Below are 57,671 nucleotides of genomic sequence, written 5' to 3'. Positions count from 1 at the left end.
GCGCGGCTTCGGACGTGGTGACGGGGGCTGCATCCACGTTACACATAACTGGCACAGAAGGCGCATTGAAGGTGAGCGCCTTGAGATCGCCGGCGAGGCGGTCCTGCGCAGGTTGCATGAGCGCGCAATGGAAGGGTGCGCTGACGGGGAGCATGACGGCGCGCTTCGCGCCCATCTCTTTGCAAGCGTCGGCGGCGCGTTCGACTTCGGCCTTGCTGCCGGAAATCACAACCTGGTCGGGCGAGTTGATGTTGGCGGCCTCGCACACTCCGCCGTTTTTCGTAGCCGCGCGGCAGCAGACTTCGATATCCGCCAGCGGCAGCGCAAGAATCGCGGCCATGGCGCCCACGCCGACCGGCACGGCTTCTTGCATGTACTTTCCGCGATTGCGCACCGTGCGGACTGCATCGGCAAAGGAGAGCGTTCCGGCGGCGACATGCGCGGAGTATTCGCCGAGGCTGTGTCCGGCGACGTAGCTGGGAATGAGTCCAATGGATTCGAGCACGCGCCAAGCAGCAACGCTGACGGTAAGGATGGCGGGCTGCGTGATTTCGGTCAGGCGCAGCTTGTCTTCCGGACCTTCCAGGATAACCTGCGATAGCTTGTATCCGAGCGCCTCGTCGGCTTCGTCAAACGTTTGCTGCGCCACGGGATACATGGCAGCAAGTTCCTTGCCCATACCGATGGCCTGAGAGCCTTGCCCGGGGAAGAGGAATGCGACAGAGGGAAGACGATGAGTCATAAGTGTCCTTTGAGTGCGAGGTAAATAGGAATTGTAATTGCGAATTTGTAATTGCGAATTTGTAATCTCGAACCCACTGGGCCGAGCGGCAGAAAGCTGCTTAGCTGCTGAGCTGAGCTACGAGAAAAGCTTAGTCTTCCTGAGCGAGGGCGTAAGCCCGAGTCGAAGGATCCTTTTGCCGGCTCACTGCCGATGAAAGCGGGCCTTCGACTCGGCGGCTTCGTCGCTCCGCGCAGGAAGACAACGAAACTCGATAGCTCAGAAAATTCCAGACTGGCTCAGCGACTCAGTAACTAAGCGACTCAGCCGCTCAGTAGCTTGACGAGGGCGGGCGGGGCATAAAACTTGGTTAGCGGGGTTCGGCGACCGGGGTCGTTGCGTTGCTGTGGTTCGCGAGGGAGGCTTCTGCGGCCTGGATCTGCTGCTCGATTTTGCGATTGAGGCGCGTATTGGCAAATTCGGCGGCGACGCGGATGGCGTTCTTCATGGCGTTCGCGTTAGATGAGCCGTGGCTGACGATTGCAACGCCTTTGAGCCCTAACAGGGGTGCTCCGCCGTATTCGGAGTAGTCGAGGCGCTTCTTGAAATCCTCAAATGCTTTGCGTGCGAGCAGGTATCCGACCTGGCGGGTGATGGTGGCCTGGAGGGATTCCTTGATGATGGCGCGAACGGTTTCCACAAGGCCCTCTGAGATCTTCAGGGCGACGTTGCCGACGAAGCCATCGCAGACGATGACGTCTACGTTGCCGTTATAGAGGTCGCGGCCTTCAACGTTTCCGATGAAATTGAGTGGCAGATCTTTCAGCAGCTTGAAAGCCTCGCGAGTGAGATCGTTTCCCTTGCTCTCTTCTTCGCCGATTGAGAGCAGGCCGACGCGCGGCTGCGCTGAGTGGGCAAAGCGTCCGGCAAAGATGCTGCGGAAGTAAATCTCGCCCATGATGGCAAACTGCTGGAGGTTGGAAGGCTTGCAGTCCACGTTTGCGCCGACATCGAGAAGGATGGCGGCGGTTCCGGCTGCGGTGGGAAACACGGCGGCGAGCGCAGGACGGTCAACGCCCGGCAGCGCGCCCAATACCATTTTGGCCGTCGCCATGGCCGCGCCGGTATTCCCGGCACTGACAAATCCGTCGGCCTTGCCTTCGCGGACCAGTCGCAGGCCAACGCGCATGGAGGAGTCACGCTTGGAGCGTACTGCCTGCGCAGCTTTTTCGTGCATGCCGATTACTTCGCTCGAATGAACGATGTCGATGGGTAAGTGGCGGCCAGAGGGGTGATGCGCCATTTCGGCACGAATCACATCCTCGCGGCCAACCAGCAGAACCCGGACATCGCAATGACGAGCGGCGAGGATCGCACCTTCAATTTCAGGTTTGGGCGCGCGATCCGAGCCCATTGCGTCAACCGCTATGGTAGTCGGCATCGATTCGGAGGCTGGCGGTTACTTCGCCGGCTCGAGTTCCACGATTTCGCGGCCCTTGTAATGACCGCACTTGGGGCAGGCGCGATGGGGCATCTTCTTCTCGTGGCAGTTGGGGCACTCAGAGAGTGAGTGGGCCGTGAGGTGGTCGTGCGAGCGCCGAATTGCGGTGCGCCGCGTGGAGTGTCTCCGTTTAGGATTCGCCATGGCTAAAACCTTTCCGTAATGCGGCGCCCGTGGGCTCCGCGAACTGCTGAACTGTCGGGCGTCGCGACGCCCGTTCTACTTCAATCTGTTCTTCAAATCGTTCAGCGCATCCCAACGCGGGTCCGGTATGTGCTGTTCGCAATTGCAAGCGCCAAGATTCAGGTTGCGTCCGCATTGCGGGCAGATGCCCTTGCAATCGTCGCTGCAAACCATCCTCAGTGGCAAGGCGAGCAGAAGCTGTTCACGCAAAACGTCTTCGAGTAGCAGCCCTTCGCCTTCGTAGTAACCGATCTCAGTCTCAGCCTCAGTGATCGAGACCTCGTCCCCGCGGCGGTCCGAGCCGAGTGGACGATTCAGCAAATCGAACTCGCGCGTGATTTCCAGTGGCACGGGCTCGAGGCAGCGAGCACAATCACACTCGACTTTTGTCGAAAGCTTGCCGACCAGGCGGATGTCGGAAATAACAACTTTTCCGCCGTGGTGCTCATGGAGAACCTCTGCCCGGCCAGATGTTTTCAATGGCGCAATCTGCCGCACGCCGGTGCCTAGGTCGACAACGCCTGGCTGTAACTCCTCGCGGAATTGCAGCTTCCTGATTTCAAGATCTTGAGCTCGGATGAACATTTCACAAACCACACACCTACCCCAACATACACAAAGGGCTTGGTGGTTGACCATCCGCGGGAGTCGGGTCACCCAGAAGGCAGACGGCAACGCGCTGAATCGGGCTTCCCTCAGGACCTATAACGTTCGAACGGCTGGTCTTATGGGGAATTTCTCCTCGGGACAAGACATAAGAATAGCGGCCATGGTGCAGGGGTGTCAAGGAATGAACCCCTGCATAAGACGAAAGGTCGCGTTACTGCAATCCTATTGTGCAGTTGGTCCCGCCCGCCGGATCGAAGTAAACAGGGTTCATCTTGTCTGAGCAGAAGCCGCGTTGGCCTGTGTGGCCGATGCTGCTCGGGACACCTGTGACCGCATAGCTGCTAACGACGGGACTCCCTGTGACGTTGATGATGGAAAATTTGTATCCACTCTTGGGGCAGGGTTGCGATGCGCAGCCCAGGACCCAATCAAGCAAGCCGGCATTGTCCGATGTGACAGGGCCGGACGCGGGAGCTCCAAGCTTGGCAAGGTTATCGGCATAACCAAGGGTTGAATACGTTATGGAGTAGGTTGTCTGCGCGGTGTTGATGGCGCGTATGGACGAGGTGGCAGAGGCCTCATTGGCGGCCATCCTGGCGCGCATGAGGCTCGGGATAGCGATCGCTGAGATGACGAGAATGATCGCAACGACGATCAGCAATTCGATTAGCGAAAAGCCGCGTTCGCGCATTAACGGTGTCCTGACGAAGCGAAATTCGGCTTCACATCGAGGGAGTGCGAGATGCGGCCGCAAACTGTTCAGAAATCGCGGTTCTGCCCGGTCTATGAGTGCGCTGCCGGACTTGGCGTTTATGAGGAAGTCACTATAGCAACTCCACTGAGGAAATCCAATCGGTTCCTAATAAATATTTAACAATCGAGGTAACGAAGGGACACGCACGAAGGGCAACCGAATCCACGGCTGCCCTTATTGAGAGAGACTTGGTTACATCCCCGGCAAGTTAGAGATTCGTACCGCCGGGCCCGGTTGTGCTAGTCGTTCCGGTGCTGCCCATCCCGCTTCCGCTTTCGGTTCCGGTGCTGCGCATCTGGCCGACGGCGCGCTCTGCGGTTCCTCGGATCGCTTCCACGCCGCGCTGCATCCGCTCACGGTTCTGTTCGAAACTATCGCGGGCGGAGCTGGCTAAGTCATTAGCGCGGTCGCTCAGGTTGCTGCGGGTTTCCTCGCCGCTCATTGGTGCGAACAGGACTCCAAGGCCGATACCCAAACCCAATCCAAACAAGAAGCTCTTCATTGCAGGTGCCTCCTCAACAGCTGGTGAAATGCCGGATGTGCGACGATGACCGAATCGCCGCTGAAAATATCAACGACGGCACGTCACAAACGTAGCGCCGTCTGACACTTAAAGATGCGCTTCGCGTCGAGACGTTGCCTGTGTTGCACGAGAGTCACAAGTCGTGAGCTGTCGCGAAGGAGAGTGCTTAATGGCCTTGTCGCGACCCGCCAGAAAGGCCTACCAAAAAAACAGGGCGCTCGTGGGCGCCCTCGTAATCCTCAAGTTTAGAACTCGACCTGCACGAGACTCGCGACTCTCGACCGCGATTCGCGACCCTACTGCTTCAGGGCAGCTTGACGCTGTGCGGCGATCTCCGCTCCGGGGCCCTTGGGATCTTCTTTGGCGATCTGCTCATATATCTTTCGAGCCTCCGCCGGCTGCGTTGCGGCGTAAACATCGGCCAGCTCGAGCTGCGCAGTTACCTTGGGCACGGTGCGCGCGGGATGATCGATGATGTCCTTGTAGGTACGCACGGCGTCGGCTTCGCGATTTGTGTTGCGGTAAACGGAAGCGAGTGCAAACTTTGCCAGGGCTGCGACATCGGCATCGCCCGTCGTTGATATTTCCTTCAGTTGCTTCTCCGTGTCACTGGTGTTGCCGAGGTCCTGCTCGGTAAGCGCTACGAAATACTTCGCGAGCTGGCCGGAGTGCGTGGACCCGTACTTGTCTACGATGCGGGCAAACTCATGCCGTGCAGCTTTCGAGCGTTCCTCAACGGATGTGAAGCTAACCACGTTGGGATCTGCCGGAATGCTTGAGGGCCGCAGCTGCGCGTTGTAGATTGTCATTGCCTTGCCAAGTTCCACGCCAGCCTGATTGTTGCGGTGATTGACATACCAATAACCGCCGATTGCGAGCACGACAATGAGGGCGACAGCTATGCCGCCGGTCAGTAGCTTTGAACGGTGGGCAGCAGTCCAGTGAACGGCTTCGGCAGCCGTTTCCGCGAATCTGTCAGATTTTAGTTCATGACGGGTATAACGCACGATAGGTCCTTACCTAGAGCAGCTTAACGGTCGGAAACAACTGAGTTTACCAGAAACGAGTTGTCGGGTCATTGTGAAGGATGAATGGGCTGGCGATCCATCGTTCGCAACGCTCGAATGCTACTCTCCTAGTGCAACCGGCCCCCGGTCCCCAGCTTCTTACAGAGCACGCACTCTTCGTCATTGGGTTGGTAGTACAACGTGAGTCCCGGGCTGGTGCCCGGAACAGGGGGTTCTATGCGCAAATTGGGAATCGCAATCCTCGTTCTGCTGGTGCTTGTGGTACTCGCGGCAGCCATCCTGCCGCGCTTTGTAGACGTGAACCGTTATCGCGGGCGCATACAGGCGGAACTGGAGCAGCGGCTGAACCGCCCGGTGCAACTGGGCGCAATGAACTTGAGCCTGTTCCCGCCGGCCTTCCGCGTACAGAACGCCGTCATCGGCGAGGACAAGAGCTTCAATACCGGGCGTCCGTTCGCACAGGCGCAGGAACTATTTGTGACGGCGAAGCTGGGCCCGCTCCTCAAAAAGGAGCTGGAGATCAGCAGACTGGAGCTGCGCAAGCCGCAAGTGGAGATGGTGCGCAATCAGCAGGGCATTTGGAACTTCGCGTCGTTGGGAAACCGTACGGTAAACGGAGCCACGACGCCTCCGCCGCAGGCTCCACAAAACCAACCGGTCAACCAGCAGAAGAAATTCGAATTGGCGGTGCTGAAGATAATTGACGGCAGCGTTGCGGTTACGGATCTGCAAAAGCATCAGTCCCGCGCGGTGTACGACCACATTGATCTGACTCTCCGAGACTACGCACAAGGCAAGCCCTTCTCTGTGGTCATGGAGGCGCACCTGCCCGGACAGGGTAAGCAGGTTGCTCGATTGGATGGCAAAGGCGGACCGATCGACGACGCGAGCATGCTGAACACGTCGTTCAATGGCACGCTGAAACTGGAGCAGGTTTCGCTTTCGGCGGCGCAGAAGTTTCTGAACTCGGAGGCACTTGAAAAAACGGACGCGATCGTCAGCGGCACGGCGCAGCTTAAGAACGAAGGTGGCAAGCTTGCGTCGAGCGGTTCGCTGAAACTGGAGAATCCGCGCATTCGCGGCGTGGACGTCGGATACCCGATCACTGCTGACTACGACGTGAGCGACGATCTGACCAACGACGTAATACAGATTACAAGAGCCACGCTCAGGTTGGGCAATACGCCGCTTTCCATCGCTGGCAGCGTGAACACTCGCAACACGCCCGCACTGATGGACATGCGAGTGCAAGCCAGTGACGTCTCGATTGCGGAGGCGGCGCGGCTGGCGGGAGCGTTTGGAGTGGGGTTCAGCCCGGCGATGCAGGTGGCTGGACGCATGAATGCGAACCTGCACGCCCAGGGCTCCACATCGAGTCCATCGATGAATGGAACACTCGCCTGGCGCGAACTGGTGGTGACCGGAAAAGATCTTCCGCAACCCGTTAAAGTCAACGCAATCGAGCTGGCGCTGGCTCCGGATGCGATCCGGTCCAATGACTTCACGGCTTCAACGGGCGGAACTAGCGTCAACGGGCGCTTCACCCTGGGACAGTACACGACGAAGGCTCCCACCATCGATGCAGTCTTGCGCACGGCGAATGCCAACATCGCGGAACTCATTAACATGGCGCGAGCCTATGGAGTGCCGGCCGTAGATGGAATGAACGGCAGCGGTTCGCTCACGCTGGATGTGCATGCGACCGGGCCGGTGAAGAATTCAGCGGCCATGAACTTCAGTGGTACCGGGCAGATTGCGAACGCTTCGCTGAAAACGGCAACGCTGGCCCGTCCGGTGAATGTAAGGAACGCAAACCTGCGCTTTACCAAAAATTCCATGGTGATGGAGAATGTGGCAGCGTCGGTGGGCAGCACGAACGCCAGCGGCACGATGACGATGCGTAATTTCGAGGCGCCGAATGTGCAGTTCGCGCTCTCGGCAGACAAGCTAGATGTGATCGAAATGCAGCAGATCATGGGAGCGGGCGCGCCGCAGCCAGCCCCGCATAGGACTGCCTCGCTCGGATTGATTCCCGAAGCTCACGCGCAGGCAGCGGCAACGCAGCAGCCAAGCATCATCACGAAGATGACGGGTGGCGGCACCGTACAGATCGGTACGGTACTGTACGACCAGTTGGCGCTGAACAACGTTCGTTCAAATGTCACCCTGAACAACGGCATGATTCGGTTGGCGCCCGTGACGGCGGTGGTTTACGGCGGCAACGAGACCGGCACGATCGAGCTCGACATGCGCCAGCCGCAGACGTTGTACAACGTGAACCTGCGTCTGCAAAACGTGGACGCGAACAAGCTGCTTGCTTCAGTGAGTTCGGTGAAGGAAGCGTTGTATGGTTTGCTGGCGGCGAATACGCAGGCGACATTCACGTCCGTGCCGAAGGGGCAGGACATTGCGCGAACGCTGAACGGGCGAATGTCATTGAACCTGCACGATGGCAAGCTCGCAAACGTCGACATGCTGCAACAGCTCTCGGCGATAGGCAAGTTCCAGTCCTTGGGACGTACGGCGCAGAACTTCACAAACCTGTCGCAACTCACGGGTGACTTCGATGTGCGCAATGGTGTTGCCTCCACCAATAACCTGAAGGCGCTGATCGATGGAGGAACATTGGCGGCCACCGGCGCAGTAAGCCTGGTAGACCAATCGGTAAACATGCGCGTTACGGCCGTACTCTCAAAGTCGTATAGCGAGCAGGTTGGCGGTACCGGAGTTGGCGGCTTCATGCAGACTGCTCTGGCGAACAACAAAGGCGAACTCGTGCTGCCGGTGATGGTGACCGGCACCTTCCAGAAGCTACAGTTTCAGCCGGATATGGCGAAGGTGGCGGAAATGAAGATGCAGAACCTGCTGCCAAGCTTCTCGAATCCAGGACAGTTGAGCAGCGGGATACTGGGAGCGGTGATGGGAAACAAAGGCGGCGGGCAAGTTAATGGACAAGGAGGAGTTGCCGGGATTGTTGATGCGTTGACCGGCAAGCCGAAGCCGAACCAGCAGTATCCGGCGGGACAGGCACAGCCGCAAACCCAAACACAACAGCAGGCAAAGCCGCAAACGCAGCAGAACTCCACGTCGGAAGCTGTGGGCAATCTGTTGAACCAGGTACTGGGTGGCGCAAAGAAGAAGCAGCAGCAACAGCAACAAGAGCCGCAACCGAGGTAACCCCGGCGCTGGCCCCAAAGAAGCGTTTACCCCACAAAAAGAGGCCGCCCGCGGGCGGCCTCTTCGACTATTTGAGACAAGGGTGGAGTTACGTGCCCGTTTCCTGCTCCAGTTGACCTTGTTCAAGCTTCTCCTGGCATGCGATACAGAAACGCGTCCAGGGCACGGCTTCAAGGCGCTTGGGATTGATCTCGCTGCCGCACGAGACACACTCGCCGAAACTGCCTTCGCGTATGCGGCTCAGCGCGCCTTCCACCATTTGCAGCGTCTGTCGCTCGGTATTGCTCTGATGGAAAAGGAACTCCTTTTGATAGGAACTGGACGCACGGTCGGCAATGTCCTGCGCCATATCGCCGACATCGGCGTTGCGGCCGTCCTGTTCCGTGCGCGTGACGTTGTGCCGCAGTTCGCGCTGTCTTTCCTCGAGTCGTTTTTTGAACGTTTCCAGCTTCTTTTTTTCCATGAACTCTTTCCCGGCGCCCCGGCGACTCAAACCAGAACGGGAATCATATGTGCGACCGCGGAGTGCGTCAACTGCAGAAGCGCCACTTTTGAAAATGTTTTGATGCAGGTATCAGCACGAAAGAATCACAAATAACTTGGTGTGTATCGTGCTCGCGGCAGTGATAAGCGCCTACTTGCGTTCCGAAGGAGTTGTGCTTGTGGCTCCCGCACTCGCAACGTTTGCCGGTGCAGGAGTGCGGTCAAGGTTCTGGTCGAGATAGACGATGTAACCGGCCAGAAGCATGTAGGACTGGTAGTAGTCGTCGGGCCGGATAGCGTTGAGACGGTCGCGATCGCTATGCAGGATTGGCAGCGTCGATTCGGTGACCGAGTGGATCGTAATCGCAGGAATCTTCTTTTCCCGGAAGGCTTCGGAGTCGGCGCTTCCAACGTTTTCTACATTCACGATGGCGACCGGCAGATGCATCATGCTGGCGATGTGAGCGAGCGCTTTAACAAGTGCCGGATCGGCGTGCGAGCCCCACACCTTCGTCGGCGAAAGGCCCAGAGTGTCGATGTTGACCATGGCGAGGATGTTCGACCGCTGCTCGCGCGTCAGCGATTTCACGTAACTTTTCGAGCCGATCAGTCCCTTTTCTTCGGCAGTGAATCCGATGAACACGAGCGTGTGCTCCCGTTCGTCAACGCGCACGGATTCGAAGAGGCTTGGCAAGAGTGCAGCTCCGCTCCAGTTGTCAACGACACCATCGCCTGAAACGACGTGATCGAAGTGAGCGCCGATAATGATGACGCCGTCGGATTTGCCTGGCAGGGTACAGATGACGTTGGGAAGCTTTTCGCCTTTCACAACGGCTTCCGATGTTTGCGAGCAGCCCGCCGCCGAGAACGACTCGCGCAACAGGTTTCCGCGGACGGCGTTGTTGCGCGGAGCGGCAGCGAGGCGCTCCTGGATCGTCTCCGGCAGGAGGCGTCGGTACCGTATCCCTCGACTGGCCGCTTTGCCTGCGGATCCTTCCTGCGCTGCCAGCGGCACTGTCAGCGCCCCAAGCACAAGCAGACTCAGTAGAACAGGGACAAGAGAGCACGCGAGAGCGATGCGGCGCAACATCTGCCAATTATCGTCGGCGGAGATCAGAGGCGCAATCGAATCGCAAATGCGGGTATTGAAAATCTTGTCGAGTTTGCGGGGTATTAGTTTTGCCGCCAATCTTCGAAACAAGTGGAACCAAGAAAAAAGCGACCCATAACTCAAGGTCGCTTTAAAAGAGGCGAAGGGCGGGAGGGAGTTCAGGGAAGGCGATGCAAGGTGTTCCGACGAGCGGAACGTCGAGAGAGAAGTCGAGAAACTGGGAAGAGGGTTAAAGTCACTTGTACGGCCTCTTTTGTTGGGAACCTAAGTTGCACTTAGGAATCCAAAACTTGCTGCAAAGGTAAGTAGCCGCAGGGAAATCCGAAACAATTGTTGTCTGGACGTTTAGAGAGTGTCCCGCAGGAGTTTTGCACAGGCCGGTGTGGTAAATCCGCAACTATCACAAAATGTCAATATGAACTGACGTGCCACTATTAAGCAGGATGTTGCTTAGCCTGATTCGCCTGATTCTGTTCTTCCATCGCCTTGAGTTTGTTGAGTAGGGCCTTGTAACTGATCTTGAGGATCTTGGCGGCTTGCCTGCGATTCCAACGCGTTTGGGCAAGTACGCGTTCAATCGCTTCGCGCTCGGCGAGCATGGCGGCGCGTTTTCCAATCTCCAGCAGAGAAGGCATTTCGATTTCGCCCATGGCATTGGAGACGGGTGCGGGAACAGCCGGTTGCGAGTTATGCGGCGGCGCAGCAATCGCCGGTTCCTTAATGCCCCAGATGGGACTATTCCCCGACAGGGACGAGACGATGGGTTTGTGGGTAGAGAGTTCGCGGATAATTTGCGCCTCATTGCCCACGATGGTGTAACGCTTTACGAGATTCTCCAATTCTCGTATGTTCCCCGGCCAGGTATATTCCATCATTCGCCCGACGGCGTAGTCGCTGAACTGAGCCGGTGTTTTGCCATAGAACTCGCTGTATTTGCGCAGGAAGAAATCGAGGAAGATGGGTATCTCCTCACGGCGCTCGCGAAGCGGCGGTATGTGTATGGTAACGACGTTCAGGCGGTAGAAAAGATCTTCGCGGAAAAGGCCTTCTTCCACGGCCCGTTCGAGCGGTTTGTTGGTGGCGGCGAGGACGCGAACGTCGACCGCAATATCGCGCTTACCTCCCAGGCGGGCGAATTCGCCGTCCTGCAAAACGTGCAGGAGCTTCGCCTGGAGCGACGGGTGCATCTCGCTGATCTCGTCGAGGAAGATGGTTCCGTTGTTTGCCAGATCGAACTTGCCGAGCTTCTGGCGATTGGCGCCCGTGAAAGCTCCGGGTTCGTACCCGAAGAGTTCGCTTTCCAGCAACTCATGTGGAATAGCGGCGCAATTTACCTTCACAAACGGCTTCTCGTGGCGCAATGACTGTGCGTAAACCATGCGCGCCACGACCTCTTTGCCGGTGCCGCTTTCGCCGCGTACGAGGACCGTCGCGGTGGTGTCTGCCACCTGCTCGATGGTGTTCTTGACTTCTTCCATCTTGGGGCTCGTGCCGAAGAGCATGGTGAAGTCGGACTGGCGGCGCACCTGGTCGCGCAATTGAGTGACTTCGGTTACGAGTCTCTGTTTTTCCAGAACCTTGCTGATGCGCAGGTCGAGTTCCTTGGGCTCGAATGGCTTACCAATGTAATCGTCCGCGCCGAGCTTGGAGGCTTTGAAGATGATCTCTGGACTGCTCTGCGCAGAGAGCATGATTACGGAAACCTCCGGCTTAATCTGCTTAAGGCGTTCAAGGGTGTCGATTCCACTCATGCCCGGCATGGCGAGATCAAGCAGCACTAGCGTGGGATCGTAGACGCGGAACATGCGAATGGCTTCTTCGCCCGTCGCTGCGACGCTTACGTCGAAATTCCTGCGAATCAGATACGAACTCAGAAACCTGGCCGTGGCGGCATCGTCATCAACCACCAGCACTCTCGTCTTCGGCGTCGGCACCATTCCTTCAGCCCCTCCGATACAAGCTGCGGAATCGCAGTGACATCTCTCTCGTCCCGCGGCTATGGAACTTTGTGAAAACCGTACCTGGAATCGCTACGAACGGAGTCGAACCTGTTTAGGAGTTAATCACCACATCCAACAAAAGGTCGCCCGCGGGGCGTGGAGATCGGTGGATCGGGGCCACGTCAGAGGGGGACCGAGGGGCACCACCATCCACACCCACCGGCTTAGATGCAGACATTCTATAGAAATTCCAAGAATTGGCAAAAATATCCTAAAGCTAGCCAAGGATTGCTTTCTTCGTTGGGCAGCACAGGGGGATGATAACTGCCAAGTTAGCCTGGCAGTGCCCACTCTTCGGGGTAGCTGGGTGCTTTAGGGGCTCAGCAGCTCAGTGGCTCAATTACGCAAAGTGAAAGGCGGCCTGGATGGCCGCCTTCTTGGATTCCCCAAATCAGTCGTTCCCGACTGTTCGTAGTTTGCCAGGCATGAAGTGGTAAGGCGGCCAGGGGCCGCTGATCGCCAATTCGCAATTCTTAAGTTGGCGACTGGCAGTGCTGTAGCGGTTCTGGTACTTCTCAATCTGCTTGGTGTCGATCAGGTGGGCGATGTCGATAGTCATGCCGCCCGCAACAACTTTCTTGCAACTAACCTCTTCTTCAAGCGGATTGAAAAGCTTGTGCACCTGAACCGAGAGTGCGCGTGCCTTGGTCTGCCGTTCCCGATCGCGACTGGCTTTCTCGCGCAACCGCATAAGGTACTCGCCGCCAGCCTGCGCCGGCAGCACGTCGGAAAAGGTCTGAATTGAACCATCTCCACGCACGGTGACCTTGATGTGCATTTCGGCCTTGCCGCGCAGATGCGCTACGCTATCTCCGAAAGCCTTGCGGTTGGTGCGAACCGCCTGTCGAAGCGCGTCGTCGTTCTCGAAAATGGTGCCGAACCGGAATGGCAGCACGGTGGAGTTGCGGAAACACTCGCTCACAACACGCGCGTGTTCCACCACGGAGGATTGTGTGAGCGCCGATTCGTGCGAGTATTCGCTGACGATCACAGCAAACTCGCCGCTCGGATAGCCAAACACGGGCGTCCCGTTGATGCCTCGAAGATTCTCAATGGGGAATGGGCGACGGACTCGAACGTTCTGAAAGATACTTTGCTCAGTGATGCAGTATGCATACCACGCCATCTTCGTCTCTCCAATTTCGCCCGGGCGGGGGGAGACGCGCCTCGGTAAAACCGTTCAGTGGGCCGACTGCTACGCGGTGAGAAGAACGAATATCGCAGAAAGTGGACGGTATCAGGTCCATCATCATAGTAATCCTGTGATGCGGAAATAGCAATGGAAGTGCCGTATGGACGCGGCATTTGGCACACCAGGCAGCAGACGACTGCGCAGGCGCTAAAGGCAGGCAGTCGGGGCTACTGAGCTACTAAGTCGCTGAGCTACTGACCTACTGACCTACTAAGCTACCTACTGAGTTGCCGAGCTTTTTCGCAAAGGCGTAAGCCCGAGTCGAAGGACCCCTTTTGCCAGCTCAGTGCAGATGATAGGGGTCCTTCGACTCCGCGACTCCACTGCGCTACGCTCTGGAAGACAGCACACGGTTCGCAGCGGCATTCGCAGCAAAAACGCACATCATCAGCGGGCCTGTGCCGGAAGCTTGAAGGAAGACTTCACGAGTTGGGCGGGGCCGGGAACGAAGTCGCGGACCCGAGATAAAGGTCATTGCCGCCGCACGGGTGATTTGCTTCATACATATACTGGCGGTGACTTGTTTCCGTCGGGAGTAGTTTGCTTTTAAAGCCCCTATCAATTCATTTTCGTAGCCGGCGTTGACAACAAACTCGCATTTAAGCACGCAGCGCCGTATTCGCTGCTCTACAGATTGGCATCATCTTGAGGGGAGACTACTTAGGGGGAGGGCTACGCTGCTGCTACTCGTTTTGCTTTCGTACTTGCCGCTTGCGCCTGCATGTCAGCCGAGCCCTGCGCCTTCCTTGCTGCTGGATGGAAGCTGCGGGCATTCCGCAAGGCGCTGGCGATGATAACCACTTCCGAGTCCGCTAGTTCCAAGTATCGCCGCACTTCTAGATCGGCTGTGCGGCTCGCGGCCAGGTAGATCGCGTTCCGAATAGCGGCCAGAGGGCTATTGATCTGGTGACTAAGTTCGGCAATCAAATCGTCATGCACCGGGAACCTCCATTCTTTATCTTCTTGCAATAGCAATATCTACTCCGCCGTATCTACTCCGGCGAGAGTAGCTGCACGACCTGTTCCAAAATGGGCAAGTTCCGTAGGGCGCTGATTCTACTAGGCTCGAGTTACCTGATATCGAGTCCGGCGGAACTAAAGTGTGAATCTGCATTCCCTCTTCGACGCCCGGTTTTCACAATTCGGGAACTCGTACGTTTGCAATGGGTAACTCTGCTACGGGCCTCGCTGGGAATCCGTGAGTTGTTTGGCTGATTGGGAGTCGCTAAAGGAAAGAGGAGTTGCACAGTAAAGCGCCGCATGGAAAGTATCGATACTGGAGATTGGCAGACTTCGTGCTGCCATGTACGGCTGAGCTAGGAGTGTGTACGTACGCTGGTACGAGCCCATCGAATGTCCTTAGATTACACAGCGGCTGACTCTTGTCCTCCTGAAAAGTTTGTAGTCGAGGTTTTTTCGGAGTTGGGCGAAGAGACGGTTGCACGACGCTGGCGGGAGGTGAACGTCTTGCTGCGCCTGAGCATGTTGGCCGGTTTGCAGATGCAAATCGATGCCACCCTGAACATGCTCTGCGACTTTGCATCCGAGATCGCCAGCTTCCGTCGTGGCATGGTTTACTTCTGGGACGAAGACCAGCAGCAGATGCATTTGCGTGTGACTCGTGGCATGGAAGATCCCGATCTGGAAACGTACACGAGGGGGAACATTCTGAATTTCTGGGCGGCAAAATACGGCCGTCCGCTGCTGGTGACCACCGGGTGCAACGTGCAGGCGGACGCTTTGCTCGCAGGCCTGAACTGCAAGGCCGCACTGGTGGTGCCGCTGCTCGTAAGCAACAAGGTGATGGGCTCGCTGCAACTCTACAGTGCCGATCCGGACAGCTTTACCCAGGAAGACGCACAGTTGCTCTGGATTCTGACGCTGGTCGCCGAAAACCTGCTGACGCGAGACTTCGGCAACGAAGGGCTGATCCGCTTCGCATTCACAGACTACCTGACGGGGCTAAAAACTCGCGGATACTTCGAACAACAACTGGAGTTGGAGATCAAGCGCGCCGAGCGTAAAAAAACGCTCCTGTCGCTGCTGATGATCGACATCGATTTTTTCAAGACGTTCAACGACACTTACGGCCACCACGTGGGCGACCAGGTGCTGCGCGACGTGGCTTCGATGCTGATGAAGGACATGCGCGAAATTGATACGGCGGCCCGCTATGGTGGCGAGGAATTCGTAATCATTCTGCCGGAAACCAGCGGCCCAGGCGCTCTGCTTGTGGCACAACGATTACGCCGTGCGATCGAGCAGGCAAAATTCTTTGCTGGTTCGCCAAGCGAGATCGAACACGTGACCGTCAGCATAGGAATCGCTTGTTTCGACCGTGACGCGCAGTTCAAGCGCGACCTGATAGAGTTCGCCGACGTTGCACTCTATGAAGCAAAATCTCGCGGGCGGAATCGCGTAGTGCTCTACTCAGAGATCGCCGCAAAGCGAAAAGAAGTCTCCTGAGAGCACAAATCAAAATAGAGCGTTATCCGAGCGCCGAAAAGCTGCGCTGCGCTCGCTAATTCTACTTCTTGCGTTGAACAGTTTTGTTGGCCGTGCGGGCGACGGCTTTGGTCGCGGCTTTCGCTGCGGGTTTTCCGTTCGTCTTCTCTTCGGAGGCTGCTCGGTCCTCTAAGGCACGGCTGACGACGTAGCGCATCTCGTCCTTGGGTGAAGGCTTGCCGGTCCATATCTCGAATTGTCGTGCGCCCTGGTTCGCGAACATTTCGATTCCACCTATAACATGCAGGCCTTGTGCGCGCGCCATCTTCATGAGGCGCGTCTCCGCCGGGTTGTAGACGAGATCGAAAACATATTTGGCGCGGATTTCCTTCTCATCGAGCGGCGACTGCTTGTTGGCGCCCATGCCGAGCGGAGTGGCGTTGATGATGATGTCGAAGCTGAGCTTTTTGATATCTGCGCGTTTAACGGTCTTCGCGTGCGCCTGGCGTGCAAGTTTCTGTGCGTTGGCCGCGGTGCGGTTCAGAATGAAGACTTCGGCATTGCGGCTGCGCAGGGCGAATACCGCCGCACGTGCGGCTCCGCCAGCGCCGATGACCAGCACGCGAGCGCCGCTGAGCGCGATGCGCTGCTCGAGCGGACTGATGATTCCGGCGACATCGGTGTTGAAGCCGTAGATCTTGCCGTCCTGCGATCGTACGACCGTGTTGCAGGCGCCAACCTTCTGCGTGAGCGGGTCGCTGTTATCGAGATGCTCAACGATGGCCTGCTTGTAAGGCATGGTGATGCTGAGGCCATGGATGGGAATGTCGCGCACGCAGCGGAGCAGGTCATCGAGGCTTTTGGCGTGTAGCGAGAGATAGACGGCGTTCACGTTCTCGCGCCGGAAGGCCGCATTCATCATGACGGGCGAGAGGGATTGCGAGACGGGGTCGCCGGCCACGCCGTATACGCGAGTGGCGGCATCGACCTGCTCGATGCGGTAGGTGTCGCGCAGTTCGCGCGCGGTGATCTGTCCGGGGGCAGTCTCTTCGCCTGCACTGGCGGCGACGAACGTGAACGCGCTACCTGCGCGGAGACCGAGCACGCGACTGATAATGCCTTGCTCGCCCATGCAGAGGCCGATGAGAGAGTGGCGATCGCCGTTCTGCTGCAGGAACTTCATCATCAACACGTTGTCGTAAAGACTCGTGGCGGTGGTGACGACCTTGAAGAAGTCGGCGGGGAACTGCTTCATCCGGTCAAAGGTCTCGTCAATCTTGCGCGTGGCCCGGAAATCGTGATGGGACAGGATGAGCGAGGCGCGAGAACGCAGCTTCTCGATTTCGGCAGGCTTCAGGGCTGCGGCGGTTTCGAGTTCCACGTCGACCATCTGGCAGCCAGCTGCAGCGGCTTTCGTTAGGATCTCGAGCTGGGCGGCGACGGAGCCGCGGAACTTGCCACCATTCACCGCACGGCGGCAGGTCGCGATGGCTATGGCGTCGGGACGGTACTCGAACAGACGCCGCAAGCGCTGGTAAGCGGTCGCAGGATTCTTGAGATAGTCGAGCCGAAACTCGATCAGCGGATTGTCGCGGACCAGCGATTCGGCCTTCTCGACCATCTCGTTAATGTCGGATCCGGTAACGGCTACGCAGACTCTCGGCAGCCGTATTGGCAGCAATCGCCTGGCGTAAGTTGTCGGGGAGTCATTCATTTTCTCGCGTCGTGATGGTACAGATGCACCAAAAGAGATGCAACCCCTCAGTTGCATGGGCGGCAGAAAACTTGCGATAGCGTACCTTGACGGTTAATACGGCGTCCTGAGGTAACCTTGCTTCTCGGGGTTCCCTTTGCTACGGTTTCGGCTGGCAAGGTGCGCGAATCTTAGCGTACGGTGCAAGTGCCCGTCTTAGTGCAGGATAGGAGCTGCTGAGTTCAAGGATAACACTTAGGATTCGAACGGCAGCTTGGGCGCTGGTAAGTTATCAAGAGAGCTGTGAGCCAAAGAACTGGGGACGCAGTTCCGGTCAAGCGCAGAGCGGGCCGGCATCCGGAGGAGTTATGAAGAAATTGGCTTCTATGCTGTTGATTCTGTGTGCGAGCGCGCTGGCGCAAGACGCGGCGCCCGCGGCAGACGCGCAACAGGCAACCCCGCCGCAGATGTTCAGCAGCAACATCGCCGAACGTGCGGCGGCACCAAGCTACTCGGATATTCAGTGTGCCGGGTTTGTGACGCGCGAAGAATTCCCGAAAGCCAATCACATCGTCGCCGGCTACCAGGCTCCTCATGCCGCACGCTTCTCCGAGCGCGAATTGATTTACCTGGAGGGCTCCGGATATTCGGTTGGAACCCAATACAGAGTGATCCGAAAGCAGCGCGACCCGAACCAGTACGAAATCTTTCCGGGTCAGAACAAGTTGCTGCGCCGGTCGGGCGATCTGTTCGCCGACTTAGGGCGCGTGCGCGTCATACGCTTGGAAGAAAGCATCGCAGTGGCGATGGTGGAATTCAGTTGCGAACCGATGGTTGCTGGCGACACCGTGATTCCATTCGTCGATAGACCGAACGTGGTGTTCGCCAAACGTCCGTCATTCGAACATTTCATGCCGTCCAGTGGGTCGACTGGCCGGGTTCTAATGGGACGCGGGTTCGACCAGTTTCTCGGAGTCACGCAGAAGCTCTACATCAACATTGGGTCTGATCAAGGCTTGAAGCCCGGAGACTACGTGCGGATTTCTCGAAACTACGATCCGAAGAAAATGCCTCCGTCGGATGCCGTCTCGCTGGACGCTCCGGCGCGCGAGGACACACAGACCGATGCGATTAAAATCGGCAAACGCGAGTTGCGCAAATTGCCGTATCGTGGCGTCGGAGAAGCTATGGTGCTCAACACGACGGCCGATACGGCCACCGTCATGGTGACCTCGGCGCTCGAAGACATCAATCCGGGCGATGTGGTGGAAGCGGCCAAGTAGCACGATCCGGCCAAAGTTCACAGCTTGCTGAAATGGTAGATTTTGTGAAGGGGCACGCCTTCAGGTGTGCCGTAAGTCGCACGGAAGGAAAGGCGGCTTTCAGCCGCTGAGGGTCAAAGTCTTTTACTAAAGTGAAACGGCGCAGCCATTAAGCTGCGCCGTTCTGGCGTCTGAAGTCTAACGTCCGAAGTCTAACGTCTGCCGTCCGCTCTTACTTCTTCGCTGCCTTCAGCCTTTGTTCGAGCTTATCAACTTCCTGCGTCATGCCTGCTGGAAGATGCTTTCCGAACTTTGCGAAGTGCTCGCGTATGAGCGGAATTTCCGCCAACCACCCGTCCACGTCCACGTCGAGCAACCGGGTGATCTGGGCCGTTGAAACATCCAAGCCGGTCAGGTCCAGCGCTTCCGGTGACGGCAGGTTGCCAATGGGAGTTTCCACGGCCTTGCCCGTACCGCTGCAGCGCTCGAAGACCCACTTCAACACGCGACTGTTCTCGCCGTAACCCGGCCAGATGAACTTGCCGTTCTCGTCCTGACGGAACCAGTTGACGTAGTAGATCTTCGGCAACTTCGCGCCAGCCTTCTGACCGATCTCCAAATAGTGGCCGAAGTAGTCGCCCATGTTGTAGCCGCAGAAGGGCAGCATCGCCATCGGATCGCGTCGCAACTGACCAACTTTGCCCGCGGCGGCAGCGGTTGTTTCGCTGCTCACGGTCGCGCCAAGGAATGTGCCGTGCTGCCAATCGAATGCTTCCGTGACCAGCGGCACCACGCCTGCGCGACGTCCGCCAAACAGGATTGCATCGATCGGAACGCCTTTTGGATCTTCCCATTCGGGCGCGATCACCGGACACTGGCGCGCGGGAGTCGTGAAGCGCGCATTTGGGTGTGCCGATTTTCGTCCGCTCTCCGGGGTCCACGGACGGCGCAGCCAGTCCGTCAAGTGCGCCGGCTTCTCGTCGGCCATCCCTTCCCACCACACGTCGCCTTCCGGCGTAAGCGCGCAGTTGGTGAAGATCGAATTCTTTGCCGCCGTCAGCATCGCGTTGGCGTTGGACTTCATGCTCGTGCCCGGCGCGACGCCGAAGAAGCCCGCTTCCGGATTGATTGCGTATAACCGTCCATCGGCCCCGAACTTCATCCAGCAGATGTCGTCGCCAACCGTCTCGACCTTCCAGCCGGGGATCGTCGGAATCAACATCGCCAAGTTCGTCTTGCCGCACGCGGACGGGAATGCGCCCGTGATGTACTTCACCTCTCCTTTCGGATTGGTGAGTTTCAAAATCAGCATGTGCTCGGCAAGCCAGCCCTCATCGCGCGCCTGCACAGAGGCTATGCGCAGCGCATGACACTTCTTGCCCAGCAGGGCGTTGCCGCCGTAACCGGAACCGAATGACCAGATCTCCCGCGTCTCAGGGAAGTGGCAGATGTACTTGTCGCTCGTATTGTTCGGCCATGGATTGTCGGCTTCCGTCGGCTGCAACGGTGCGCCCACCGAGTGCAGGCCTTTAACAAATTCGCCATCCCTGCCCAGCACGTCCAGAACTCTCGTTCCCACGCGCGCCATGATGTGCATGTTAGCGACGACATAGGGAGAGTCGGTCAGTTCCACGCCGATGTTTGCGATGGGCGAGCCGATGGGACCCATTGAGTACGGAATGACGTAGAGAGTGCGGCCGGACATCGCGCCGGTGAAGAGCTTTGAAAGCACGCCCTTCATCTCCGCCGGATCTCTCCAGTTATTTGTCGGGCCTGCGTCCTCCTGCTTCAGTGAGCAGATATACGTGCGGTCCTCAACGCGAGCCACGTCGGCCGGCGTGGAACGCACAAAGATGCTGTTTGGCCGCAGCTCTGGGTTCATCGGAATAGCCGTACCGGCGTGAATCATGAGCCGCAGCATTTCCTGGTATTCCGCAGGGGAACCGTCACACCAGTGAATCTGGTTTGGAGTACACATCTGTGCGACTTCTGCGACCCACGCGGCCAGCTTCTGATGCTGGATCGCTTCGTTTCGTACCATTGCCTCGCTTACTTCAGTAAGGCTGGACATAGTTGCCTCTCTTAAGATTGCTCGAAGGAAAAATATAAATGTTGGGACTCCAGCCGCCTTTTTCGGCGATCGGCGCCCTTCAGAACATTTCGCGACAACATACTATCAACTCAGCGCAGAGCCCATCATTCGTTATGGGAGTACGCCGGATGTGATGCAAGAAGCCAGACTTTACTTTCCCACCGCTGCGTGGTTTCTGACTACCGCGTTGAGGTGCTCGAGAGTTTCCTGAACCGAAAGCGTGTACATCTCGCGCCCGTCCTCTTCGCCCGATTCAATCGCCGTCTTTAGATAGCGTCCGGCGATTTGGACTGCAAGCGGGTCCGTGATCACCTTGCCGGTCTGCCGGTTGTACTCAACCCAGGCGGGATGCGGAAGCGCTATCCACACGGGACGATCTCCCACCAGGAACTTCACATCCACGGCATCAGCGTGGCGTGTGGCTATGGCCATCATCAAGGCTTGATAAGTGCAGCGCAGTTCTTTACCAGTCCAGCGGTCGGTTACTCGGAAGTCGTCAAACATGCACTGAAACTATAGTCGAGGCTCGCAGGGAGGGCAAATAAAGTAGTGAGTAGCGGAAGCCAGTTGCCAGTAGCCGGTTGCTAGTTGGCAGTAGCTAGTTGCCGTTGTCACACGCGGGTGATCGGTTGCGGGTTGGATTCTCGGGCCTCCGTGTCAAATTGCCGGATATGAATTCATGTACTCCGCTGCTGCCCACTGGCCGCTGGCAACCGGCAACTGCTTTGCAGTTACAATCGAAACGTGGGCCGAATCGAATCAAAAAGCCGTCGCAAACAGAAGCAACAAGCTCGCCGCAGTCGTGCGGCCTCCGAGCTCGACAAGAGCTTCGCCGAGGCCGGCATGGCTATGCCAAGCGTTAAACCTGCTGGCCCTTATGCCATCAAAAAGCAGCGCGCCAAGCGCGACGCCGAACAGGCCCGCCCCGAACCGAAGGCAGCTACGAAACTGAACATCCTGAAAGCCGCCAAGCTGGAACGCCTCAAGTGGCTCATGCACGGCTTCAGCACTCGACAGGGCGGCGTGACGGAAGAGTACGGCGGCACGGCGCTGAACCTCGGCATCACGCGCGAGGATACCCACGCTAACGTCGCCAGCAATCGCCAACGCTTCATGCGCGCGCTTGGAGCGGTTGAAAAGAACGGGACGCCGTGGCCGCTGGTGAACATGAAGCAGGTTCACTCCGCCATTATTCATCGTGTCACCGGCCGCGAGATGCACTCGGTCACCGGCGATGGCCTCATCACCGACATCCCCGGCATACTGCTCTCCGTCAAAACAGCCGACTGCCTGCCCATCGTCATCGTCGACCCGGTACGTCGCGCCATCGGAGTCTTCCATGCAGGCTGGCGCGGTACCGTGCAACGCATTGTTGAAAAAGGGGTGGGCGAGATGCGCAAGCACTTCGGCTCCGACCCAGCCGACATGCTCGCTGCTATAGGCCCGGGCATCGGCTCATGCTGCTACGAGGTGGGCGACGAGGTGCAGACCGAGTTCGAGACTCAGTTCGCTTATGCCACGGAACTCTTCGAGCAGGTCTTCGACTCCAACTCGCTGCACATCAAGTATCCGCTGCTTTTCATGAACCAGCGCGCTCCCGGACACGGCGCTCCTGCAATGAAGACGCACCTCAATCTCGCCAAGGCCAATCTTTACCAGTTGCGCGACGCTGGCGTTCCTGAGAAGAACGTCGAAATGCTCGGCCTCTGTACCGCCTGCCGAACGGACATCTTCTTCTCGCACCGCATCGAGTACGCAACCGGAAGGATGATGGCAGCCGTAGGGATCAGGAGCTAGGTCAGACACCGGGCATCGGAATTCCGACTTCAGATTTCGGACTTCGGACATCGGACGTTTTGCAAGCAGAGTACAAAGACCGGTCGTTCGCTTTCTTCTAGTGGTCAGGAGATGACGCTTTTAATTGCCAGAAAGCAAAAGCCGCAAGCAGTAGCTTGCGGCTTGACGTATGACTGAACGCTAAACCAGGTGCGTTTGGGAGTCCCTTAGGCGTTTCCCTCGCCCGGAGTTGGTTCTGGCGTGCTCTCGATCGCAGCGGCTGCGGCGGGTTGCTGGGAGGCGGTGTTTACCATATCTTTCAATTCCTTGCTGGGCTTGAAGAAAGGAATCTTCTTGGCAGGAACTTCGACGCGAGCGCCGGTTTTCGGATTGCGTCCGACGCGCGGCTGCCGCTGACGCGTACGGAAGCTGCCGAAACCACGAATTTCGATCTTGTCGCCCGCACGGAGCGATCGCACGACGCTGTCGAAGATTGTTTCTACGATCACTTCGCTGTCTTTGCGCGTAAGCTCAACAAGCCGGGAGACTTCTTCGATCAAATCCGCTTTCGTCATGAGCAGCTTCTCCGAAAATGTATGTACCGTCGCCGATTCCTGCGAACTCAGCTTCCTACCATCTCAAATTCCTTAAGCTCTTGGCAAGACTGAGTTTAGCAACATTATCAGAATTCATCTCACATTTAAACCGAGTGAGTCCAGCGAGAGCGGTTTTACCGGCAGCAGGGTGTGCGCACGACGCTGACGCCGGAAACTCTGAATCGGCCGAGACGATTCCATTCACATTCATCACTTCCACAAATAGTAGAAGCCGATGTTTGTCTGCATAAGCTTGGCGCGGTCCGGGATGTAGTCCGAGATGTCGCCAAAGAGAATATCGGCCAGCGTTTTCTTCTCTTTCGTCGGGCGAACCAGCGTGGGTTCGCCCCTGATGCCGACCGCCTTCGCCGTATCCTTCACCGCCCCCTGGAAATCCGAAATCTCATCCACAAGCTTCAGCGGAAGCGCCTGTTGCCCGGTCCACACCTTTCCATCGGCGATTGACTTCACGTCCTCATCCTTCATCCCGCGCCCCTGCGCAACAGAGTGGATGAATTGCTCGTGCATGTTGTCCACGAGGCTCTGCATGTAGGCACGCTCGGAGGGCGTCATGTCCCGCGTCGGCGAACCGGTGTCCTTGAACTCTCCGGCTTTCAAGGTCACTTCTTTCAGCTTGGCCCACTTCATCAGGTCTGCGTAGTTGTACCACTCCGCAATCACGCCGATAGAGCCAACGATGGAGGCGTCGTTGGCGTAAATTTTGTTCGTTGCTGAAGCCACGTAGTAGCCGCCGCTGGCGCCAACGGTCTCAATGGAGGCAACGATTCGCTTCTTCTTCTCGTCGCGAATCCTCTTGACCTCGCGGTAAATTTCTTCCGAAGCCGCCGCGCCGCCTCCGGGCGTGTTGACGTGCACCACAATGGCTTTAATGGAGTCATCGTCGGCAAACTTCTTCAGATGCTTGACCGTCTCTTTCGGCGAGAGGATTACGCCTTCGAGGTCAACGACGCCGATCTTATCGCCAAACGCAGCGAACTCGCTCTTCGAGTCCGAGCGCATGCTGAAGTACACCAGCGTGAAAATTGCCAGTAGGAAGAGAAAGAAGGCGCCGCCGCCAACCAGCACCCAAAGCAGTACTCGCGAGCGAGTTTGTTCCGCCATGCGCTGGAGTTTAGCACCGCGCAGCGAAACAGCCGAGTACGGTGATCACCCTTTGAAGATTCTGCCGAAGAAGGAGCCGACTTTTTTGAAGAATCCGCCCGAGGTCGCCTTCTTTTTTGGAGCCGTGGCCACGGCGCGCGGTGGAGTCTTCTCGACGGCAGCGGGCGGAAGAACGGTTGGTTGCAGTTGCAGAGCGATGTCGCCTGTTCCGCGAGTCTTCAAATTGGCGACGCCGTAGGAAGGGTCCTCCGTAGCCGCTTCCGCGTTGAACACAAACGGAGCGTCCACCTCGACGTGGAGTTGAGGTTCGGCCGCCGCAACCTGTACGGGTGGCGGCGTCAAATTGTTGGCCGAAACGTTTGGCTTGGGATTGGCAGCACTCTGCACCGGCACGGGGGGAGGCGCTGGGCAGCCGCACGAACCCGTCGTCCCGCGTGTCGCTCCACTCACCTGCCCGTCACGAAAGACCACATCGTCACCCGGTTTCACCTGGTAGGTTCCGTCGCCCATCACCTCGGAGACGATCACAGCGGCCGTGCTTCCCGGCAGGCTGCGGATGCACATGTCACCCTTCTCGTTGGCCGCAACGGCGAAATGGAATGCGCCCGGCCCGATCAATTGCATGCGGAAGTCCGGCGTCACCAGGCCGTCAAGCGTTTCGCCCAAGTCGTAATGTGTTTCCATGCTGCCCGTGTTCAGACTTAACATCAACTTACTGCCGTTGACGGAAGCCGCAATCGCGACGCTTGTTCCCGGACAGATTCTTATCTCGCCACCGCGCGCCAATCGCAGCACCGCCGTGCTTACACCTGCAGCCACCTGCGACCCGCTCAGCACCTGCGTTCCGCCTGAAACCACCATCACCGAACCAGTCACCGCGGCATCGGAGGCGAACACATTGCCGACGACGCTCTGACCCATCAGGGCCGAAGGCGCGGAGCACAGCGCGGCGAGTATCAGGGCGTTACATCCGTATTTCATCGGAAGGCTTATTCAAACACATCTGCGCTGCCGTTGCGCGTAACTCGTAATGGGCGCGAGCTGCCCGGCAAATAGAAAAGGCACGGCGGACCGTGCCGGAAAGCTCGTGAATGGCCTTGCAGTGTTGGCTGTTAAACGGCGGCAGCTCCGTATTGCTCACTGACAAACTCGTATTTGTCGATCTCTGCCGCGGTAGCGATTTTGCCGCCAGGCAGCGGAGACTCCACACGCACTACCTTGCCTCTACAACGCACCCTGATCGCTTCCGTCATTGTGATCTCCGGTGGCAGCGTCAGCGTGAACTCAATCTGAGAACCAGTGTCGAGCCTGGAATCCATATAGAAACAGATTCCGCGAGAACTTACGTCGCGTGTTTGCGCATTCGTCTCAGGGCGCCCCTGGGCGTACCGCACGGTCACAGGGAGCTTCAGCGGAAATCGCCTTGTAGCCCTCTGCTCCGATGGGAATGCGGGCATAATGCCTCCACAAGAATCAAAACAGGATGATATGAACAATCGAGAGTGTCAAGCTTCTTGGCAACAGTTTCCGAATTTACCAGCCGCTTTAGCCAGATAATTTAGAGTTTGAGGAAGTTGCGGATCAGGGTTTTGCCATCGCCCGTCAGCACGCTTTCGGGGTGAAATTGCACGCCCTCAACCGCGAATCTCCGATGCCGCAGCCCCATGATGATCTGCGTCCCATCGGCCTCACGCGTGCGCGCGCTCACCTCGAGATCCGCCGGCAGGTTCTCCTCGGCAACAATCAGCGAGTGGTAGCGCGTCGCGGTCATCGGCGAAGCTACGCCGTTGAAAATCGTTCGTCCATCGTGCTCAACTGCACTGGTCTTTCCATGCATCAAGTTCGCGGCCCGAATCACGCGAGCACCAAAAGCCGCGCCTATTGCCTGATGTCCCAGGCAAACTCCCAGCAATGGCACCTTTCCCGCAAAGTGCTGAATAAGCGGGATACTGATGCCTGCCTCCTTTGGCGTACACGGCCCCGGCGAAACCAGTATGCGATCCGGCCGCAGATCTTCAATCTGCTCAAGCGTGACCTGATCGTTGCGCCGCACCACCACCTCACCACCCAACTCACCCAGATACTGCACCAGGTTGTAGGTGAACGAATCGTAATTATCGAGAACGAAGATCATAGGGAACCACTGCCCTTTGCCGCTTCCGCCGCCCTCATCAGCGCCGACGCCTTGTTCACGCATTCATCGAACTCATTTGCCGGGACCGAATCCGCTACGACGCCGGCGCCTGCCTGCACGTACGCGTGCCCTTTGTTTACAACCATCGTCCGGATCGCAATGCATGAATCGAAGTTCCCGGCGAAATCCGCATACACTACCGAACCGCCGTACACTCCGCGCCGTACCGGTTCCAGTTCTTCAATGATTTCCATCGCTCGCACCTTGGGCGCGCCGCTCAGCGTACCTGCCGGGAAGCACGATGCAAAAGCATCCAGAGCGTCGAGACCATCACGGAGACGCCCTTCCACGGACGAGACAAGGTGCATCACGTGCGAGTAGCGCTCTACGCGCATGAGGTCCGTCACTCGCACCGAGCCGTATGCACTTACACGGCCCACGTCATTGCGTCCCAGGTCCACCAGCATTACGTGTTCGGATTTTTCTTTTTCGTCGGCGCGGAGTTCCTGCTCCAGCCGGACATCTTCTTCTACGGTCGCGCCGCGCGCACGCGTTCCCGCGATGGGCGAATATTCCAGCTTGCGCCCGGTCACACGTACCAGCATTTCCGGCGAGGAGCCCAGTACCTCAAGTTCACCCATTCGCAGAAAGTACAAATACGGCGACGGATTCAGCGTGCGTAGCGCTCGATACATTTCAAACGGCGCGGCAGGCGCCTGGAAGTCAAAACGCTGCGACAGCACAACCTGGAAAATATCGCCCGCGGCGATGTACTCCTTGGCCTTGCGTACCGCAGACATGTAGTCGTCGCGCCCGGTCGCGGCATGAACCTTGAGCTTTGCAGCTTTCTTCGCCTTGATGTCGCCGAATGTCATCGGCTGGGTTTGCAATCCCTTTGCGAGCTTGCGCTCCAATTCATCCAGTCCGGCGACTGCGCGGTCATACGCCTTGCGCGGAGACTCAATCCTGACATCGGCTGCGGCCATCAGGTAGAGCTGGTGCCGCACGTGATCAAAGGCCAGCACGCGGTCGAAGAACATCAGCACGCAGTCTGGCGTCTTCAGATCGGCGCTCGACTGTTCCGGCAGCTTCTCGATCTGGCGCACTACGTCGTACGCCACATATCCCACCGCACCTGCTGTGAACGGAGGCAGTCCTTCGATCTGCGCAGGCTCGTGCTGCGCCAGCAGTTCTCGCAATACGGGCAGCACGGGCCCGGTGCGGTGTTCGCGCGCTAGCCCGCGGCGGATTTCAATCTCTTCGCCGCGAGCAATCACAATCATGTACGGCCGCGCTCCCAGAAACGTGTACCGTCCAACGCGCTCGCCTCCCTCGACCGACTCCAGCAGAAACGCATAGGGCTCGTTGGCGGCCATGCTAAGGAACGCGGATACGGGAGTGAGCAGGTCGGCGTTGAGCGTTCTCGCCACAGGGATCAGCGTTGCTCCATCGCGCGCGATTTGCAGAAATGACTTATAGCCGGGCGTCATGGAATGTACTCATCTCCTGTGGATTCGCTTCGTCTCGTACTCTGCTTGGAAATCAATTATACGGGCGCTCGCGCATCGCTAACTCCATCAGGGGCATGCGGTGCTTGCCGTTGACCTGGGCCTGGCGAACGTCTTCGAGCTTCAGCGAAGAGCGGAGTCGTCCTGAGCGAAGCAAGGGATCTGCTCTCTGCGCGTGCGCCATTTGGAAAATGCCGCAATACTTCCGTAACCCCTCTCGCCACACGAACCCTTCTTAGTAATGGCGCATCTGCGAGGCCTTCAGGCAGAATCGTCGAACCACGATTAACGCAGCTGTACGCAGACTGGTTGGCGGCCGGACCGGACGGGCGTATACTCTGCGGAAATTACGCCATCCCTTTTTGTGAGCTACGACCTTTGTCAGTGCGGCACGAGTGTGGCGTCGGCATGAAGTCGAGACCCGTGGAAAGAGCTACCATGCACACGTCGATTCATGACGATGTGCGCGAGATGAGGGCGCATGCAAGTTAAGTTCTGGGGCGTGCGGGGATCTACCCCGACACCACAGATGGAAAACATGCGATATGGGGGGAACACCTCCTGCGTAGAAGTGCGCATCAACGGCCACATCTATGTTTTCGACTGTGGCACCGGCTTCCGCAATCTCGGCAAGCAACTGAGCCGTGAACACGCAGGAAAGCCTGTCTACGCCCATGTGTTCATCTCCCATTTCCACTGGGATCACATACAGGGCATCCCGTTCTTCTCGCCGCTTTATGACAGCCCGGATAATTATCTGTTCTTCCACTCATCCAGCCGCACGCGTGGATTGCAGCGCGCTATCGAAGAGCAGATGGCCGATCCTTACTTTCCGGTCGATATGGCCGAGATGGCCGCACATCGCAACTTCTACGACATTGAGGAAGACCGCATCGCATTCGACGACTGCGTCGTGCAATCCATGTGGCTCAACCACCCGCAGGGCTGCCTCGGCTACCGCGTGGAAACCGATCAGGGCATTTTCGTTTACGCCACGGACAACGAACCGGGGCATCCGCTCTTCGATCGCAACGTGCGCAAACTGGCAGAAGGCGCTGACCTGCTCGTCTACGACGCGCAATACTTGCCTGACGAATACACGGCCAAGAAGCGCGGTTGGGGACACAGCCACTGGCGCGAAGCCGTAAACATCATCATGGAAAGTGGCGCAAAGGAATTAGTGCTCTTCCATCACGACCCCGACCACTCGGACGAATGCATCGATTCCATCGTGAAATCCGCGCGTGACCACTATCCCAAAGTGCGCGCCGCCAGCGAAGGCATGGAAATCGAAGTCCTTACATCGAAGTCCGCGAGCGTGTAAGCAGGCTCCGGTTCGCGCCCAACCGGTTCTCTTGCGCAGATGGCTGGCCGACTCCTGTCAACCCTGATGCCTGCCATGCTTGCGCCAATCGGGAACGGGATATACTGTGACGGTTTGTGTCCGCCCAGTTTGTGTCTGCCCCTTGCATCGGGGTGCCCTGACTTCAATCGCGCTTCCGTTGCTCGGCTCCTTTCGGACGGACTGTACCCCGGCACAACTGCGCCGGCCAGGCCTGTGGGGGCCAAACAGCGATAAGCGAATCTTGCAGCCACCCTGTTTCAGCGAGGGTGTTTTGGCCTGATCGTAGGCCCGCATGGCCGTAGCAACTATTTCGGAGACAGTAATGACAGCCGCTCTTCAGACGGAAAGTAATCCTTGGGAATCGCAAGCAGCGCGTTTTGATTTTGCCGCGCAGAAGCTCAACCTGGACGAAGGCATCTGGAAGATCCTGAGCCAGTCAGCCCGCGAAATTACCGTTCACATCCCCGTGCAGATGGATAACGGCCAACTGGAAGTCTTCACCGGCTATCGCGTTCAGCACTCCATCGCACGTGGTCCCTCCAAGGGCGGCGTCCGCTACTCCCCAGATGTCAATCTCGACGAAGTTCGCGCGCTGGCCGCTTGGATGACCTGGAAATGCGCAGTCGTCAATATCCCGTTCGGCGGCGCAAAAGGCGGCGTGATCTGCGATCCGAAGAAGATGTCCATCGGCGAGTTGGAACGCATGACACGCCGTTACACCGCCGAGCTCATTGAGTTCATCGGCCCCGAAAAGGACGTTCCCGCACCCGACGTGAACACCAACGAACAGGTGATGGCGTGGATGATGGACACCTACTCCATGCACATGCGTCAGACCGTGACGGCCGTGGTCACCGGCAAGCCGGTCAATATCGGCGGCTCGCGTGGTCGTCGTGAAGCCACCGGTCGCGGCGTCATGATCGTCGCAAACGAGGCACTCAAGAAACTCGGCAAGCAACCGGAAGATACCCGCGTTATCGTGCAAGGCTTCGGCAACGTCGGCTCCAACGCCGCCAACCTCATGTATGAACGGGGCTACAATATTATCGGTATCGCCGAATGGGATGGCGGGCTTTATAACTCCAACGGCATCGACATTGATGCCCTGGTTGAGTACCGCCAGCGCAACGGCGTGATCCACGGATTCCCCGGCGCCGAGAAGGCGGATACCGCCGAGTTAATCCTTGCCGACTGCGACATCCTGGTGCCTGCTGCCACAGAGAACGTCATCACCTCGCAGAATGCAGCCAAGATCAAAGCGAAGATATTGGTCGAGGGCGCCAACGGTCCAACCACCTCCGCTGCCGATGACATTCTCCAGGACAACGGAGTCTTCGTCATTCCAGACATCCTGGCCAACGCCGGTGGCGTGACAACCTCCTACTTCGAGTGGGTGCAGGATCGCCAGGGCTACTTTTGGAAGGAATCGGTCGTAAACGAGCAGCTGGAACACATCATGGTCGCGTCCTTCGAGGATGTGATCCGCTATGCTGACACGCATAACGTCAACAATCGTATTGCCGCCTACATGCTGGCCATTGATCGCGTGGCCTACACCATTCGCCAGCGCGGCATCTACGCCTAGTCGGTTCGTAGCGCTAAATCGTTTGGGCGGCCCTCAAAGGCCGCCCTGAATTACGCGTTCTTGGGTGGGACCATCGTTCGCTGAACTTACGCTACCTTCCGAAAATCCGAGAACTGTTCGATAGCCTGGGTATTCTGTTCCGTTTGGACAGACACCTGCTCGAACCGAACCTTGTCCCCGCACGTGTGGCACCTGGGGAATACCCCACCCGCATTCAACTTTGCCCTATGCGATATGCAATGCGCGTAGTGATGCACCCAGTACACAGCTGTAATTTTTACCCGGTCGCCTGGGCGTGAAGCAGAGCGAAACATACTATTTACTCTCTAGTTACCTTTAGACGGTTTCGCTATTGCCGACGTTGCACCATGTCTGCCATCCGCTTACAAACGCAGCCATTTCTGGTGCGCGGCCAAGCGAGCCAATCCATGCCGGAAAAGCGCAAGCAAGTGGAAGGACGTTGATTTTGGGGCGAAGCTGGGCGCATAATCACTCATCCGTGTCACGTAAATCAGTGTCACGCTAGAGAGCTTGCCGCTTCCACGGCTTGCCATTGCCCGAGTTGGCTTCGTTGAACCTGCCAAACTACATCACGATGGCGCGCATATTCTGTGTGCCGGTTCTGATCTGGGTTCTTTCCAGCAACGTCTTCAATCCGAACAATGGCGAAAAGGAACTGGTAGCCTCCGCCGTCTTCATCCTCGCATCCATAACGGACGGAGTTGACGGATACATCGCACGCCGGCGCGGTCAGGTCACAACCCTTGGAATGTTGCTGGACCCCCTGGCTGACAAGCTCCTGATTGCCGCAGCTTTCATCACCTTGGTTCAGTTCACGCCCACGCTGGTCCCTGCCTGGATTGCTGTCGTCATTATTGGCCGCGAATTCCTGGTGAGCGGCCTCCGTGCAATCGCCGCGCAGGAAGGCTTCACCATTCAGGCCAGCGATCTTGGCAAGTTCAAGATGGTCGTGCAGATCGTCTCTGTTGTAGCCGTCATCCTCGCCCATCGCTGGGTTTATTGGGACTTCAAGGTCTTACTGTTCCCGGTCGAGATCATCGCGCGCACAGCGGTATGGTTCATGGTCGCACTTTCACTGGTTTCGGCCATCGACTACTTCGCCGCTTTCTGGTCAAAGATAGATCGCCAAGCCGCCAAGAGCCGCAAGCGTCGCGTCTTTGTACTCAATCGCCGACGGAAAAACGATGTGCCTGCCGTCTGACTTTCTCCAGCAATCTGCGCCGGAGTACTCAGCCGAAGAGCGCTTTCAACTCCTCACAATCGCGCGTCAGACAATTGATGCCGCTTTGCATAACAAGGAACTCACGCTGCTCGCGCCCAGCGAGCACCTGGCTGAGAATCGTGCCGCTTTCACCACCCTGCATTTGGAAGGGCATCTGCGCGGCTGTGTCGGCTATGTCGTGCCTGAGCACCCTCTGTACCGCACCGTCGCCGAGACGGCCTTCGCCGCAGCGTTCTATGACCGTCGCTTCGTTCCGGTTGGAGTCGAAGAGGCCTCGCGGCTTGCACTTCAGATAAGCGTGCTCTCGCCCGTACAGCCAATTTCGCCTGAAGATGTCGAAGTTGGGCAGCACGGCCTGATCGTCAGCGTGGGGCAGCAACGTGGTTTACTGCTGCCGCAGGTCCCCATCGAGCAGGGATGGGATAGGCTCACTTTCCTGGAACAGACGTGCCGAAAGGCCGGCCTCTCCCCTGACGCCTGGCGAAACGGCGCCAAACTAGAAGCATTCACCGCCGAAGTTTTCTCGGAATAGTTCTGAGCCTTCCGAGCGTCGTTGCGGGTCGCTGGTTCGCCAGGCAGAAGCGTCGTCGTGTGCTAGATTGCCTTTTCCTTTTGCAGGTCTACGATCGCATCTTCCACCGCTTTCCCATACGTCGACAACGTTTGGGCCCTTGCCAGCGCAACTTTCTGCTCCTCGGCTGTCATAGCGCGGATTGCTTCCTTAATCTGTGTCAAGGGCACGCGTGGATTGTGTATCTCGACCCATATCAGGTACGCCCGTCCTGAGAGGATCAGAGCCATGGGATCAATTGCGTAATACGCATTTTCGGTCATCACGGTATGCTCCCTTCTTCGATCGTCGGCCTGGAGTGAATCCAGGGTTCTGCATGTAAGTACGATTTATGGCAGAGCTGGCCGGGTTGGCCCGCAATTGAGGAATTCACGTTAATTGCAGAATGGCAGGTAGCCAACGTGTCATCACGAATCCATTAACGGGGCGACGTGATGCCTGAATCTCTGCGCGCCTTTGGTGACTTTCAGCTATCGACGAGGTTTGTCGCACTTCGCCGTGAATGCACTCCAGGCACCGGGGCCGGGGGTAATGCAGCCGTGCCACACGCGTGATTTGGCTAGTGTGTGGCCAGAAGAACTGAAGTTGAGTCTTACCCAGATCACAAATCCAAGTGCTTTGAAACGGCTCCGGTCGTTCGGTTGAGCATCACAATACACTTGGGAGGAAAACCATGAGATCAAGAAGTTCGCTCGTACTCGTTTTGCTGTGCCTTCTGTCCTATGCCGCTTACGCGCAAAGCACGCGTAACCTGCCGGAAGGGACCGAAATCAAAGTCCGTACGGATACGGCCATTCCAGCGAAACCCCAGTCTGGAAGCGCCTACACCGGCAGCATCAGCAATGACGTGCTCGACAGGTCTGGAGCGGTTGCGATCCCACGTGGCGCACGTGCGCAGTTAGTAGCCGCCCCCACCAATGACGGCAAAGACACGGTGCTCGATCTTCGTTCTGTGACCATGGACGGTCGCAGATATCTCGTCACAACAGCCTCATCGCAGCAATCGTCATCATCCGGCGGCCTCGGCATGAATAAGCAAACCGGCAAGTACGTCGGAGGCGGTGCGGCGATTGGAGCTGTTCTAGGTGCTCTGCTGGGCGGCGGCAAAGGGGCAGCGATTGGAGCGCTGGTTGGCGGAGCAGGTGGCGCCGGCGCACAGGTCTTCCGGGGCAAAAAGAAGGAACTGCCTCCAGAAACGGAACTCAGCTTTAAACTCGCTCAAGACCTTCAGCTTCGTCCGGCGAGCAAGCGTTCAACTGCTGGATTACAACAAAGGCGCTAGCGTTAAAGCCGTGTTTGTCTCAGCTTGCGCCGATTAACAGGTTGTTTCGGTCTAACCGGAACAACCTGTTGACCCGACACCACTGCAATCGACGACGGTGAATCGCCTTTAACTATCCACTAACCACTCGCCGCTCATTTCTGCTTTACTGACATCTGGCAACTGGCCATCGGCACCTGCCCTTGAAGAATCTCGGCATCCTCATTTCTGGACGCGGCTCCAACTTCGAAGCCATCGCTTCGAATATCGACGCCGGACTGCTGCCTGGAGCGCGCATTTCCGTCGTCATCTCGAATCGTGCCGACGCGCCTGGTATTGAAAGCGCCCGGCGTCGCGGCCTTAACGCCATCGTCATCCCCAGCAAGGGCCGTCAGCGCGAAGACCACGACCGAGAAGTCGCGAGCGCGTTGCAGGAAAACTCCGCAGACTTGATCGTCCTGGCCGGATACATGCGCCTGCTCTCGCCTTGGTTCATTCAGCAATTCCCGAACAGGATTCTCAACGTTCATCCCTCGCTGCTTCCCGCCTTCCCCGGCATGGACGCACAGAAGCAGGCGTTCGAGTACGGAGTCAAAGTGACGGGCTGCACCGTACACTTTGTGGACGAGCACCTCGACCACGGCGCCATCATCGTGCAACGCACCGTTCCTGTACTCCCCGGCGATGACGAGCACACGCTCGCCGCGCGCATCCTCGAACAAGAGCACCAGGCGTACACGGAGGGAATAGGCATCATCGTCGACGGCAACTATGAGATTGTTGGCCGTCGGGTCATCGCCAAAACCTCCGGCACAGCTTCGGGCGCGTAATCCGGTGCATATTCTGACGGCTGTTAAACTGCCGCCATGCTCCGTGTGAAATTGCTGCGTCCTGAAGCTAAAGCTCCAACCATCGCTCATCCCGGCGAAGACCTTGGTTATGATCTGTTTTCGGCAGAGACTCTGACCATTCCTGCCGGTGGACACGCCATCGTCCCTACGGGCATATCCATTGAAGTCACCGCATCGGATGGAACGCCCATGGGTGCACTCGTGCGCGACAAATCCTCAATGGCCGCGCGGCGCATCATAACCACTGCCGGCGTCATCGACTCGGGTTACCGTGGAGAAATCAAGATCGTGATGGAGAATCTCGGCAATGCGCCGGCGGAGATTCACGCGGGCGATAAGCTTGCGAATCTAATCCCCTATCCTGTTCTTACAGGGCAGGTACAAATTGTCGAGGAACTCGGCGTTTCGAGCCGGGGAGTTGGGGGATTCGGCTCATCCGGCAGGCGGTGAGATCGGCGTGATGACTGGCGTGCCCCATTTCTGAGCGCGCGAAGGGCAAGGCGAATGAATGCGGAACGCTGGGATGAAGCTCGAGAAGGTCGGCTGAGCGAAGCTGCGTTGCGCCGCAAAATCGAAGCCCTCGGGTACATCGTTTCGCGCTACGTGTTTCCCCGCAGGACACGCTTCGAAACGCACACACATGAGGTAGAGAGGATCGACGCAGTGCTGAGCGGCCGGTTGCGAGTAAGTTTCGGCGCACGGTCTTTCATCCTCGCGCCGGGAGACTATATTTGCGTACCTGCCGGCGCCGAGCACGAAGCAGAAGTCATTGGGGAAGAGAACGTAATTTTATTTGACGCCATCAAGGTTTCCTCACAAACGTTCCAACCGCGGCAAGAAACCGTTCTGACAAGAATTCGCAGCCGCTTGCGAATCCCGTAACGCACTTCTGTTCGGAAGCCGTCGCCGTCTTCGCCTGCCATAATCCGCTTCATCTCCTATAATCGAATTGCAATGTCTCACTTCAAACCGGTCGAAGAACAACTCGCTTACCTGCGCAAGGGCTCCGTGGAGATCATCCGAGAGAGCGACCTGCGCGAACGCCTGGAGCAGAGCAGTAAAAGCGGCAAGCCGATGCGCGTTAAAGCCGGCTTTGACCCCACGGCACCCGACCTCCATCTCGGTCACACCGTGCTCATCCGCAAGCTCAAGCACTTCCAGGATATGGGCCACATCGTCGTCTTCCTCATAGGCGACGGCACCGGACTGATCGGCGATCCCACGGGACGAAATAGCACGCGCCCACCGCTCTCCCGCGAGCAACTGCAAGTCAACGCCGAGACCTACAAGGTGCAGGTTTTCAAAATTCTCGACCCGCAGAAGACAGAGGTTCGCTACAACAGCGAATGGCTGCACGCGCTCGGCTTTGAGGGCATGATCCGCCTCGCCGCCAAGTACACTGTCTCGCAACTGCTCGAGCGCGAAGACTTCCATAAGCGCTTCATGGAAGAAAAACCCATCTCCGTACACGAACTGCTCTATCCGCTCGCGCAGGGATACGACTCCGTCATGCTCAACGCCGACGTGGAACTCGGCGGCACCGACCAGAAGTTCAACCTGCTCGTCGGACGCGAACTGCAACGTCACTACGGCCAGCCCTCGCAGATCGTGCTGACTATGCCGCTGCTCGAAGGCACCGACGGCGTGCAGAAGATGTCGAAGTCGTACGGCAACTACGTCGGCATTACCGAGACTCCGGTCGAGATGTTCGGAAAGCTCATGTCGATTTCCGACGACCTGATGTGGCGCTACTACGAGCTACTGACGGACTTGACGATGGCCGAAATCGAGAGTCTGAAGCAGCAGGTCGCCGCTGGCCAACTCCACCCCATGCGTGCCAAAAAGGATCTGGCAAAGCGCATCATCGCCGATTTCCATTCCCCGCAACTGGCGCAGGATGCCGAAGACAACTGGAGCAAGCAGTTCCAGAAAGCTGAAGTGCCGTCGAATCTGGAAGAGGTGCGTATTGCATCCGCCGACCTCGCGCCGCGACCCGAAGGCGATCACCACTCCTTCAAGCTCGACAAGTTGCTCGCGAAAGCTGGATTCGCCGATTCAACCTCCGACGCGCAGCGCAAGATCAGAGCTGGTTCGGTGAAGATCGATGGCGCGGTCTCGAAGGAGTTGTTCGTCAACTTGAGCGTTCCTTCGGAACTTGTCATTCGCGTTGGCCGGATGATGAAGCGCGTGGTGCTCGCTTAGCGTTCCAGAAAAGCTCGGCGGCGGTTACAATGCGCTTCGTGCGCGCCGCGGCTATCCTGCACCCCAACACTGACTCCAAGCTCCTGCGGCGCTTCCATGCCGCGGGCGTGAACATCTTTGCCGGCAACACCATCGAGCCGCCGGACTACCCCGACGTAGCGCTCGTCTTCGGTGGAGACGGTACCGTCCACCGTGCCCTGCAACCGCTTGCCGAAAGCGATTGCGCGCTGCTGGTGGTCCCCACCGGCAGCGGCAACGACTTCGCCGCCGCGCTCGGTATACGCTCCGTCGCCGACGCCGAACGCGCCTGGCGCAGATTCCTCGAAACGGGCGACAACGTCCGCACCATCGATCTCGGCGTCATTACGCCGGTCGCCGCACAAGCTGAACAAGGCGACACCAACGCGTGGGTCGATGGCCGATTGACCTTTGCGGATAAAGAAGGCCGCTTCCCTCAACCTCCCGAAGCGCTTGGGCCGGCGATCATGCGTGCCCATCTGCACCACGCCCTTGAACGCGCCGCACCTCACGTTTACTACGGCTGCATCGCGGGCACCGGGTTGGACTCCGCCACGAACGAGCGCGCCAATTGTTTACCGGGATGGCTCCGCGCCCACGGCGGATACGTCTTGTGCGCGCTGCGTACCCTCGCGACCTATAAGTCGGAGCGCATCTCTATCGCGTTACCCGATCAGGATGGGCACTTCAAAACCTTCATCTCTGAACCATCGCTTCTTGTCGCAATAGCCAACGCTCCCACGTATGGCAACGGCATGCGCATTGCGCCGCGCGCGCAACTCGATGACGGACTGCTGGACATCTGCTTCGTCCGCCACGTTCCCAAACTGCGTGTGCTGCGATTCCTGCATACCGTCTTCTCCGGCACGCATCTGCGCCTTAAGCGCGAAGTTGAGTACTTCACCGCTCGGCGGCTGCGCGTACAGACCGCCATGCCCATGCCTATCTATGCCGATGGCGAATACGTCTGCGAGACTCCGGCAGAGATCACGATTCGCCCACGAGCTCTGCGGGTCATTGTTCCCTAATCAAAGTTCCCTAATCGAAGTTCCCCGATCGATGTTTCAATCGAGGTTCCATAATCCAGCGTCCGCACTCGATATGTCCCTGGCCAGCATGGCAATCATAGGTCGGGTGGGCGGCCGCGCTTTCGTACATGGCCTAGGAATCGAGTGCTCGCGATTCCGCTGCGGTTTGCACGGCGTTTCCAGTGCAAGTATATGAATCTTCTGGAACACGGCGCGAGCTTTCCCGCTTCATGTCGCATGGGGGAGTGGAGGGACGGAGTCGCGTTTTGTCATCGTCCTGCAAACCTTTTTGTGAAACTTTTCCAGCCAGAGTAGGTCTATACTTAGAGCGAAGCGATGACGACACCAGCTGTGAACAAACCGGTTGCTGGTACGAATCAAGGCGAGACGCAGGCGCACGATATTCTGCCGACTCTTTTCGGCGATGGATACGGCACCTACGCCGTCAATAGGAATTCCTTCGTCGTCTCCTTTCTCCTGAATATCCTGTTTGTCGCGGGGTTCGTGGGGATAGGCAGTTACGCATATACCCATCAGGACGAAGTGAAGCAGATCATCACCGGCCAGGTTATTGAAATCAGCCCATACGTGCTGTCGCAGGCGGAAGACCAATCAGGCGGCGGTGGCGGCGGTGGTGACCGGGACAAGCTAGCAAGCCCGAAGGGCGCTTTGCCGAAGTCTGCTCGCGACCAGATCGTTCCGCCGGCGGTCGTAGTACGAAACGAGAACCCCAAGCTGGTTGTTCCGCCCACGGTTGTCGCCCCTGAAATCAACCTGCCTCAAATGGCGAATCTGGGTGACCCACTCTCCAACGTCACCGGTCCAGCCTCGAACGGCACGGGCTTCGGTGGCGGCATCGGCACCGGCTCCGGTGGTGGTGTAGGTTCCGGACGCGGTCCCGGCGTCGGTCCCGGCTGGGGCGGTGGAACCGGCGGCGGCGCATACCGCGTTGGCGGAGGCGTCAGCGCACCTCGTGCCCTGTACGCGCCCGATCCTGAATATTCAGAAGAAGCTCGCAAGGCCAAATATCAGGGCACGGTCGTCTTGTGGGTCGTCGTCGGGCCCGACGGTCGTCCGCATGATATTCGCGTGCAGCGCTCTTTGGGCATGGGCCTGGACCAGAAGGCCATGGACGCCGTCCGCAGTTGGAAGTTCGAGCCGGCAAAAAAGGATGGTCAGCCGGTCGCAGTCCAGATCAATGTGGAAGTGAACTTCCGGCTTTATTGAGTTATTCGCGAAAAGCCCGAACCGCCAGAGTTCGGGCTTTCTTTTTGGCATTGGTATTCGATGTTTATCTTGCTGAGCGAAGCGGCGAACGCGCAGTCGAAGTAATCCTTTTGCACTGCCCGCCGCTTCAGCTTAACGCGCACCGTTTTCAACAATAGGAAACGCTACACTCCCTTCAGCTCCGGCGCATCTTGCGCGCGAAAGGGGCAACCCGTTCCTTCGCCGTGCTCGCCCACTCTGACCCGCGTTCCATCACGTCGCCCGCCTGCTCACCCCAATTGCCGATACGCTCCCTTGCGTCCTCGTACTTGCGCCGCAGCGTCCGGCGCATCTGCCTGCCGGTTTTAGGGGCCATCAGCAATCCGGCCAGCGCACCCACGCCGATGCCAATCGCCAGAAATAAAATAACCCTCCCCGCATCGTTCTTTTCCGAATACTCATAATCGCCAAACGTTTTGTAATCGGCCATTCGCTTTCTCCGTTCGCGTACACCTGAAGAGGCACGCACTGTGTGAAACAGATGCTAGCCGGCTTGGTTTGGTCAACTTGCCTTGCGCCGGGTACGCGCGGTTTTGCTTTCGCGGAAAGGCACAACACGCGCATTTCGCTCAAGTTCCTCGCCCGCGGTCCGGTTGCTGATTCCTTGGTCGCCGGGACTTACCTCCTGTCCGCGTTTAGCTTCGGCGCGTGCGTCCGCTTGTCTGCCTGTAGTGCGACCTGCGCGCTCTTCACCCCTGCCCGGCGTCCCCATCGGCTGCGGCATTCGTATCTTCGCCTGTGCGCTCCTCTCGCTTCTTCCGCCAGGCTGCTTCTTTCCCGAACTCTTCGCGCTCCCTGTTGATTTCCTGACGCCGCGGGATACGCCTTCCAGCGCGCCGCCGGAAACCCGTTCGTCGCGTTCCTTCACTGCGATGTCGCCGATAGACACCATGCCGACCAGTTGGCCGTCTTCGACCACCGGCAACCGGCGTACCTGCTGGCGGGACATAATCTCGGCCGCTTCTTCCGCGTAGGTATCGGGGCTCGCCGTTTCCAGGTCTTCGCTCAGAACATCCGTCGCCGTGGTCTCCGCAGGGTCTTTGCCTTCAGCGATGCAACGCAGCACGATATCGCGATCGGTCACAATGCCGACCAGTTCGTCGTCGTCCACGATCGGGATGGCGCCCACATCTTCGTCCCTCATCATCGTCGCGATTGTTTCCAGCGTGGTGTCCGGATCGGCGGTCATCACATCGGTTGTCATGATCTCGCGAACTTTCATCGGAACTCCTCTGCCCAGCTGTGTTCTGCTGGCGCATTTGCCCTCTGTCAACAACGATTAGAACGCCAGGCGCTGTTCGCCGTTGCCACGGTACGGGCCAACGCCCGCAAACTTTGCGCGCCTCGTTTGCCACGAACCTGCGTTCTGCGATTCCCAAACACGACGGTGCTCCTGTAAAATCAAGTGTTTGTCGCGGTGTCACAAGGCTCCGCAACACCACTCCAGCGCACACGCGCTTGAAATCCCTTTTTGCGGCCCGCTCCGCAGTACCCGCCGGGATTTCCCGAACGGCATAGTTCGCCCGGAGCGCGGGCAGGTTCCGACAGGCATAACCGGCATAATTGGGTCGGGAGAAAACGGATCTCGGTCGCTGGCCAGAGATACAAATACGAAGGAGCAATACCCAATGGCGATTCCAGCCACACAAATGCGTCCCGGCATGGTCATCAAACACAACAACGAACTTCATGCCGTCTTCAGCGTTGAACACCGCACACCGGGCAACCTGCGCGCTTTCATCCAGGCCAAGCTGCGCAACCTGCGTACCGGCGCAATGTTCGAACATCGGTTCCGCTCAGGCGACGCAATTGACAAGATCACCGTCGACGAAATCAAAATGGAGTTTCTCTACAACGACGGCGACGATTACTACTTCATGGACACCACCAGCTACGAGCAGACGCACATGAAGCGCGACACGCTCGGCGACGCGGTGGATTACCTGACAGCAAATCTCCAGATCACGGTCGAAATCTTCGATGGCAAGCCCGTCGGCATCGAACTGCCGCAGACTGTCGAACTCAAGATCGTCGCCACCGAACCGGGCTTGAAATCTGCAACCGCCAGCAGCGTCACCAAGCCGGCAACCACCGAAACCGGTCTGGTCGTCTATGTGCCGCCCTTCATTAACGAAGGCGACACGGTTAAGGTTGACACCTCCGACGGTGGATACCTGAGTCGCGCATAGCTCAGTTTGCGCCAGGCAGGAAGCGGCAATCGAGAATTCTTATGGGCGCTAGATTGGAAACCCGCCGTTATATTGTCTCCGGCCGCGTGCAGGGTGTCGGCTTCCGCTGGTACGTGGAACGCGAAGCTCGCATCCTTGGCCTCAGTGGCTGGGTGCGCAACAAGCAGGATGGCAGTGTCGAAGTGCTGGCCGCCGGGACACGTGAGCAACTGGGCGCGCTGTACGACAAGTTGAAGCAAGGCCCGCGCGCTGCGCGCGTGGATGATGTGGAAGTGGAAGAAGCAGCACCGTTGAACGATCTTACGACTTTCCGAATTGAGGGAGCGTGGTAGCAACATGCACCAGCCCAAACCTGCAATGAACTGTGAAGCCCTGAAGCAACTCATTCGTGAAGTGCCCGATTTCCCTAAGCCGGGCATTCTCTTCTACGACATCACCACGCTGCTCAAGGACAAGCTTGGTTTTGCCAGGCTCATTGACGCACTCACCGCGCATTACCTGAACAAGGAAATTGACCTCGTTCTTGGCATAGAGGCACGCGGCTTCATCTTCGGCCCCGCACTCGCCTATCGCCTGAACGCCGGGTTCGTTCCCGTGCGCAAGCCCGGAAAGCTACCTGCCGAAACCGTGAAGTGGACCTACGAACTGGAGTACGGGCACGACACGCTGGAGATGCACAAGGACGCCATCAAACCCGGCCAGCGCGTGATCATCGTCGATGACCTGCTCGCCACCGGCGGCACCGCTCAGGCCACGGCGGAACTCGCGAAGTCTCAGGGCGCGGATATTTGCGGCCTCGGGTTCGTCGTGGAACTCGATTTCCTGGCGGGCCGCAACAAGCTCCAGGGGTACGACGTCTTATCCTTGTTGCACTACGACAAATGATCGGTTCAGCAGTTCACGCAAAAGGCGCGACCATCGGTCGCGCCTTTTGCGTTTAATTGACCCTCAGCGGCTTTTACAGGCTGCTCACCGCTCGTCACTGACCATGAGCGACGCGTCCTTTGGCAGGTAGCTTTTTCTTCTGAACCAGTCTTCCATGCGCTCGCGCAGAAGCTCCAAGGGCACCCGCGTGCCAACCTCGATCAGTCCATCAGAGACGGGCAGCGTGTCGTCAAACACCTGATCATTAGTGAAACTGCGCATGGCAAAACTATCGAGCCACTTCATTGGCGCAACATGGAGTTCGCCATTCTCTTCGTATTCGACGCGAATCTTGCGGGCAAACATAAGGGATAGTGGTTCGTAAGAGTGATTGATAGATAGTAACGCACAAGCGCAGAAAACAAGGGATAAACGGTGGCCGATTCCTTCATTTGCGTACGGCCCTGATTGGGTTGACAATGACTGCCATGTCGAACTTTTCATTGCCGCAAGCGGACGAGTACGCGGAGTTCTATGCCGGTTACATTCAGCGTGTGCCGGAGACAGATGTCGTCGGCGCCATGGAATCGCAACTCACGGAGGTGCAGGCAACGCTGAACAAATTCAGCGATGCCGAGGCGGAGTCCTTGAAGGGAACGGAGCAGTGGTCGCTTAAGCAAGTGTTGGGCCACCTATGCGACAGCGACCGGGTGCTCTCGTACCGCCTGCTGCGTATTTCGCGCGGGGATCGCACGCCGTTGCCGGGGTACGAGCAGGACGATTACGTCGCCGAGGGACGATTCAACGAGCGGACGCTTGAGTCTCTGCTTGAGGAATACACACTGCTGCGTAAGGCGACGATCGCGCTGGCAAAAACCATCACGCCAGAGATGGCGCCGCGCCGGGGTGTGGCGAATGGCAGCGAAGTGACGGTAAGAGCCCTGCTCTACATCATCGTCGGACACACACGCCAGCACCTGGAATTCATTCGTATGCGTAACGCAGGGAAGCTTTCCTGATGCTTCTGAACTGCTGAGCTGCGCGGTTTGCCGAGCTGCCGACTTCTATTGTCTTCCCGAGCAGAGCGACGCAGTCGAGGAGTTACACCCTCGCTCAGGAAGACAACAAGATTTGGCTTTCGCCGACTACTGGCAACTGGCAACCGACAACTGTTAGCTGTACTGTACTTTCTTGTCGCCTTTGACGATACGGCCGATGGTGTAGCCCTTCTCGCCGGATTTCTCCAGGATTGACTGCACCTTCTTGAACTTCTTGGGCGAGACGACAAGAACCATTCCGATACCCATGTTGAAGGTGCGCATCATCTCCGAGTGCTCGATATTGCCGAGCTTCTGCATGTGTTCGAAGATGGGGAGGACGGGCCAGGTTCCCATTTCCACAACGGCGCCCATGCCTTTGGGCAGGACGCGCGGCAGATTTTCGGTGATGCCGCCGCCGGTGATGTGCGCCATGGCTGCGACTGCATCGGCATCGATAAGGCGGCGCAGTACGGGCCAGTACGACTTGTGCTGCTTCATCAACTCGGTGCCGACCTTGCCCTTCATCTCATTCACGTACGTATCAGGCGAGTAGCGAGCGACGGAGAAGAGCAGCTTGCGGGCGAGCGCGTAGCCGTTGGTATGGAGTCCGGTGGAGGGCAGTCCGATCAGGACGTCGCCGACCTGAACGTCCTTCCCTGTGATGACCTTTTCTTTCTCAACCACGCCGACGATAAAGCCTGCGAGGTCGTATTCGCCAGATGGATAAAAGCCGGGCATTTCGGCCGTTTCGCCGCCAATTAGGGCGCAGCCGTTGTGCTTGCATGCTTCGGCAATCCCGGCGATGACCTTCTCCGCGGTCTCTGGTTCGAGCTTGCCGACGGCCAAATAGTCCATGAAGAACATGGGCGCGGCACCCTGCACGGCAATGTCGTTGACGCAATGGTTCACAAGGTCGCCACCGACGGTGTGGTGCAGGTTCATCTCGAAGGCGATCTTAAGCTTGGTTCCGACGCCATCAACGCTGGAGACGAGTACTGGGTCTTTGTACTTCTTCTGATCGATCTGGAATAGGCCGCCGAAGCCGCCGATTTCGCTCAGAACGTTCCTGTTGAACGTCTTATGGGCGAGATACTTGATACGTTGTTTGGTTCGGTTGGCGCGTTCGATATCAACGCCGGCGTCGGCATAAGTAGTGGAGTTTGTTTCCATGCTGTTCATTCCGCTGCAGGTTCCGTCGTGGCGGGAAAGAGCCTCATTGTAGCATTCTGCGAGCGCAAAGCGGTGTGATCACCATCGAAACAGAACGATTACTGATGAAGCCGTGGGCGGAAGGCGACGTGGAGGACTTCTTTCCAATCGCTCGGGATCCGCTGGTGATGCGCTGCGGTGGCGCGCCATGGTCGAACGACGAAGTGCTCGAATTTGTTGCGCGCCAGATGGTGAGCCAGGATCGCAACGGGTTCTGCATGTGGAAGCTGGTGCTGAAGGAAACCGGCGAACTTACCGGCTTTTGCGGACTGCAACCGCTGGTGGGAACGGAAGAAATCGAGGTGGGCTGGTGGTTGGCATCGCGTTGCTGGCACAAAGGACTGGCAACCGAGGCCGCGCGAAGAGCGCTGGAGTTCGCCTTCGCAGAGGCTGGATTGGAGCGCGTCGTTGCCGTGGTGCTGCCGGAGAACGAGAAGTCAGTGGCCGTCACGCAGCGGCTTGGGATGCGCTACGTTGGACGCGTGCAGCATAAGGGGATTGAACTGTTGAAATATGAGGTGCGGAAAGAGGGTTGGGTTTAGCGGAGTGATGCAACGGCGTTGATGCAATCAACACCACTCGTCACCCCTGAGCGAAGTTCGCGCGACATTCGCTCAGGGTGACGCGTGGGGAAGTATGCCCAAGGTTCGGTGCGGCCTCCGCTCGGGGCGAAGGGAAGCTGATCGGTCTCACCCTTCGCTCTAAACCAGAAAGACTTGTAACCGGCTTGTTCGCTTGCAACCCACTCTCACGGTTCGCTCGCTATGCCGCCATCTGCTCCGCCCATGGGTCCAGGACGACTTTGATGCAGTGATCCTGTTTGTTTAAGAACTTGCGGTACATCTCCGGCGCGTTGTCGATCGACACCCTGTGGGTGATGACGAAGCTGGGATCGATTTCGCCGTGCTGGATGCGCTCGAGAAGCGGGGCAAGGTACTTGATCACGTGCGTCTGTCCCATTTTCATGGTGAGGCCCTTAGCGAAGGCGGCTCCGAAGGGAATCTTGTTGAGGAACCCGCCGTAAACGCCGGGGATGGAAACGGTGCCGCCCTTGCGGCAGGCCTGTATGCACTGGCGCAGGACGAGAGGACGATCCATTTCTATGCGAAGGGTTTGTTTGACTTCGTCAATAAAGGCATCGACAGAGTGGCCGTGCGCTTCGAGGCCAACGGCGTCGATGCAGTGATCGGGGCCGCGTCCGCCAGTCATGTACTTGAGCGTCTCGATAAGGTCCTCGGTCTCTTCGTAGTTGAGCACCTCGGCCTTGGCCTGTGAGGCCATCTGCAGGCGCTCAGGGAAGCGATCGATGGCGATGACGCGTTCGGCTCCGAGTAGGAACGCGCTGCGGATAGCGAACTGCCCGACGGGGCCGCAGCCCCAAATCGCGACAGTCTGGCCGGGTTGTATGCCGCATACTTCCGCGGCCATGTAGCCGGTGGGGAAGATATCGGAGAGGAAAAGCGCCTGTTCATCGGGCATGCCGTCGGGAATTTTGATGGGATCTATATCGGCGAAGGGCACACGCGCGTATTGCGCTTGTCCGCCTGCATAGCCGCCGTAGAGGTGCGAGTAACCATAGAGCGCCGCGCCCGATTGCCCGTAGAGGCTCTCAAGCATGTATGCGTTGGGATTGGTATTGTCGCAGAGCGACCACATCCCGTTTTTGCAAAAGAAGCACTGCCCGCAGCAAATGGTGAAGGGCACGACGACGCGGTCGCCCACCCTTGTGTTCCTGACCTCTGGGCCGACTTCGACGACTTCGCCCATGAACTCGTGGCCAAGGATATCCCCCTGCTCCATAGTCGGGATGAATCCGTCATAGAGGTGCAGGTCAGACCCGCAGATGGCTGTGCGCGTGATCCTCACGATGCAATCGCGTGGATTAAGAATGTTCGGATCGGGAACTTGTTCGACTCTGACATCCTGTTTGCCAAACCAGCAAAGAGCTTTCATAGAAACGTCTCCGTTCGGATTCTGTAGCGGCCATGCGGCACGTTGGGTGCGGCTCAGGCGGTGCGCTGGATCAGGGACCGCTTTTCGGCAGTGACGGCCTGAACCATGCGTACCCACGGCGTCCGACGTCCGGAGGGCTGTCCCTCGGTCGTCGGTATCTCGCCGGCTTCGAGAAGCTGTTTGAAATGCCGCAGGTCTTCGCGTATCTGCTGCTCGGGTTCTTCGCCGAACATGCGCGCGATCACAGCACCCAGTCTGCCTGCGGGCAGGCGGTAGTCGATAGCGACTCTGACTTCGGTGCCGCCATGGAAAGTGGCAGGACGGAACTCAACGGAGCCGCGGTTCTCAATCGTGGCGCCGGCCAGCGATGTCCAGACGATGTAGGAGTTGGACTGTTCGTCGGTAATCTCGGCTTCCCAGGTGACGTTGATGCCCATCGGTGCGCGTGCTTGCCAGCGGGACTTTCGGTCGCCGGTCACTTGCACGGACTGGAGGTGGCGCATGAATCGCGGCAGGTTTTCGAAATTGCGCCAGAACTGGAAAACTTCTTCGACCGGCTTGTTAATGGTGAAGGCGCGCTCGACGTGAATCGGTTGCACGTGGTGGCGGGTTGAGCGCACACCTCGATAGACGAGATAGCCCCCGGCGGCCGCAAGTCCGGCACCGGCCCAGTTGCGACGCGTGGCGCCAAACGTGGCCAGGGCGCTGCCGCCGACGATGGTTGCCCACGATTGCATGGGTGTCGGTTTCAGCCGATGTCGTTGCTCCGGCGCTTCCGAACGGGAGGCCCAATCGGTACGGCGCGAGCGCGAAGGGAATGGGTTTTCGTAGTTCATAGCATTGCCGCCTTGCTCGAAAGTTTGGGACCTAATCTCGGATGCGGAGGGCAATCGCAAAGTTTGGTGAGGAAGCAGAGTCGCGGGGCTGTGCCGCAGGATATATCGGAGCAGAGAAAGCCGCAGCGAACGTGGTGTTGTAAGTTGCCTGACTGCATGTGCAAAATGCAGCCCGGGTTGACGTACTTTTGGCACTCGCTATCGTATATGCAGAGAGACGGGCTCGGGTGTTCTCGACCACATGGCCTAGTGTTTGGCCGTAGCTGCGGCGGCTTTCGCAGGAGTGAGCGTGAAGAAATCTCGCTCTTGCCAATCGGCCTTATTCCCCTTCATTTCCAATTTCATCATGGAGAAGCCGAGTTTTCCCTTATCCACGTTCAGGACGCAATAGTGGTACGTGGGGCCTGGATCGGTGTAGACGTCGTCAGGTTGGCGCGGTATCTCGTAAGGCGTCGCGCCACCGCCGCCGGAGACGATGTAGGTCACCCCGCCGTGCTCATAGCGTTCGTAGTTATGCACGTGCCCGGCAATGACGACGAAACGAGCGCGTGTGTGAGCCTGCCTGTCTTCGAGCATTCCGGCAATTCTCTTCTCTGCTTCTCGAACGGAGTGGCCGCCGCCATGGGCGTTACTCTGCGAGCGCGTGTACGGCGGATGGTGGAGATTGAAGATGACGAAGTCCACGTCGTGGGGAATGGCATCGAGTTGCTGTTCGAGCCAGCGCGTCTGCGCCTTGCTGGCGGCGATGCCGGCAGCGCCCTGTTGATCGATGGTGTCGGCGCCGGGATCGATCGAGCTGTCGAGCGTGAGCACCAGCACGTTGCCCGCACGTGCGGAGTACCACCGGCTTTGTTTTAATTCCGGAAAGCGCTGGAAGTAATTGCCGAGCGCCACACCCAAATCACCGCGGAGATCGTGGTTGCCAAGCGCGGGGAGCACACGGATTTTCGACCGAGGGAAAGCAGCGGTTTCAGCGTCCCACGCCTGCCAGTCGGAAGCGCGGTCGCCACGCGCGACAAGGTCTCCGCTGATCAGGACGAACTCTGGCTTCTCCGAGACAATCTTCTCCACAATGAGCTTGCGCCTGACTGGATCGCTGTCCTTGGTGTTGGAAGGATCGAGGAAACGGATATCGCCATAAGCGATGAACTTGAACGGCGGGCGCAAATTCAATTCGAGCGCCTGCTGGGCCGCAGCAAATTGGAAACAGCAAAGAATTACGGCGACAATCGCTAATGCCGAACCGGGGTGGCTGCGCCTCATCAAAGTACCTCCAGCACCTTTGGATGCGAGTTATTCGACAGAAGGGGCATTGCCCGGACACTTGACTCACAAGGCGTTTATTATGGTTTAGCACGTCACATGGTTCGAAGCGGGCACGTCACAATGGACCGTGTCTGAATCGCTGTATTTTGGCCTGGAAGGCTGAAAAGATAACCGGTTCTGCATTCTCTGCGGCCCCGTTCGTATGGCGAGTGTCGTCCAGATCTCATAAGTATTCAAGGTGACTATTCATGAATCCTGTTAGCAAGGCTGTTACAAGCGGTACGAAGGCTGATCCATCACACGACGTATTACGCGCGGAGGCGCATCCGCTTGACGCGATTTTTGCGCCGCGCAGTGTCGCCCTGGTCGGCGCATCAGAACGGCAGGGCAGCGTGGGCCGCAACGTTTTGTGGAACCTGCTGAGCAGCCCGTTCGGCGGGACGCTCTACCCTGTGAACCCCAAGCGTTCGAACGTGCTTGGAGTGAAGTCTTATAAGAGCGTCAAAGACTTGCCGGAAGTTCCTGACCTGGTCGTAGTCACGACGCCCGCCGAGTCGGTTCCCGCGCTCATGCGCGAATGTGTCGAAGTAGGCATCCCGGGCGGCATTGTGATCTCCGCGGGCTTCAAGGAGATTGGCGAACGAGGCAAGCAACTCGAGCACGAAGTGATGGAAACGATTCGCGGCAAGATGCGGATCATCGGCCCGAACTGCCTTGGTGTTATGAATCCGCTGCAGGGCTTGAACGCGACCTTTGCATCGACCATCGCGCGTCCCGGCAATGTAGCTTTCATCAGCCAGAGCGGCGCACTCTGCACGGCGGTCCTCGACTGGAGCTTGCATGAGAACGTCGGCTTCAGCTCGTTCGTCTCCATCGGCTCGATGCTGGATGTGAACTGGGGCGATCTGATTGACTATTTCGGCAACGATCCGCGTTCGCAATCGATCGTCATCTACATGGAATCGATCGGCGATGCGCGTGCGTTCCTCTCGGCAGCCCGTGAAGTTTCCTTGACCAAGCCGATCATCGTCATCAAGGCAGGCCGTACGGCGGCGGCGGCAAAAGCCGCGGCATCCCACACCGGCTCGCTGACCGGAAGCGACGACGTGCTCGATGCGGCGTTCCGCCGCGTCGGCGTGTTGCGCGTCAATTCCATTGCCGACATCTTTTACATGAGCGACGTGCTGGCCAAACAGCCGCGTCCCAAAGGGAATCGCCTGTGCATCGTTACGAATGCAGGCGGCCCCGGCGTCCTGGCGACCGATAGCCTGATTCAGGGCGGTGGCGAACTGGCGGAGCTTTCGACCGATACAATGCACGCGTTCGATGAACTGCTGCCTTCGGCGTGGAGCCACAACAATCCCGTGGACATCCTGGGCGATGCCGAACCGGAGCGTTATTCGAAGTCGCTGGAAATCGCCGCTAAGGACCCGAACATCGATGGCATGCTCGTCATCATGACCCCGCAAGGGATGACCAATCCGACGCAAATCGCCGAGCACCTGAAGCCCTATGCAAAAACTCTGGGCAAGCCGGTACTGGCGAGTTGGATGGGAGGTAGCAGCGTAGCAGCGGGTGAAGAAATCCTGAACCAGGTTGGCATCCCGAGCTTCGCGTTCCCGGATACGGCCGTGCGCGTCTTCAACTACATGTGGCAGTACGCGTACAACCTGAAGGGCTTGTATGAGACTCCGTCTGCCGCTGCGATCGGGACGGGCGTTGACCGCGACAAGGCGCGCGAGATTGTGGATACCGTTCGCAAATCGGGACGCACGATCCTGACGGAGTACGAGTCGAAGAAGCTGCTGGAAGCTTACGGCATCCCGACGACGAAAACGGAAATCGCCGCGACCGAAGAGGAAGCAGTGAAGTGGGCCGAGAAGATCGGCTATCCCGTCGTGTTGAAGCTGTATTCGCTGACCATCACGCACAAGACGGACGTTGGCGGCGTGGTGCTGAACCTTCGCGACGCGGCTGCCGTGAAAGCGGCATTCGCTTCGATCAAGAAGGGTGTGACGGAAAAGGCCGGTGCAGAGCACTTCCAGGGCGTCACCGTGCAGCCGATGGCGAAGCTGGATGGCTACGAGATTATTCTTGGCGCCAGCATCGATTTGCAGTTCGGCCCGGTACTGCTGTTCGGCACAGGCGGCCAGTTGGTGGAAGTGTTCAAGGACAAGGCGCTCGCGCTGCCTCCGCTGAACACGACGCTTGCGCGCCGCATGATGGAGCAGACAAAGATCTACAAGGCGCTGAAGGGCGTTCGCGGGCGCAAGCCAGTGGACATGGCGGCCTTGGAAGAACTGATGGTGCGCTTCAGCGAATTGGTAGTCGAGAACCCGTGGATCAAGGAAATCGACATCAATCCATTACTGGCGTCGCCTGATCGTCTGCTTGCACTCGATGCGCGCGTGGTAGTGCACGGCCTGGATGTCAAGGAAGAAAACCTGCCAAAGGCGGCGATTCGTCCCTACCCCATGCACCTGGTTTCGCAGTGGAAGATGAAAGATGGTGAGGAAGTTACGATCCGGCCAATCCGTCCGGAAGATGAACCGCTGATGATCAACTTCCACGAGAAGCTTTCGGAACGCACGGTGTATCTCCGCTACTTCCAGCCGCTGAAGCTGAGCCAGCGCACGGCGCATGAACGGCTTACGCGTATCTGCTTCATCGACTACAACCGCGAAATGTTACTGGTGGTCGAGCGCAAGAACGCGAAAGGCGAGCGCGAGATCGTCGGCGTCGGACGCTTGAGCAAACTGCACGGCCGCGAGGAAGCGGAACTGGCAGCGCTGGTGCGCGACGAATTCCAGGGCAAGGGCCTCGGCAGCGAGCTGTATCGGCGTCTGCTGGAGGTCGCAAAACTGGAGAAGCTGCGCAAGGTGAACTCGAACATGCTCGGCGAGAACCGCGAAATGCGTAGCATCTGCACGAAGCTCGGCTTCAAGCTGCAGACGGATCTCGAAGACAACATGATTCGCGCCGAACTGTCACTGTAGTTCGTTGCACATGACTGTTGTCCTCCTGAGCGGAGCGACGTAGTCGCGGAGTCGAAGGATCCCTTTCGTCACATCGAAAGATTTTGGCGAAGTAGGGAACCTTCGACTCGGGTTGACACCCTCGCTCAGGAAGACAACTGAGATTCTGGCAGTGTCAATAAAGGAGATTTGCGAAGTGCAGGAGAATCGCAGACTAAAGACAATGTCCTCCTGAGCGAAGCGTGTCGTCGGTCTGAAGCAAAAGTGAGTCATGTACTTGTGGCGGACGCCGGAATGAAGTACAACTCGGCAACCGACATGAGCCGCCTGAAATTCGTTCCCGTCCTCATCGTTTTCATTTTTGTATGCGGAACCTTCACGCATTCACAATCTTCCAAGCCTGCCGCTAAAGAAGCTCCGACCACAACCGTGACGGCCGTGGCACCAGTGCCGGCTCCGGACTATTCGCGCGAAGCGTTCGTTACCGAAGAACTGAAAACCTATTACCGATTCGAAGAAGACGGTACGGGCGTGCGGACAATGACGGCGCGCCTGCGCGTACAGAGCGAGGCTGCGCTGGCGGAACTCGGCCAGCTCGTGTTTGGCTACAGTTCGGCGAACGAGCGGATCAATCTTGGATATGTGCGCGTGCGCAAGGCCGACGGCTCGGTAATCACGGCGGCTGACACTGCCGTGCAGGACATGACGTCTCCGGTTGCGCGCGAAGCCCCGGTTTATACCGATTTCCGCGAGAAGCACATCACCGTTCCGGCGCTGCGTCCCGGTGAAGTGCTGGAGTATGAAGTAACGAGCGAGACCTATGCGCCTCTTGCGCCGCGCCAGTTCTGGATGGCTCACACCTTCGCGGCCACCGGCATCGTGCTGGACGAAACCCTGATCGTGGATGTACCTCGCGACCGGACGCTGAAACTGAAAGTGAAGCCGGGATTTGACGTGAAGATTACGGAGGAGAACGGGCGGAAGATTTATCGCTGGGCGCACGCAAATCTGAGCCGTCCGGAGGACGAGAAGGACAAAAAGACCGGCAAGAAGAGCCGGCGTCCGAAGCCACAGGACGCGGCTGACGTGCAGATGACGACATTCCAGGGGTGGGGCGAGGTCGGCACATGGTATGCCGGGCTGGAGAAGGAACGCCGGGCGGTCACGCCCGAACTGAAGGCGAAGTCCGACGCGCTCACGAAAGACAAAGCTACCGACACTGAAAAGATTGAGGCGATCTACGACTACGTCGCCAAGAACTTCCGCTACGTCAGCCTGTCGTTCGGCGTGGGCCGTTACCAGCCACACGCGGCGTCCGAGGTCTTTACGAACGGTTACGGCGATTGCAAAGACAAGCACACGCTGCTCGCGACCTTGCTCAATGCCGCCGGATTTACCACGGACACGGTGCTGATTCACTCGACGCGCAAGCTGGACGCAGAGGTGCCATCGCCTGCGCAGTTCGACCACGTCATCAGCCGCGTTCATACCTCCGATGGAACGATCTGGCTGGATACGACGAGCGAGGTTGCGCCTTATCGCGTACTGATGATGCAGCTTCGCAAAAAGAATGCGTTGCTAATCGAACCTGGCGGCAAAGCGACTGTGGAAGAGACGCCCGCCGACCTGCCGTTCAGCGGCCAGGAAGATAGTTGGGTCGATGGAAAGATCACGGAACTCGGTGTCTTGCAAGCGCACGTGAAACACGTGAGCCGCGGCGACAGCGAATTAATGATTCGCATGGCATTGCGGCGAGTTTCGCAGGCGCACTGGAAGCGTATTGTCGAATACCTGGCCTCGGTCGAACTCGCGCCCGGAGAGATTACGGACTTCAAGTTGAGCGACCCGGCGGCGACGAATGAGCCCTTCGTTATCGAGTACTGGATCTCCGTGCCGAATTACCTGGAATGGACGCGGAAGAATTCCAAACTGCGCGTCCCGTTACCGATCATGCAGGTAACCGAAGCTCCGGAGACCGAGGAAGGCGAAGAACAAGAGCCGTTCAGAGTGGGTGCTCCCGGTGTAATGGCGATGCACTCGACGATTGCGATACCGGCGAAGTTCAAGCTTCGTTTGCCGCTGCCCGTCGAAGTCAAGCGAGAGTTTGCGGATTACAAGTCCAGCTACAAAATGGATGGACAGACGCTCAATTCCGAACGGCAGCTGACGATCAAACAGTTCGAACTGCCGCCGGAGAAACTGCGCGAGTTTAGCTCGTTCCGTCGCGTGCTGAACTCCGATACAAAGCAGGAGATCGGAGTGGAGCAGGCGGAAGTGGGAACCGGCGTGGCTCCGAGCGATGCCAAGGCCGACGACCTTGCCGAGGCCGCAACTGCGGCTTCGCGAGAAGGCAACTATAAGATCGCCGCCGAACTCTACGAGCGCGTCGTCGTCCTGGAGCCGAAACACAAGACGGCGTGGAACCAGCTTGGTCGCGCATATCTCAACCTGGCGCAGTTCCAGAAGGCGATTAGCGCCCTGGCAAAGCAGATCGAAGTGAATCCCTACGACGAGTGGGCGTACAACAACATGGGCCTGGCGTACTGGCGCCTACGCGACTATGCCGAGGCCGAGAAGGCGTTTCGCAAGCAGTTGGAGGTGAACCCGCTCGACGTCTATGCGCATGCCAACCTGGGACAGATGTTCGCCGACCAGAAGCAATGGGACGCCGCGCTGCCGGAGTTGGAGACGGCTTCGCAGATCACGCCTGACAATCCATCGCTCTCGTTGCGCCTGGGCGAGGCATACCTGAATTCGAACAAGGCCGAAAAAGCTATGGAAGTGTTCGAGGCTACGCTGGAAAAGACGCCTGGTCCGCTGGTTTGGAACGACGTCGCCTACTTCTTGGCCGACCAAGGGCTGTTCTTGGATCGCGCGAAGAAATATTCGGAAGCCGCAGTGGGCAGCGTTTCTTCCGCGCTGCGGAATATGCCTGAGGAGCAGTTGGTAAAAGTAGGCGCCGCGTTAACGTCGATGCTTGCGTCCTACTGGGACACGCTGGGGTGGGTGTACTTCCGCATGGGCGACGTCGACAGGGCGGAGAAGTACCTGGCGGGCGCGTGGCAACTGGAGCAGCACGGCGAGGTCGGCGAACATCTTGGCCAGCTCTATGAAAAGCAAGGGGACAAGGATCGCGCGAAGGACTACTACGCCATGGCGCTGGCAAGCACGACTCCTCAGGCCTCAGCGCGCCAGCATCTTGCGCCGCTCGTCGGCGGAGACGCGAATGTGGACGCGGTGGTGAACAGATATCGCGCGCAACTCGGCAAAGATCGAACGGTGCAGTTCTCGAACGCGGCGAAGATTTCCGGCTCGGCCGAGTTCACGGTCACGCTCGACGCCGACGGCAAGGCTCAGAATGTGAAAGCGCAGAAGGATAGCTTCAAGGCCGGAGTGAAACCGTCCGGCAACAAAGAAGACGCTCAGAAGTTTTTAGACGACCTGAGCGCCCGGCTGCGGCAAGAGAAGTTTCCGGTCAGCTTCCCGGATGGTGCCGCACCCCGGATCGTCCGTAAGGTGTTCCTGACCTGCGGCGATGCAAAGGAGTGTACGGCAGTGCTTGCACTAGCGGACGATGCGGCTAATTCGTCGTCCCCGGTGTTGCTCAGCGCTGATGGAACAGCCGTAACGCCAGTACCGTAACAGCAATACAACGAGTCTGGGCGAAAGTAGGATTTGCTACTTCCCGCAGTCGAGGAAAAGCAGATCCTTCGATTCACTCAGGATGACTCTCATCAATAATCGCGGGGCGTGGCCAAAAGGCCACGCCCCGCTAACGTTTGCCGTCTTTTGTCCGCCGTCTAACGTCCGCCGTCTGCCCCTCTACACCAGTTCGCGAATCTTGTCGCCGAAGATTTTGCGCGCCATTTCAAGAGCTTTCGGTTCTCCCCGTACCAGTGACTCGGCGAAGTGGTAAGCCTGTTCTGGCTTCACCTTCGCTGGCATTGGAGGCTCGAGCGGATCGACATGGGCTTCGAGAATCGCCGGACCGGGTGCTGCCAGAAATTGCTCGACGGTGTCGCCCGCCAGTTTCGGATCCTTGCAACTGAAGCCAACAGCACCGCAGGCGTGTGCGAACGCCGCAAAGTCGAAGTCCTGCAATTCGACGCCGTACTCGGGATTACCGAGGAAGACCATCTGTTCCCACTTGATCTGGCCGAGCGTGTTGTTCTTGATGACGCAGACCTTGATGGGTAGCTTGTGCTTCACGGTGGTGAGGAACTCGCTCATCAGCATGGTGAAGCCGCCGTCGCCGATGAAGCACAGCACCTGGCGGTGGGGATAGGCGATTTGTGCGGCGTTCGCGTAGGGAAGTCCGCAGGCCATCGTCGCCAGCGTGCCGGAGCAGGCGTGCATCTGTCCGCGCTTTGCGGGTATGTGCCGCGCCCACCACGTAGTGATGGTGCCGCTGTCGCAAGTGACAATGGCGTCGTTGCGAAGCCGTATGCCGATCTCATGGGCGATCACTTGCGGTTTCATGGGAATGTCTTTGCGTGCTGATTGCTCGTGCATGAGGCTTTTCCAATCCTTCATGCCTCGCTGTGCGCGATCGAGAAAGGCTCGGTTCTGCTTGCGTTTCAAGAGCGGCAGCAGCTCGCGCAGAGTTGTGGCGCTGTCGCCGACCAATCCGACCTCTATGGGATAGCGCAAGCCGATGCGCTGAGGGTTGAGCTCGATTTGAATGCCGCGCGCCTGGCCGGGCTTGGGCATGAATTCAATGTAGGGGAAGGAGCTGCCTACGATCAGGATAGTGTCGCACTGCTCCATCGCTTCTTGCGACGGCAGTGTGCCGAGGAGTCCGATGCCGCCGGTGGTGTATGGCGAATCGTCGGGCACGGCGGCCTTTCCAAGCAGGGCCTTGATGATGGGCGCGCCCAGAACTTCGGCGACCTGTTCAAGTTCATCGGTCGCCTTGAGCGCGCCTCGTCCGGCAAGGATGGCTACCTTGCCAGCGGCGTTCAGAATTTCGGCGGCGTGTTGCAGGTCTGCGGGATTCGGCAGGCGTGCGCTGCGGGCATACACGTCAGAGTTGTGGTCGGCCACGTTGCGGGAGGAGCGCTCGCGTTTCGTGAGCGGCATCTCCTGCATGTCCACCGGCATCGTTATGTGCGATACGCCGTGGTAAGCGAGAGCCGTTCGGCAAGCGAGATCGACTACGTTTTCGACGTGGGCCGGGCCCATGATGCGTTCGTTGTAAACGCAGACATCCTGGAACAAGCGGTCGAGCTGAACATCCTGCTGCGTGAAAGTGCCGACAAGATCGTGGAATTGAAGGCCGGTGATGGCGAGAACGGAAGCGCCATCGAGCTTCGCGTCATAGAGCCCGTTCAGCAGGTGAATGCCGCCGGGACCGCTGGTGGCGAGACATACGCCGAGGCGTCCGGTGAACTTGGCATAGGCGCAGGCCATGAAGGCGGCGCCTTCTTCGTGACGTACCTGCACGAAGCGGACCTTGTCCTGACGCGTGCGCAGCGATTCCATGATGCCGTTAATGCCATCACCGGGAAGTCCAAAGATGGTATCCACTCCCCACTCGATTAACGATTCGACCAAGACATCGGAGGCATTCATTGGGACTCCTTTAATACTGAGCGTTCGCTCCAGATTTCGTTTTTGAAGAAAATTAAGTGAGTCGTTGGGCTGAATTGTTGATCAATACATCGCGTAGGGTGGGATGCGTTTGTAGGACACGCAGCTTTCCTCGTACTGAAAAAAGCTGTCATGAGCGCTGCACAATGGCCATGCAGGTCGTGGGGGCCTGCATCCGTAACTGTGGTGAAGCGGCGCAATACATCGCGGAACGACATATGACGTTCCATGTAAACGGAATGACGATCGCGAAACTGGGCGGCGCGTTCTTTCGTTTTGGGCCGTTGAGGTACCTTGCTATAATCACCGGTTTGCGTGACGTACGTCACAGACACGGGCGCAACTCATTCGGTCTGCGAAATGGCAATCACGCGTGCTTGTCTGCTTCGGCAAAGGGGTGCGCGGAGGCGAGCGCGTGCGAACGAGGCGTCGTAGCGCTTTCAACACTGGAACCAGAACGGAATAGCTCA

The 57,671-nt window shown here is 58.1% G+C and carries 52 protein-coding genes (1 of these 52 only partly in view); 22 read left to right on the top strand and 30 right to left on the bottom strand.

The genetic code is table 11. The features are described from left to right. The 7 genes from fabD to VN622_09970 form a co-directional block, all read right to left on the bottom strand. Positions 1-742 carry the 5' portion of an ACP S-malonyltransferase gene (gene fabD / locus VN622_10000; protein HWR36189.1) on the bottom strand. Its footprint begins 227 nt before the window's first position, so the window shows 742 of its 969 coding nt (coding positions 1-742); the start codon lies at positions 740-742; its stop codon lies beyond the left edge, outside the window. A 349-nt stretch (positions 743-1,091) separates the two neighbouring features. Then, on the bottom strand, positions 1,092-2,162 hold the full coding sequence (plsX, locus tag VN622_09995; GenBank protein HWR36188.1) for a phosphate acyltransferase PlsX: 1,071 nt from the start codon (positions 2,160-2,162) through the stop codon (positions 1,092-1,094). A gap of 18 nt (positions 2,163-2,180) precedes the next feature. After that, positions 2,181-2,366 carry a 50S ribosomal protein L32 gene (gene rpmF / locus VN622_09990; protein HWR36187.1) on the bottom strand — a complete coding sequence of 62 codons (186 nt, stop codon included), beginning with the start codon at positions 2,364-2,366 and terminating at the stop codon, positions 2,181-2,183. 75 nt (positions 2,367-2,441) lie between these two features. Then, positions 2,442-2,990: a DUF177 domain-containing protein gene (locus tag VN622_09985; GenBank protein HWR36186.1), complete on the bottom strand. Its 549-nt coding sequence runs from the start codon at positions 2,988-2,990 to the stop codon at positions 2,442-2,444. 235 nt (positions 2,991-3,225) lie between these two features. Beyond that, positions 3,226-3,705 (bottom strand): type II secretion system protein, encoded by a 480-nt coding sequence (locus tag VN622_09980; GenBank protein HWR36185.1) that lies wholly within the window; start codon positions 3,703-3,705, stop codon positions 3,226-3,228. Positions 3,706-3,976: 271 nt separating this feature from the next. After that, on the bottom strand, positions 3,977-4,270 hold the full coding sequence (locus tag VN622_09975; protein HWR36184.1) for a YtxH domain-containing protein: 294 nt from the start codon (positions 4,268-4,270) through the stop codon (positions 3,977-3,979). Between the two features lie 317 nt (positions 4,271-4,587). Then, positions 4,588-5,298, bottom strand: coding sequence for a tetratricopeptide repeat protein (locus tag VN622_09970; protein HWR36183.1), 711 nt, complete (start codon positions 5,296-5,298; stop codon positions 4,588-4,590). Positions 5,299-5,535: 237 nt separating this feature from the next. Between VN622_09970 and VN622_09965 the strand changes: the two genes are divergently transcribed. Continuing rightward, complete coding sequence (locus VN622_09965; protein ID HWR36182.1) at positions 5,536-8,496, top strand: AsmA family protein; 2,961 nt, start codon at positions 5,536-5,538, stop codon at positions 8,494-8,496. Positions 8,497-8,584: 88 nt separating this feature from the next. On the opposite strand, the gene VN622_09960 is transcribed toward VN622_09965, so the two are convergent. The 5 genes from VN622_09960 to VN622_09940 all read right to left on the bottom strand — a co-directional run bounded on the left by VN622_09960 (position 8,585) and on the right by VN622_09940 (position 14,221). Next, entirely contained in the window at positions 8,585-8,959 is a 375-nt protein-coding gene (locus VN622_09960) for a TraR/DksA family transcriptional regulator (protein HWR36181.1), read from the bottom strand. Between the two features lie 171 nt (positions 8,960-9,130). Further along, a complete protein-coding gene (locus VN622_09955) occupies positions 9,131-10,168 on the bottom strand; it encodes a M28 family peptidase (GenBank protein HWR36180.1) in 1,038 nt (345 codons plus the stop codon). A gap of 356 nt (positions 10,169-10,524) precedes the next feature. Beyond that, on the bottom strand, positions 10,525-12,027 hold the full coding sequence (locus VN622_09950) for a sigma-54 dependent transcriptional regulator (GenBank protein ID HWR36179.1): 1,503 nt from the start codon (positions 12,025-12,027) through the stop codon (positions 10,525-10,527). Between the two features lie 454 nt (positions 12,028-12,481). Continuing rightward, entirely contained in the window at positions 12,482-13,216 is a 735-nt protein-coding gene (locus VN622_09945; GenBank protein HWR36178.1) for a GvpL/GvpF family gas vesicle protein, read from the bottom strand. 738 nt (positions 13,217-13,954) lie between these two features. Then, positions 13,955-14,221 (bottom strand): histidine kinase dimerization/phospho-acceptor domain-containing protein, encoded by a 267-nt coding sequence (locus tag VN622_09940; GenBank protein ID HWR36177.1) that lies wholly within the window; start codon positions 14,219-14,221, stop codon positions 13,955-13,957. Positions 14,222-14,635: 414 nt separating this feature from the next. On the opposite strand from VN622_09940, the gene VN622_09935 reads away from it, so the two are divergent. After that, entirely contained in the window at positions 14,636-15,748 is a 1,113-nt protein-coding gene (locus tag VN622_09935) for a sensor domain-containing diguanylate cyclase (GenBank protein ID HWR36176.1), read from the top strand. Positions 15,749-15,809: 61 nt separating this feature from the next. Here the strand turns inward: VN622_09935 and aroE are convergent, their stop codons facing one another. Further along, the gene (aroE, locus tag VN622_09930; GenBank protein HWR36175.1) at positions 15,810-17,441 is read right to left on the bottom strand and encodes a shikimate dehydrogenase; all 1,632 of its coding nucleotides are present in this window, start codon (positions 17,439-17,441) and stop codon (positions 15,810-15,812) included. A 347-nt stretch (positions 17,442-17,788) separates the two neighbouring features. Between aroE and VN622_09925 the strand changes: the two genes are divergently transcribed. Then, on the top strand, positions 17,789-18,703 hold the full coding sequence (locus VN622_09925) for a hypothetical protein (GenBank protein ID HWR36174.1): 915 nt from the start codon (positions 17,789-17,791) through the stop codon (positions 18,701-18,703). Positions 18,704-18,914: 211 nt separating this feature from the next. Here VN622_09925 and VN622_09920 read toward each other — a convergent pair whose 3' ends face one another. After that, positions 18,915-20,723 carry a phosphoenolpyruvate carboxykinase (GTP) gene (locus VN622_09920; GenBank protein HWR36173.1) on the bottom strand — a complete coding sequence of 603 codons (1,809 nt, stop codon included), beginning with the start codon at positions 20,721-20,723 and terminating at the stop codon, positions 18,915-18,917. Between the two features lie 201 nt (positions 20,724-20,924). Next, a complete protein-coding gene (locus tag VN622_09915; GenBank protein ID HWR36172.1) occupies positions 20,925-21,278 on the bottom strand; it encodes a hypothetical protein in 354 nt (117 codons plus the stop codon). Between the two features lie 339 nt (positions 21,279-21,617). Here VN622_09915 and pgeF point away from each other — a divergent pair, with 339 nt between their 5' ends. Continuing rightward, positions 21,618-22,571 carry a peptidoglycan editing factor PgeF gene (gene pgeF, locus VN622_09910; protein HWR36171.1) on the top strand — a complete coding sequence of 318 codons (954 nt, stop codon included), beginning with the start codon at positions 21,618-21,620 and terminating at the stop codon, positions 22,569-22,571. A 206-nt stretch (positions 22,572-22,777) separates the two neighbouring features. On the opposite strand, the gene VN622_09905 is transcribed toward pgeF, so the two are convergent. From VN622_09905 to trpE, 6 genes are all read right to left on the bottom strand, one after another. Continuing rightward, the gene (locus tag VN622_09905) at positions 22,778-23,125 is read right to left on the bottom strand and encodes an HU family DNA-binding protein (protein ID HWR36170.1); all 348 of its coding nucleotides are present in this window, start codon (positions 23,123-23,125) and stop codon (positions 22,778-22,780) included. A 231-nt stretch (positions 23,126-23,356) separates the two neighbouring features. After that, the gene (gene sppA / locus VN622_09900) at positions 23,357-24,268 is read right to left on the bottom strand and encodes a signal peptide peptidase SppA (protein HWR36169.1); all 912 of its coding nucleotides are present in this window, start codon (positions 24,266-24,268) and stop codon (positions 23,357-23,359) included. Positions 24,269-24,313: 45 nt separating this feature from the next. Next, positions 24,314-25,249: a hypothetical protein gene (locus tag VN622_09895; protein ID HWR36168.1), complete on the bottom strand. Its 936-nt coding sequence runs from the start codon at positions 25,247-25,249 to the stop codon at positions 24,314-24,316. A gap of 131 nt (positions 25,250-25,380) precedes the next feature. Then, the gene (locus VN622_09890; protein HWR36167.1) at positions 25,381-25,725 is read right to left on the bottom strand and encodes a PilZ domain-containing protein; all 345 of its coding nucleotides are present in this window, start codon (positions 25,723-25,725) and stop codon (positions 25,381-25,383) included. Between the two features lie 101 nt (positions 25,726-25,826). Beyond that, positions 25,827-26,402, bottom strand: a complete 576-nt coding sequence (locus VN622_09885; protein HWR36166.1) for an aminodeoxychorismate/anthranilate synthase component II — start codon at positions 26,400-26,402, stop codon at positions 25,827-25,829. Further along, on the bottom strand, positions 26,399-27,892 hold the full coding sequence (gene trpE, locus VN622_09880) for an anthranilate synthase component I (GenBank protein ID HWR36165.1): 1,494 nt from the start codon (positions 27,890-27,892) through the stop codon (positions 26,399-26,401). The genes VN622_09885 and trpE overlap by 4 nt, the downstream gene beginning before the upstream one ends. A 499-nt stretch (positions 27,893-28,391) precedes the next feature. On the opposite strand from trpE, the gene VN622_09875 reads away from it, so the two are divergent. From VN622_09875 to amrA, 4 genes are all read left to right on the top strand, one after another. Then, complete coding sequence (locus tag VN622_09875) at positions 28,392-29,234, top strand: MBL fold metallo-hydrolase (GenBank protein ID HWR36164.1); 843 nt, start codon at positions 28,392-28,394, stop codon at positions 29,232-29,234. Between the two features lie 343 nt (positions 29,235-29,577). Further along, complete coding sequence (locus VN622_09870; GenBank protein ID HWR36163.1) at positions 29,578-30,840, top strand: Glu/Leu/Phe/Val dehydrogenase; 1,263 nt, start codon at positions 29,578-29,580, stop codon at positions 30,838-30,840. 571 nt (positions 30,841-31,411) lie between these two features. Next, positions 31,412-32,062 (top strand): CDP-diacylglycerol--glycerol-3-phosphate 3-phosphatidyltransferase, encoded by a 651-nt coding sequence (gene pgsA, locus VN622_09865; GenBank protein HWR36162.1) that lies wholly within the window; start codon positions 31,412-31,414, stop codon positions 32,060-32,062. Further along, a complete protein-coding gene (amrA, locus tag VN622_09860) occupies positions 32,046-32,615 on the top strand; it encodes an AmmeMemoRadiSam system protein A (protein ID HWR36161.1) in 570 nt (189 codons plus the stop codon). The genes pgsA and amrA overlap by 17 nt, the downstream gene beginning before the upstream one ends. Before the next feature lie 62 nt (positions 32,616-32,677). Here amrA and VN622_09855 read toward each other — a convergent pair whose 3' ends face one another. Further along, entirely contained in the window at positions 32,678-32,920 is a 243-nt protein-coding gene (locus tag VN622_09855; protein ID HWR36160.1) for a hypothetical protein, read from the bottom strand. A 407-nt stretch (positions 32,921-33,327) separates the two neighbouring features. Here VN622_09855 and VN622_09850 point away from each other — a divergent pair, with 407 nt between their 5' ends. From VN622_09850 to VN622_09820, 7 genes are all read left to right on the top strand, one after another. Beyond that, positions 33,328-33,936 carry a hypothetical protein gene (locus tag VN622_09850; GenBank protein ID HWR36159.1) on the top strand — a complete coding sequence of 203 codons (609 nt, stop codon included), beginning with the start codon at positions 33,328-33,330 and terminating at the stop codon, positions 33,934-33,936. A 182-nt stretch (positions 33,937-34,118) separates the two neighbouring features. Next, positions 34,119-34,745: a phosphoribosylglycinamide formyltransferase gene (gene purN, locus VN622_09845; protein HWR36158.1), complete on the top strand. Its 627-nt coding sequence runs from the start codon at positions 34,119-34,121 to the stop codon at positions 34,743-34,745. 36 nt (positions 34,746-34,781) lie between these two features. Continuing rightward, the gene (gene dut, locus VN622_09840) at positions 34,782-35,216 is read left to right on the top strand and encodes a dUTP diphosphatase (GenBank protein HWR36157.1); all 435 of its coding nucleotides are present in this window, start codon (positions 34,782-34,784) and stop codon (positions 35,214-35,216) included. 54 nt (positions 35,217-35,270) lie between these two features. Then, positions 35,271-35,648 (top strand): cupin domain-containing protein, encoded by a 378-nt coding sequence (locus VN622_09835; GenBank protein HWR36156.1) that lies wholly within the window; start codon positions 35,271-35,273, stop codon positions 35,646-35,648. A 72-nt stretch (positions 35,649-35,720) separates the two neighbouring features. Then, complete coding sequence (gene tyrS, locus VN622_09830) at positions 35,721-36,968, top strand: tyrosine--tRNA ligase (protein HWR36155.1); 1,248 nt, start codon at positions 35,721-35,723, stop codon at positions 36,966-36,968. A gap of 29 nt (positions 36,969-36,997) precedes the next feature. After that, a complete protein-coding gene (locus VN622_09825) occupies positions 36,998-38,014 on the top strand; it encodes a diacylglycerol kinase family protein (protein HWR36154.1) in 1,017 nt (338 codons plus the stop codon). Positions 38,015-38,350: 336 nt separating this feature from the next. Then, positions 38,351-39,241 carry an energy transducer TonB gene (locus tag VN622_09820; protein HWR36153.1) on the top strand — a complete coding sequence of 297 codons (891 nt, stop codon included), beginning with the start codon at positions 38,351-38,353 and terminating at the stop codon, positions 39,239-39,241. 175 nt (positions 39,242-39,416) lie between these two features. Here the strand turns inward: VN622_09820 and VN622_09815 are convergent, their stop codons facing one another. Together VN622_09815 and VN622_09810 are read right to left on the bottom strand one after the other, a co-directional pair. Next, positions 39,417-39,710 (bottom strand): YtxH domain-containing protein, encoded by a 294-nt coding sequence (locus VN622_09815; GenBank protein HWR36152.1) that lies wholly within the window; start codon positions 39,708-39,710, stop codon positions 39,417-39,419. Between the two features lie 72 nt (positions 39,711-39,782). Next, positions 39,783-40,502, bottom strand: a complete 720-nt coding sequence (locus VN622_09810; protein ID HWR36151.1) for a CBS domain-containing protein — start codon at positions 40,500-40,502, stop codon at positions 39,783-39,785. A 406-nt stretch (positions 40,503-40,908) separates the two neighbouring features. On the opposite strand from VN622_09810, the gene efp reads away from it, so the two are divergent. From efp to VN622_09795, 3 genes are read left to right on the top strand one after another with little or no spacing between them, the layout of a single operon-like run. Continuing rightward, on the top strand, positions 40,909-41,469 hold the full coding sequence (gene efp, locus VN622_09805) for an elongation factor P (protein ID HWR36150.1): 561 nt from the start codon (positions 40,909-40,911) through the stop codon (positions 41,467-41,469). Positions 41,470-41,510: 41 nt separating this feature from the next. Then, positions 41,511-41,801: an acylphosphatase gene (gene yccX / locus VN622_09800; protein HWR36149.1), complete on the top strand. Its 291-nt coding sequence runs from the start codon at positions 41,511-41,513 to the stop codon at positions 41,799-41,801. 4 nt (positions 41,802-41,805) lie between these two features. After that, a complete protein-coding gene (locus VN622_09795; protein HWR36148.1) occupies positions 41,806-42,354 on the top strand; it encodes an adenine phosphoribosyltransferase in 549 nt (182 codons plus the stop codon). 84 nt (positions 42,355-42,438) lie between these two features. On the opposite strand, the gene VN622_09790 is transcribed toward VN622_09795, so the two are convergent. Then, a complete protein-coding gene (locus tag VN622_09790) occupies positions 42,439-42,699 on the bottom strand; it encodes a hypothetical protein (GenBank protein HWR36147.1) in 261 nt (86 codons plus the stop codon). Positions 42,700-42,821: 122 nt separating this feature from the next. On the opposite strand from VN622_09790, the gene VN622_09785 reads away from it, so the two are divergent. After that, positions 42,822-43,352 (top strand): DinB family protein, encoded by a 531-nt coding sequence (locus VN622_09785; GenBank protein ID HWR36146.1) that lies wholly within the window; start codon positions 42,822-42,824, stop codon positions 43,350-43,352. A 153-nt stretch (positions 43,353-43,505) separates the two neighbouring features. Here VN622_09785 and purM read toward each other — a convergent pair whose 3' ends face one another. After that, on the bottom strand, positions 43,506-44,543 hold the full coding sequence (gene purM, locus VN622_09780) for a phosphoribosylformylglycinamidine cyclo-ligase (GenBank protein HWR36145.1): 1,038 nt from the start codon (positions 44,541-44,543) through the stop codon (positions 43,506-43,508). A gap of 74 nt (positions 44,544-44,617) precedes the next feature. Here purM and VN622_09775 point away from each other — a divergent pair, with 74 nt between their 5' ends. Next, complete coding sequence (locus tag VN622_09775; protein HWR36144.1) at positions 44,618-45,124, top strand: GNAT family N-acetyltransferase; 507 nt, start codon at positions 44,618-44,620, stop codon at positions 45,122-45,124. A 220-nt stretch (positions 45,125-45,344) separates the two neighbouring features. Here the strand turns inward: VN622_09775 and VN622_09770 are convergent, their stop codons facing one another. The 3 genes from VN622_09770 to VN622_09760 form a co-directional block, all read right to left on the bottom strand. Continuing rightward, a complete protein-coding gene (locus VN622_09770) occupies positions 45,345-46,535 on the bottom strand; it encodes a zinc-dependent alcohol dehydrogenase (GenBank protein HWR36143.1) in 1,191 nt (396 codons plus the stop codon). Positions 46,536-46,588: 53 nt separating this feature from the next. Next, positions 46,589-47,371 carry an SRPBCC family protein gene (locus VN622_09765; protein ID HWR36142.1) on the bottom strand — a complete coding sequence of 261 codons (783 nt, stop codon included), beginning with the start codon at positions 47,369-47,371 and terminating at the stop codon, positions 46,589-46,591. 246 nt (positions 47,372-47,617) lie between these two features. Beyond that, positions 47,618-48,634, bottom strand: coding sequence for a metallophosphoesterase (locus tag VN622_09760; GenBank protein ID HWR36141.1), 1,017 nt, complete (start codon positions 48,632-48,634; stop codon positions 47,618-47,620). A 251-nt stretch (positions 48,635-48,885) separates the two neighbouring features. Between VN622_09760 and VN622_09755 the strand changes: the two genes are divergently transcribed. Both VN622_09755 and VN622_09750 read left to right on the top strand, forming a co-directional pair. Further along, positions 48,886-51,633, top strand: coding sequence for a bifunctional acetate--CoA ligase family protein/GNAT family N-acetyltransferase (locus tag VN622_09755; GenBank protein ID HWR36140.1), 2,748 nt, complete (start codon positions 48,886-48,888; stop codon positions 51,631-51,633). Between the two features lie 243 nt (positions 51,634-51,876). Beyond that, positions 51,877-55,254, top strand: a complete 3,378-nt coding sequence (locus VN622_09750; protein ID HWR36139.1) for a DUF3857 domain-containing protein — start codon at positions 51,877-51,879, stop codon at positions 55,252-55,254. Positions 55,255-55,434: 180 nt separating this feature from the next. Here the strand turns inward: VN622_09750 and VN622_09745 are convergent, their stop codons facing one another. Continuing rightward, entirely contained in the window at positions 55,435-57,183 is a 1,749-nt protein-coding gene (locus tag VN622_09745) for a thiamine pyrophosphate-dependent enzyme (GenBank protein ID HWR36138.1), read from the bottom strand. Positions 57,184-57,671 lie beyond the last annotated feature (488 nt).

This window comes from Clostridia bacterium (genome assembly GCA_035561135.1).
Lineage (GTDB): Bacteria > Acidobacteriota > Terriglobia > Terriglobales > Acidobacteriaceae > DATMYA01.
This window is presented reverse-complemented; position numbering and strand designations above follow the sequence as displayed.

Excerpts from the sequence above, each read along its gene's own strand:
- plsX (HWR36188.1), bottom strand. The coding sequence starts at position 2,162 with ATGCCGACTACCATAGCGGTTGACGCAATGGGCTCGGATCGCGCGCCC.
- rpmF (HWR36187.1), bottom strand. The coding sequence starts at position 2,366 with ATGGCGAATCCTAAACGGAGACACTCCACGCGGCGCACCGCAATTCGG.
- VN622_09985 (HWR36186.1), bottom strand. The coding sequence starts at position 2,990 with ATGTTCATCCGAGCTCAAGATCTTGAAATCAGGAAGCTGCAATTCCGC.
- VN622_09980 (HWR36185.1), bottom strand. The coding sequence starts at position 3,705 with ATGCGCGAACGCGGCTTTTCGCTAATCGAATTGCTGATCGTCGTTGCG.
- VN622_09975 (HWR36184.1), bottom strand. The coding sequence starts at position 4,270 with ATGAAGAGCTTCTTGTTTGGATTGGGTTTGGGTATCGGCCTTGGAGTC.
- VN622_09965 (HWR36182.1), top strand. The coding sequence starts at position 5,536 with ATGCGCAAATTGGGAATCGCAATCCTCGTTCTGCTGGTGCTTGTGGTA.
- VN622_09960 (HWR36181.1), bottom strand. The coding sequence starts at position 8,959 with ATGGAAAAAAAGAAGCTGGAAACGTTCAAAAAACGACTCGAGGAAAGA.
- VN622_09950 (HWR36179.1), bottom strand. The coding sequence starts at position 12,027 with ATGGTGCCGACGCCGAAGACGAGAGTGCTGGTGGTTGATGACGATGCC.
- VN622_09945 (HWR36178.1), bottom strand. The coding sequence starts at position 13,216 with ATGGCGTGGTATGCATACTGCATCACTGAGCAAAGTATCTTTCAGAAC.
- VN622_09935 (HWR36176.1), top strand. The coding sequence starts at position 14,636 with ATGTCCTTAGATTACACAGCGGCTGACTCTTGTCCTCCTGAAAAGTTT.
- aroE (HWR36175.1), bottom strand. The coding sequence starts at position 17,441 with ATGAATGACTCCCCGACAACTTACGCCAGGCGATTGCTGCCAATACGG.
- VN622_09925 (HWR36174.1), top strand. The coding sequence starts at position 17,789 with ATGAAGAAATTGGCTTCTATGCTGTTGATTCTGTGTGCGAGCGCGCTG.
- VN622_09920 (HWR36173.1), bottom strand. The coding sequence starts at position 20,723 with ATGGTACGAAACGAAGCGATCCAGCATCAGAAGCTGGCCGCGTGGGTC.
- VN622_09915 (HWR36172.1), bottom strand. The coding sequence starts at position 21,278 with ATGTTTGACGACTTCCGAGTAACCGACCGCTGGACTGGTAAAGAACTG.
- pgeF (HWR36171.1), top strand. The coding sequence starts at position 21,618 with ATGGCTATGCCAAGCGTTAAACCTGCTGGCCCTTATGCCATCAAAAAG.
- VN622_09905 (HWR36170.1), bottom strand. The coding sequence starts at position 23,125 with ATGACGAAAGCGGATTTGATCGAAGAAGTCTCCCGGCTTGTTGAGCTT.
- sppA (HWR36169.1), bottom strand. The coding sequence starts at position 24,268 with ATGGCGGAACAAACTCGCTCGCGAGTACTGCTTTGGGTGCTGGTTGGC.
- VN622_09895 (HWR36168.1), bottom strand. The coding sequence starts at position 25,249 with ATGAAATACGGATGTAACGCCCTGATACTCGCCGCGCTGTGCTCCGCG.
- VN622_09890 (HWR36167.1), bottom strand. The coding sequence starts at position 25,725 with ATGCCCGCATTCCCATCGGAGCAGAGGGCTACAAGGCGATTTCCGCTG.
- VN622_09885 (HWR36166.1), bottom strand. The coding sequence starts at position 26,402 with ATGATCTTCGTTCTCGATAATTACGATTCGTTCACCTACAACCTGGTG.
- trpE (HWR36165.1), bottom strand. The coding sequence starts at position 27,892 with ATGACGCCCGGCTATAAGTCATTTCTGCAAATCGCGCGCGATGGAGCA.
- VN622_09875 (HWR36164.1), top strand. The coding sequence starts at position 28,392 with ATGCAAGTTAAGTTCTGGGGCGTGCGGGGATCTACCCCGACACCACAG.
- VN622_09870 (HWR36163.1), top strand. The coding sequence starts at position 29,578 with ATGACAGCCGCTCTTCAGACGGAAAGTAATCCTTGGGAATCGCAAGCA.
- amrA (HWR36161.1), top strand. The coding sequence starts at position 32,046 with ATGTGCCTGCCGTCTGACTTTCTCCAGCAATCTGCGCCGGAGTACTCA.
- VN622_09850 (HWR36159.1), top strand. The coding sequence starts at position 33,328 with ATGAGATCAAGAAGTTCGCTCGTACTCGTTTTGCTGTGCCTTCTGTCC.
- dut (HWR36157.1), top strand. The coding sequence starts at position 34,782 with ATGCTCCGTGTGAAATTGCTGCGTCCTGAAGCTAAAGCTCCAACCATC.
- VN622_09835 (HWR36156.1), top strand. The coding sequence starts at position 35,271 with ATGAATGCGGAACGCTGGGATGAAGCTCGAGAAGGTCGGCTGAGCGAA.
- tyrS (HWR36155.1), top strand. The coding sequence starts at position 35,721 with ATGTCTCACTTCAAACCGGTCGAAGAACAACTCGCTTACCTGCGCAAG.
- VN622_09825 (HWR36154.1), top strand. The coding sequence starts at position 36,998 with ATGCGCTTCGTGCGCGCCGCGGCTATCCTGCACCCCAACACTGACTCC.
- VN622_09820 (HWR36153.1), top strand. The coding sequence starts at position 38,351 with ATGACGACACCAGCTGTGAACAAACCGGTTGCTGGTACGAATCAAGGC.
- VN622_09815 (HWR36152.1), bottom strand. The coding sequence starts at position 39,710 with ATGGCCGATTACAAAACGTTTGGCGATTATGAGTATTCGGAAAAGAAC.
- VN622_09810 (HWR36151.1), bottom strand. The coding sequence starts at position 40,502 with ATGAAAGTTCGCGAGATCATGACAACCGATGTGATGACCGCCGATCCG.
- efp (HWR36150.1), top strand. The coding sequence starts at position 40,909 with ATGGCGATTCCAGCCACACAAATGCGTCCCGGCATGGTCATCAAACAC.
- yccX (HWR36149.1), top strand. The coding sequence starts at position 41,511 with ATGGGCGCTAGATTGGAAACCCGCCGTTATATTGTCTCCGGCCGCGTG.
- VN622_09795 (HWR36148.1), top strand. The coding sequence starts at position 41,806 with ATGCACCAGCCCAAACCTGCAATGAACTGTGAAGCCCTGAAGCAACTC.
- VN622_09790 (HWR36147.1), bottom strand. The coding sequence starts at position 42,699 with ATGTTTGCCCGCAAGATTCGCGTCGAATACGAAGAGAATGGCGAACTC.
- VN622_09785 (HWR36146.1), top strand. The coding sequence starts at position 42,822 with ATGTCGAACTTTTCATTGCCGCAAGCGGACGAGTACGCGGAGTTCTAT.
- purM (HWR36145.1), bottom strand. The coding sequence starts at position 44,543 with ATGGAAACAAACTCCACTACTTATGCCGACGCCGGCGTTGATATCGAA.
- VN622_09770 (HWR36143.1), bottom strand. The coding sequence starts at position 46,535 with ATGAAAGCTCTTTGCTGGTTTGGCAAACAGGATGTCAGAGTCGAACAA.
- VN622_09765 (HWR36142.1), bottom strand. The coding sequence starts at position 47,371 with ATGAACTACGAAAACCCATTCCCTTCGCGCTCGCGCCGTACCGATTGG.
- VN622_09760 (HWR36141.1), bottom strand. The coding sequence starts at position 48,634 with ATGAGGCGCAGCCACCCCGGTTCGGCATTAGCGATTGTCGCCGTAATT.
- VN622_09755 (HWR36140.1), top strand. The coding sequence starts at position 48,886 with ATGAATCCTGTTAGCAAGGCTGTTACAAGCGGTACGAAGGCTGATCCA.
- VN622_09745 (HWR36138.1), bottom strand. The coding sequence starts at position 57,183 with ATGAATGCCTCCGATGTCTTGGTCGAATCGTTAATCGAGTGGGGAGTG.